This window comes from Streptomyces sp. MspMP-M5 (assembly GCF_000373585.1).
Lineage (GTDB): Bacteria > Actinomycetota > Actinomycetes > Streptomycetales > Streptomycetaceae > Streptomyces.
Map to the genome: position 1 here is coordinate 1 of NZ_KB891888.1, position 57,671 is coordinate 57,671.

The 57,671-nt window shown below is 72.8% G+C and carries 45 protein-coding genes and 1 pseudogene (1 of these 46 running past the window's edge); 23 read left to right on the top strand and 23 right to left on the bottom strand.

Annotation, left to right across the window (positions count from 1 at the left end):
* Window positions 1-218: 218 nt before the first annotated feature.
* The 3 genes from B073_RS0115890 to B073_RS0115900 all read right to left on the bottom strand — a co-directional run bounded on the left by B073_RS0115890 (window position 219) and on the right by B073_RS0115900 (window position 3,758).
* A complete protein-coding gene (locus tag B073_RS0115890; protein WP_420706440.1) occupies window positions 219-1,139 on the bottom strand; it encodes an endonuclease/exonuclease/phosphatase family protein in 921 nt (306 codons plus the stop codon).
* A 307-nt stretch (window positions 1,140-1,446) separates the two neighbouring features.
* Window positions 1,447-2,112, bottom strand: a complete 666-nt coding sequence (locus B073_RS0115895; protein ID WP_018539076.1) for a TetR/AcrR family transcriptional regulator — start codon at window positions 2,110-2,112, stop codon at window positions 1,447-1,449.
* Window positions 2,109-3,758, bottom strand: coding sequence for an MFS transporter (locus B073_RS0115900; protein WP_018539077.1), 1,650 nt, complete (start codon window positions 3,756-3,758; stop codon window positions 2,109-2,111). Before B073_RS0115900 ends, B073_RS0115895 begins: the two co-directional genes overlap by 4 nt.
* A 260-nt stretch (window positions 3,759-4,018) precedes the next feature.
* Here B073_RS0115900 and panB point away from each other — a divergent pair, with 260 nt between their 5' ends.
* The 3 genes from panB to B073_RS0115915 all read left to right on the top strand — a co-directional run bounded on the left by panB (window position 4,019) and on the right by B073_RS0115915 (window position 6,880).
* Window positions 4,019-4,924, top strand: coding sequence for a 3-methyl-2-oxobutanoate hydroxymethyltransferase (gene panB, locus B073_RS0115905; protein WP_018539078.1), 906 nt, complete (start codon window positions 4,019-4,021; stop codon window positions 4,922-4,924).
* A 91-nt stretch (window positions 4,925-5,015) separates the two neighbouring features.
* Window positions 5,016-6,053: an ATP-binding cassette domain-containing protein gene (locus B073_RS0115910; RefSeq protein WP_037811838.1), complete on the top strand. Its 1,038-nt coding sequence runs from the start codon at window positions 5,016-5,018 to the stop codon at window positions 6,051-6,053.
* Entirely contained in the window at window positions 6,050-6,880 is an 831-nt protein-coding gene (locus B073_RS0115915; protein ID WP_026247424.1) for an ABC transporter permease, read from the top strand. The genes B073_RS0115910 and B073_RS0115915 overlap by 4 nt, the downstream gene beginning before the upstream one ends.
* A 53-nt stretch (window positions 6,881-6,933) precedes the next feature.
* Here B073_RS0115915 and B073_RS0115920 read toward each other — a convergent pair whose 3' ends face one another.
* Window positions 6,934-10,374 (bottom strand): BTAD domain-containing putative transcriptional regulator, encoded by a 3,441-nt coding sequence (locus B073_RS0115920; protein ID WP_018539081.1) that lies wholly within the window; start codon window positions 10,372-10,374, stop codon window positions 6,934-6,936.
* 208 nt (window positions 10,375-10,582) lie between these two features.
* Between B073_RS0115920 and B073_RS0115925 the strand changes: the two genes are divergently transcribed.
* Window positions 10,583-11,389, top strand: a complete 807-nt coding sequence (locus B073_RS0115925) for a site-2 protease family protein (protein WP_018539082.1) — start codon at window positions 10,583-10,585, stop codon at window positions 11,387-11,389.
* A 31-nt stretch (window positions 11,390-11,420) separates the two neighbouring features.
* Here B073_RS0115925 and B073_RS0115930 read toward each other — a convergent pair whose 3' ends face one another.
* The 6 genes from B073_RS0115930 to B073_RS0115955 form a co-directional block, all read right to left on the bottom strand.
* Complete coding sequence (locus B073_RS0115930) at window positions 11,421-11,639, bottom strand: hypothetical protein (protein ID WP_018539083.1); 219 nt, start codon at window positions 11,637-11,639, stop codon at window positions 11,421-11,423.
* Window positions 11,640-11,748: 109 nt separating this feature from the next.
* Window positions 11,749-12,495, bottom strand: coding sequence for an NADPH-dependent F420 reductase (gene npdG, locus B073_RS0115935; RefSeq protein ID WP_018539084.1), 747 nt, complete (start codon window positions 12,493-12,495; stop codon window positions 11,749-11,751).
* Window positions 12,496-12,538: 43 nt separating this feature from the next.
* The gene (locus B073_RS0115940) at window positions 12,539-13,390 is read right to left on the bottom strand and encodes a carbohydrate ABC transporter permease (protein WP_018539085.1); all 852 of its coding nucleotides are present in this window, start codon (window positions 13,388-13,390) and stop codon (window positions 12,539-12,541) included.
* Window positions 13,387-14,370, bottom strand: coding sequence for a carbohydrate ABC transporter permease (locus B073_RS0115945; protein WP_018539086.1), 984 nt, complete (start codon window positions 14,368-14,370; stop codon window positions 13,387-13,389). The genes B073_RS0115940 and B073_RS0115945 overlap by 4 nt, the downstream gene beginning before the upstream one ends.
* Window positions 14,367-15,707, bottom strand: coding sequence for an ABC transporter substrate-binding protein (locus B073_RS0115950; RefSeq protein ID WP_018539087.1), 1,341 nt, complete (start codon window positions 15,705-15,707; stop codon window positions 14,367-14,369). Before B073_RS0115950 ends, B073_RS0115945 begins: the two co-directional genes overlap by 4 nt.
* Before the next feature lie 315 nt (window positions 15,708-16,022).
* Window positions 16,023-16,718: a FadR/GntR family transcriptional regulator gene (locus B073_RS0115955; protein ID WP_037811842.1), complete on the bottom strand. Its 696-nt coding sequence runs from the start codon at window positions 16,716-16,718 to the stop codon at window positions 16,023-16,025.
* A gap of 173 nt (window positions 16,719-16,891) precedes the next feature.
* Here B073_RS0115955 and B073_RS0115960 point away from each other — a divergent pair, with 173 nt between their 5' ends.
* Window positions 16,892-17,866, top strand: coding sequence for a dihydrodipicolinate synthase family protein (locus tag B073_RS0115960; RefSeq protein WP_018539089.1), 975 nt, complete (start codon window positions 16,892-16,894; stop codon window positions 17,864-17,866).
* Between the two features lie 53 nt (window positions 17,867-17,919).
* Window positions 17,920-18,597: a hypothetical protein gene (locus tag B073_RS0115965; RefSeq protein WP_018539090.1), complete on the top strand. Its 678-nt coding sequence runs from the start codon at window positions 17,920-17,922 to the stop codon at window positions 18,595-18,597.
* Window positions 18,598-18,603: 6 nt separating this feature from the next.
* Here B073_RS0115965 and B073_RS0115970 read toward each other — a convergent pair whose 3' ends face one another.
* Window positions 18,604-18,858: a hypothetical protein gene (locus B073_RS0115970; RefSeq protein ID WP_018539091.1), complete on the bottom strand. Its 255-nt coding sequence runs from the start codon at window positions 18,856-18,858 to the stop codon at window positions 18,604-18,606.
* Window positions 18,859-18,925: 67 nt separating this feature from the next.
* Here B073_RS0115970 and map point away from each other — a divergent pair, with 67 nt between their 5' ends.
* Together map and B073_RS0115980 are read left to right on the top strand one after the other, a co-directional pair.
* The gene (gene map, locus B073_RS0115975) at window positions 18,926-19,783 is read left to right on the top strand and encodes a type I methionyl aminopeptidase (protein ID WP_026247426.1); all 858 of its coding nucleotides are present in this window, start codon (window positions 18,926-18,928) and stop codon (window positions 19,781-19,783) included.
* Between the two features lie 240 nt (window positions 19,784-20,023).
* On the top strand, window positions 20,024-20,686 hold the full coding sequence (locus B073_RS0115980) for a heme oxygenase (biliverdin-producing) (protein WP_026247427.1): 663 nt from the start codon (window positions 20,024-20,026) through the stop codon (window positions 20,684-20,686).
* Window positions 20,687-20,732: 46 nt separating this feature from the next.
* Here the strand turns inward: B073_RS0115980 and B073_RS0115985 are convergent, their stop codons facing one another.
* Entirely contained in the window at window positions 20,733-21,467 is a 735-nt protein-coding gene (locus tag B073_RS0115985; RefSeq protein WP_018539094.1) for a PhzF family phenazine biosynthesis protein, read from the bottom strand.
* 159 nt (window positions 21,468-21,626) lie between these two features.
* On the opposite strand from B073_RS0115985, the gene B073_RS0115990 reads away from it, so the two are divergent.
* Window positions 21,627-22,613, top strand: a complete 987-nt coding sequence (locus tag B073_RS0115990) for a hypothetical protein (RefSeq protein WP_234025098.1) — start codon at window positions 21,627-21,629, stop codon at window positions 22,611-22,613.
* Window positions 22,614-22,696: 83 nt separating this feature from the next.
* Here B073_RS0115990 and B073_RS0115995 read toward each other — a convergent pair whose 3' ends face one another.
* Both B073_RS0115995 and B073_RS0116000 read right to left on the bottom strand, forming a co-directional pair.
* Window positions 22,697-23,437, bottom strand: a complete 741-nt coding sequence (locus B073_RS0115995; protein ID WP_018539096.1) for a bifunctional DNA primase/polymerase — start codon at window positions 23,435-23,437, stop codon at window positions 22,697-22,699.
* A 141-nt stretch (window positions 23,438-23,578) separates the two neighbouring features.
* Window positions 23,579-24,208, bottom strand: coding sequence for a TetR/AcrR family transcriptional regulator (locus B073_RS0116000; RefSeq protein ID WP_018539097.1), 630 nt, complete (start codon window positions 24,206-24,208; stop codon window positions 23,579-23,581).
* A gap of 170 nt (window positions 24,209-24,378) precedes the next feature.
* On the opposite strand from B073_RS0116000, the gene B073_RS47150 reads away from it, so the two are divergent.
* Complete coding sequence (locus tag B073_RS47150; protein WP_199788156.1) at window positions 24,379-24,555, top strand: DUF6243 family protein; 177 nt, start codon at window positions 24,379-24,381, stop codon at window positions 24,553-24,555.
* A 49-nt stretch (window positions 24,556-24,604) separates the two neighbouring features.
* Here the strand turns inward: B073_RS47150 and B073_RS0116010 are convergent, their stop codons facing one another.
* The 3 genes from B073_RS0116010 to B073_RS0116020 form a co-directional block, all read right to left on the bottom strand.
* Window positions 24,605-25,558, bottom strand: a complete 954-nt coding sequence (locus tag B073_RS0116010; protein ID WP_018539099.1) for a small ribosomal subunit Rsm22 family protein — start codon at window positions 25,556-25,558, stop codon at window positions 24,605-24,607.
* 49 nt (window positions 25,559-25,607) lie between these two features.
* Window positions 25,608-26,669 (bottom strand): serine hydrolase, encoded by a 1,062-nt coding sequence (locus B073_RS0116015; RefSeq protein ID WP_018539100.1) that lies wholly within the window; start codon window positions 26,667-26,669, stop codon window positions 25,608-25,610.
* A gap of 86 nt (window positions 26,670-26,755) precedes the next feature.
* Entirely contained in the window at window positions 26,756-28,081 is a 1,326-nt protein-coding gene (locus B073_RS0116020) for a multidrug effflux MFS transporter (RefSeq protein ID WP_018539101.1), read from the bottom strand.
* A 273-nt stretch (window positions 28,082-28,354) separates the two neighbouring features.
* On the opposite strand from B073_RS0116020, the gene B073_RS0116025 reads away from it, so the two are divergent.
* From B073_RS0116025 to B073_RS46400, 4 genes and pseudogenes are all read left to right on the top strand, one after another.
* A complete protein-coding gene (locus tag B073_RS0116025) occupies window positions 28,355-29,287 on the top strand; it encodes an SDR family oxidoreductase (RefSeq protein WP_234025099.1) in 933 nt (310 codons plus the stop codon).
* 110 nt (window positions 29,288-29,397) lie between these two features.
* Window positions 29,398-30,300, top strand: coding sequence for a PhzF family phenazine biosynthesis protein (locus tag B073_RS0116030; protein ID WP_018539103.1), 903 nt, complete (start codon window positions 29,398-29,400; stop codon window positions 30,298-30,300).
* An 84-nt stretch (window positions 30,301-30,384) separates the two neighbouring features.
* Window positions 30,385-31,056: pseudogene (locus B073_RS40090) on the top strand (trypsin-like serine peptidase); the annotation flags it as partial.
* A 146-nt stretch (window positions 31,057-31,202) separates the two neighbouring features.
* The gene (locus tag B073_RS46400; RefSeq protein WP_158690137.1) at window positions 31,203-31,559 is read left to right on the top strand and encodes a hypothetical protein; all 357 of its coding nucleotides are present in this window, start codon (window positions 31,203-31,205) and stop codon (window positions 31,557-31,559) included.
* Between the two features lie 160 nt (window positions 31,560-31,719).
* On the opposite strand, the gene B073_RS0116045 is transcribed toward B073_RS46400, so the two are convergent.
* The 3 genes from B073_RS0116045 to B073_RS0116055 all read right to left on the bottom strand — a co-directional run bounded on the left by B073_RS0116045 (window position 31,720) and on the right by B073_RS0116055 (window position 36,189).
* A complete protein-coding gene (locus tag B073_RS0116045) occupies window positions 31,720-32,262 on the bottom strand; it encodes a hypothetical protein (RefSeq protein WP_234025100.1) in 543 nt (180 codons plus the stop codon).
* 187 nt (window positions 32,263-32,449) lie between these two features.
* Complete coding sequence (locus tag B073_RS0116050) at window positions 32,450-34,498, bottom strand: PIG-L family deacetylase (RefSeq protein ID WP_018539107.1); 2,049 nt, start codon at window positions 34,496-34,498, stop codon at window positions 32,450-32,452.
* A gap of 17 nt (window positions 34,499-34,515) precedes the next feature.
* Window positions 34,516-36,189 (bottom strand): stealth family protein, encoded by a 1,674-nt coding sequence (locus B073_RS0116055; RefSeq protein WP_051094023.1) that lies wholly within the window; start codon window positions 36,187-36,189, stop codon window positions 34,516-34,518.
* 449 nt (window positions 36,190-36,638) lie between these two features.
* Between B073_RS0116055 and B073_RS0116060 the strand changes: the two genes are divergently transcribed.
* Together B073_RS0116060 and B073_RS0116065 are read left to right on the top strand one after the other, a co-directional pair.
* Window positions 36,639-37,634: a hypothetical protein gene (locus B073_RS0116060; RefSeq protein WP_018539109.1), complete on the top strand. Its 996-nt coding sequence runs from the start codon at window positions 36,639-36,641 to the stop codon at window positions 37,632-37,634.
* Window positions 37,634-40,465 (top strand): stealth conserved region 3 domain-containing protein, encoded by a 2,832-nt coding sequence (locus B073_RS0116065; RefSeq protein ID WP_018539110.1) that lies wholly within the window; start codon window positions 37,634-37,636, stop codon window positions 40,463-40,465. The genes B073_RS0116060 and B073_RS0116065 overlap by 1 nt, the downstream gene beginning before the upstream one ends.
* Before the next feature lie 147 nt (window positions 40,466-40,612).
* Here B073_RS0116065 and B073_RS0116070 read toward each other — a convergent pair whose 3' ends face one another.
* Window positions 40,613-41,785, bottom strand: coding sequence for an acyltransferase family protein (locus B073_RS0116070; protein WP_018539111.1), 1,173 nt, complete (start codon window positions 41,783-41,785; stop codon window positions 40,613-40,615).
* Between the two features lie 574 nt (window positions 41,786-42,359).
* Complete coding sequence (locus B073_RS0116075) at window positions 42,360-43,643, bottom strand: hypothetical protein (RefSeq protein WP_018539112.1); 1,284 nt, start codon at window positions 43,641-43,643, stop codon at window positions 42,360-42,362.
* A gap of 482 nt (window positions 43,644-44,125) precedes the next feature.
* On the opposite strand from B073_RS0116075, the gene B073_RS40095 reads away from it, so the two are divergent.
* From B073_RS40095 to B073_RS44045, 5 genes are all read left to right on the top strand, one after another.
* On the top strand, window positions 44,126-46,141 hold the full coding sequence (locus B073_RS40095; RefSeq protein WP_018539113.1) for a PIG-L family deacetylase: 2,016 nt from the start codon (window positions 44,126-44,128) through the stop codon (window positions 46,139-46,141).
* Window positions 46,142-46,605: 464 nt separating this feature from the next.
* On the top strand, window positions 46,606-47,610 hold the full coding sequence (locus tag B073_RS0116085) for a hypothetical protein (RefSeq protein ID WP_018539114.1): 1,005 nt from the start codon (window positions 46,606-46,608) through the stop codon (window positions 47,608-47,610).
* Window positions 47,607-50,468: a stealth conserved region 3 domain-containing protein gene (locus tag B073_RS0116090; RefSeq protein WP_018539115.1), complete on the top strand. Its 2,862-nt coding sequence runs from the start codon at window positions 47,607-47,609 to the stop codon at window positions 50,466-50,468. The genes B073_RS0116085 and B073_RS0116090 overlap by 4 nt, the downstream gene beginning before the upstream one ends.
* A 66-nt stretch (window positions 50,469-50,534) precedes the next feature.
* On the top strand, window positions 50,535-51,584 hold the full coding sequence (locus B073_RS0116095; protein ID WP_018539116.1) for an LCP family protein: 1,050 nt from the start codon (window positions 50,535-50,537) through the stop codon (window positions 51,582-51,584).
* Between the two features lie 63 nt (window positions 51,585-51,647).
* A protein-coding gene (locus B073_RS44045) for an IS5 family transposase (protein ID WP_234025101.1) occupies window positions 51,648-52,591 on the top strand; the annotation gives its coding sequence in 2 pieces (ribosomal slippage) (window positions 51,648-52,031 and window positions 52,034-52,591; 942 coding nt in all).
* Window positions 52,592-52,697: 106 nt separating this feature from the next.
* Here B073_RS44045 and B073_RS0116110 read toward each other — a convergent pair.
* On the bottom strand, window positions 52,698-53,855 hold the full coding sequence (locus B073_RS0116110; RefSeq protein ID WP_018539119.1) for a hypothetical protein: 1,158 nt from the start codon (window positions 53,853-53,855) through the stop codon (window positions 52,698-52,700).
* A 566-nt stretch (window positions 53,856-54,421) separates the two neighbouring features.
* Between B073_RS0116110 and B073_RS0116115 the strand changes: the two genes are divergently transcribed.
* Together B073_RS0116115 and B073_RS0116120 are read left to right on the top strand one after the other, a co-directional pair.
* Entirely contained in the window at window positions 54,422-55,411 is a 990-nt protein-coding gene (locus B073_RS0116115; protein ID WP_018539120.1) for an FG-GAP repeat domain-containing protein, read from the top strand.
* 675 nt (window positions 55,412-56,086) lie between these two features.
* A protein-coding gene (locus B073_RS0116120; protein WP_018539121.1) for an AbfB domain-containing protein crosses the window boundary here: on the top strand, window positions 56,087-57,671 show its 5' portion. 5 nt of this gene lie beyond the right edge of the window; 1,585 of the gene's 1,590 nt are visible here — the first part of the coding sequence; it begins with the start codon at window positions 56,087-56,089; its stop codon lies off the right edge, out of view.

Sequence of the window (57,671 nt, forward strand, 5' to 3'; positions counted from 1 at the left end):
AAGGCCGAGATCGCGAGCGCGAGCAGAGCCAAGGGCATGGAGAACCTTTCGGGGGTGGGGTGGGGGTGCGCGGCGCGGGCGCGCGGAGGTCTAAGTTCTGGTTGGGAACAAAGTGTCCCAGGCCGAGTATTCCGCCGTGAAAACGGGAGATGAAAAACCCGCGCCGGCAGGGGGCCCGGGGGCCGTCCTGCCGGCGCGGGCGGTGCCGCGCGACCGGCTCAGATCTTCAGGGTGGCCGCCACCGGCCGGTGGTCACTGCCGGTGGCCGGCAGCACCCATGCCTTGACCGGGTCGATGCCCTTCACCAGGATCTGGTCGATCCGGGCCATCGGGAAGCCGGCCGGCCAGCTGAAGCCGAAGCCGTCGCCCGCGGCGCCCTGGGCGGAGCGCAGCTGGGAGGTGAGCGGGGCCAGCGAGCGGTCGTTCATGGTGCCGTTGAGGTCGCCCAGCAGCACGACCTGGCGGACCGGGTCGGCGGCGATCGCCTCGCCCAGTGCCTGGGCGCTGCCGTCGCGCTGGTTGGCGGTGAAGCCCTTGTCGACGTGGACCCGCACCGAGGGCATGTGGGCGACGTAGACCGCGACCTGCCGGCCGTCGGCGGCGCTGACGGTGGCGCGCAGCGCCCGCACCCAGCCGATCTTGATGTCCACCGGCCGGGTGTCGGCGAGCGGCCGCTTGCTCCACAGGCCGACGGTGCCCTGCACGGTGTGGTACGGGTACGCGGCGGCAAGTCCCTTGCGGTACACGGGAAGTGCGGTGCCGGTCAGCTCCTCCAGGGCGACCACGTCGGCGCCGGAGGCCACGACGTCCCGGGCGGTGGCGGCCGGATCGGTGTTGTCCGCGTCGACGTTGTGGCTGAGCACCGTCAGATTGCCGCCGGTGCCGGACTTGTCGGTGATCTGTCCGCCGAAGAGGCTGACCCAGGCGAACACCGGCAGCACCAGCGCCACCAGCGCGGTCGCCGAGCGGCGCAGCAGGGCGCAGAGCAGCAGCAGCGGGATGCCCAGCCCCAGCCACGGCAGGAAGGTCTCCAGCAGACTCCCCAGATTTCCCACGGTGTTGGGGATCCGGGCGTGCAGCAGCAGCGCCAGCCCGAGGAGCACCGCGAGCACCGCGAGCACGATGCCGCGCCGCCACATCCCTTCGCGGCGCCACCAGTTCCGCAGGCGCCCGGACCGGGAACCGGCCCGCCCGGGCCCCCCGCCCTGTTCCGGCTCCGTCATGTACGCCTGCGCCATACCGCTGTCCTCACTGCCTTGCCGCCCTGCTCCGGTGCGCCTCACCTGTGATCTTCGACCCTAGGTGATGGCCGTGAAACGCGTTCTTAGATCTGTGTTCCGTCGGTATCCGTCTCCGCGTTCCCGCACGAGAGGACGGTGGGCCCGGGGCCCGGGTTCCGGTCCCGGCGTTCATGACGCCGGCTGTGACAGAACGGGCATGGTCCGGTCATACGCGGCCGGGCTCCGTCGGCGTCCGCGGCCGGACGCCGTCCAGCACCGCGTCGACGATGTCCTCGGCGAGCCCCTCGGGCAGTTCCTTCCACTCGTGCAGGAGGGCGCGGGCCAGCAACGGGCCGACGAGGAGGTCGGCGAGGGTCTCCAGGTCCTGGTCGGCGCGGATCTCGCCGTCGGCCACCCCGCGCCGCAGCACCGCGAGCAGCGCCTCGTGCCGGGCCCGGACGACCGTCGTGTGGTACTCCGCCCACAGCTCGGGCTGGGACCGGACGTGGCTGACGACGGTGCGCAGCACGGCCGAACTGCGCTGGGACAGGCCGCGGCGGCGCAGGAACTCCAGCAGCCGCACCAGGTCCTCGCGGACCGAGCCGCCGTCCGGCGGCGGGCAGGGCACGTCCAGCGACCGCATCACATCGAGCATCAGCGCGCTCTTGCCGGACCAGCGGCGGTAGAGGGTGGCCTTGCCCACCCCGGCCTCCCGGGCGATCCGCTCCATGGACAGCTCGCCTATCGCCACGCCGTCCTCGATCAGCCGGAGCACCGCCTCGACGATGGCGGAGTCGGCCGCGGCGCTGCGCGGGCGGCCCGGGCGCCGGGGAGCCGCCGCACCCGCGCGCGCCCCCGCCGCCCGTCCGCGGTCTTCCGCCACCCGGCTCATCGTGCTGCGCCCGCCTTCCGTCCGTCCCGCGGCTCCGCGGCATGCGGGGCCGGGCCCATTTTGCCCGGCAGGAACGCGGCGACGATCACGGCCCCGACCACCGAGACGGCCGCCGAGCCCAGCGCGGTGACGTGCATGGCGTGCAGGAAGGCGTCGTCGGCCTTGATCGTCAGCATGCGGGCGGGCAGCGGGCGCAGCCGGGCGGCGAGGCCGAGGGTGGCCTCGATGGACTCGCCGGCCGCGGACCGCACCGGGCCGGGCACCCCGCGCAGCGCGTCCAGGCTGCCCTGGATGCCGGTGCGGTAGCTGGTGGACAGCAGCGAGCCCAGGACGGCGACGCCGAGGGTGCCGCCGACCTGCCGGAAGATGTTGTTGAGCGCCGAGCCGGAGCCGGCCTTCTCGCGCGGCAGCGACTGCATGATCGTGACGGTGACCGGCGGCATGATGTGCGCCATGCCGGTGCCCTGGAGGAAGAACAGCACCTCCAGCACCCAGATCGGGGTGTCGGTGCCCAGCAGCAGCATCCCGGCCATGGTGACGGCCACCACCAGCATGCCGACGGTGCACACCGCGCGGGCCCCGAAGCGGTCCACCGCGAGCCGGGCCCGGGGCGCGAAGACCAACTGGGCGGCGGCCAGCGGCAGGATCAGCAGCCCGGACTCCAGCGGACTGTAGCCGCGCACGCTCTGGACGTAGAAGACGATGAAGAACGTGACGCCCATCAGCGCGAAGAAGACCAGCGCGATGGCGGCGACGGCGGCCGAGAAGGCCGGCTTGCGGAAGTGGCCGATGTCGATGGACGGGTGGTCGCTGCGCTTCTGGTGGACGACGAACCCGGCCAGCACCAGCAGCCCGCTCACCGCCGTGGCCAGCACCTGGGGGGCGGTGAAGTCGGCGAGCTGACCGCCCTTGATGATCCCGTAGACCAGCAGGACCAGGCCGACCACGGAGAGCAGCACGCCGACCGGGTCCAGCCTCCCGGGGGCGGGGTCCCTGGAGTCGGGCACCAGGACCACCATCACGACCAGTGCGACCAGCACGATCGGGACGTTGACGAGGAAGACCGAGCCCCACCAGAAGTGGTCGAGCAGCAGCCCGCCGGCGATCGGGCCGATGGCGATGGCCAGCCCCACGCCGCCGGCCCAGATGCCGATCGCCCGGGGCTGCTCCTCGCGGTCGAAGACGTTCATCAGGATGGCGAGGGTGGCCGGCATGACGAAGGCGCCGCCCAGGCCCATCAGGGCGCGGAAGGCGATGAGCTGGGCGGGCGAGGCGGAGACCGCGGCGAGCACCGAGCCGGTGCCGAAGACCGCCAGGCCGAAGAGGAGGACCTTCTTCCGGCCGAGGCGGTCGCCGAGCAGGCCGGAGGTGAACAGCAGCCCGGCGAAGACCAGCGTGTAGGAGTTGATCGCCCACTCCAGCTCGCTCTGGGTGGCGCCGAGGCCGGCCGGGGCCGGGGTCGCGATGGTCTTCATCGCGACGTTGAGGATGGAGTTGTCCAGCACCACGATCAGCAGGCTGAGCATCAGCACGGAGAGGATCAGCCAGCGCCTGCGGTGGATGTGCGCGGGGATGCGGGAGGCGGCGGAGGCGCCGCAGGGACCGGGAGCGCCGGGTGCGCCCGGCGGGGGCGGTGAGGTGGCCATGGCGTCACCATACGCTCGTTGCGATACGGGCCCGTTCCGTATTGGTGAGTCGCCGTCGGAGGCCACCGGTTCGCCGGAGCGGCCCGGTCGCCGGCGGCCCGGCCGCCCGTCTCCACCCGCGCCCGCTCCCCCGCCACCGGGGCGGCTCCGCGCGACCGGGTACCGCCCCCTTTTGCTCCCCGGGCACCCCGTGCCAGCATGGACGGGAGTCCGGAGACACCGTCAGGGTGCTTCGAGATGAGGAAACAGGAGCCGTCACCATGACGCAGCTTTCGCCTGCCCGGAAGCCGGCCGCGGGGGCCACCGCCGAGCCCACCGCCAAGCCCGCCAAGGACAACCCCAAGGCGCTCTACGGAGGCACCGCCTCGCGCCGCCTCACCGTCCGTGACATCGCCGCCGCCAAGGAGCGCGGCGAGAAGTGGCCGATGCTCACCGCCTACGACGCCATGACCGCCTCGGTCTTCGACGAGTCCGGTATCCCGGTGCTGCTCGTCGGCGACTCGATGGGCAACTGCCACCTCGGCTACGAGTCCACCGTGCCGGTCACGCTGGACGAGATCACCATGCTGTCCGCGGCGGTGGTCCGCGGCACCAAGCGCGCCCTGGTCGTCGCCGACCTGCCGTTCGGCTCGTACCAGGAAGGCCCGGTCCAGGCGCTGCGCAGCGCCACCCGGCTGGTCAAGGAGGCCGGGGTGGGCGCCGTCAAGCTGGAGGGCGGGGAGCGCTCCGCGCACCAGGTGGAGCTGCTGGTCTCGTCCGGCATCCCGGTGATGGCGCACGTCGGGCTGACCCCGCAGTCGGTGCACGCCTTCGGCGGCTACCCGGTCCAGGGCCGCGGCGAGGAGGCCGCCCAGCAGCTGCTGCGGGACGCCAAGGCGGTGCAGGACGCCGGGGCGTTCGCGGTGGTCCTGGAGGCGGTGCCGGCCGAGCTGGCGGCCGAGGTCACCCGCTCGCTGCACATCCCGACCGTCGGCATCGGCGCCGGGGCCGAGTGCGACGCCCAGGTGCTGGTGTGGACCGACATGGCGGGCTTCACCGCCGGCCGGGTGCCGCGGTTCGTCAAGCAGTACCTCCGGCTGCGGGAGCTGCTCGGCGACGCGGCCCGGGAGTTCGCCGAGGACGTGGTCGGCGGCGCCTTCCCGGCCGAGGAGCACACCTTCCACTGAGGCCCGGCCGACGGGCCGCCGACGGCCGGAACTCCCCGGCTGTCGGCGGCCTGTCGGTGCGTTGTCGGTGGCGTCCGGCACCTTTGAGGGCATGACGCGACAGACGATAACCACCGGGGGCGGCAACGCCGTGGAGGTGCGCGGTCTGGTCAAGCACTTCGGCGCGGTCAAGGCCGTCGACGGGGTGGACCTGGACGTGCGCGAGGGCACCGTGCTCGGCGTCCTCGGCCCCAACGGCGCGGGCAAGACCACCCTCGTCCGCTGCCTGTCCACCCTCCTGGTGCCGGACGCCGGACGCGCCGTGGTGGCCGGCTGCGACGTGGTGCGCCAGCCCCGCGCGCTGCGCCGCCGGATCGGCCTGACCGGGCAGTACGCCTCGGTCGACGAGAAGCTCTCCGGCTGGGAGAACCTCTACATGATCGGGCGGCTGCTGGACCTCTCCCGCAAGGAGGCCCGGTCCCGAGCCGACGCGATGCTGGAGCGGTTCTCGCTGACCGAGGCCGCCGGGCGCCCGGCCGGGAAGTACTCCGGCGGCATGCGGCGCCGGCTCGACCTGGCCGCCTCGATGATCGGCCGGCCGGCGGTCCTCTATCTGGACGAGCCGACCACCGGCCTGGACCCCCGTACGCGGAACGAGGTGTGGGACGAGGTCCGGCGGATGGTCCGCGACGGCGCCACGGTCCTGCTGACCACCCAGTACATGGAGGAGGCCGAGCAGCTCGCCGACGAGCTGGCGGTCATCGACCGCGGCCGGGTCATCGCCGAGGGCCGGGTCGAGGAGCTGAAGGCCAAGGTCGGCGGGCGGACGCTGCAGGTCCGGCCGGCCGACGCGGGCGAGCTGGACCGGATGGTGGGCGCCCTCGCCCAGGCCGGTCTGGACGGCATCGCCGGGGCGACGGCCGACCACGACGGGGGTGTGGTCAACGTGCCCATCGTCAGCGACGAGCAACTGACCGCGGTGGTCGGGCTGCTGGGTGCCCGGGGCTTTGCGCTCGCCGGGATATCCACCCATCTGCCCAGCCTGGACGAGGTGTTCCTGGCCATCACGGGCCAGAAGACGTCCGAGGCCGCGGACGCGGATCGGGCCGTCGAGACCGAGAACGAAGAGTACGCGGGGGTGTCGGCATGACTGCGGTGACGATGACGGCGGTAGCGGCGGAGCCCGGCGCCGACGAGGGGCGGATCGGCCTGCGCGCCAATCTGCGGCACATCGGCGCGCTGGCGCGGCGCAATCTCGTGCAGATCCGGAACGATCCGCAGACGCTGTTCGACGCGCTGCTGATGCCCGTCGTCTTCATCCTGTTGTTCGTCTACGTCTTCGGCGGCGCCATCGCCGGCAAGGGCAACCAGCAGGAGTACGTGCAGTATCTGGTGCCCGGCCTCATGGCGATGACGGGCATGAACATCGCCATGGCGGTGGGCACCGGCGTCAACGAGGACTTCCGCAAGGGCGTGATGGACCGTTTCCGGACGATGCCGATCGCCCGGTCCTCGGTCCTGATAGCCAAGGTGGTGGTCGAGGTCGGCCGGATGCTGCTGGCCACCGCGATCCTGCTGGGCATGGGATTCCTGCTGGGCCTCGAAATACGCGGCTCGATACCGGAGTTCGCCGCCTCGGTGCTGCTGTCCACGGTCTTCGGCGCCGCCCTGATGTGGATCTTCGTCCTGCTGGGGCTCAGTGTGCAGACGCCGCAGGCGGTGCAGGGCATGGCGACGCTGGTGCTGATGCCGCTCCAGTTCGGCTCGTCGATCTTCGCGCCGACGGCGTCGATGCCCGGCTGGCTGGCGGGCTTCGCCAAGGTCAACCCGCTGTCCAACCTCGCGGACGCGGCCCGCGCGCTGATCAACGGCCAGGGCGCGGTGGCCCATCCGGTGCTGGTCACGCTCGGCTGGACGGTCGCCATCACGGCCGTCACCATGCCGCTCGCGGTGCGGAAGTTCCGCTCCAAGACCTGACGCGACGACACCTGACGCGACGGCCGCGGGGGGCCGACTCCCGCCCGGCCGCGTCAGAGCAGGGCGGTGGCCTCGTCGAACGAGAGGCCGCCGCCCTCGGCGCGGGCGGCCTCGTAGTCCGGATCGGCCAGCAGCGCGCGCACGGCCTCCTCGGCGCGCGCCCGGCCCTCCCGGACGGAGAGCGGCGGCACCTGCGCACCGGCCCACAGGGCGTCGAACGCGCCGATCAGCCGGGCCGCGTCCCGGGCCCCGGCCGCGCCCCGGACCGCCACCAGCACCCGGGCGCCGACCAGCAGCTGCAGCACCGGCAGATCCGGGTCGACCATCTCCGTCAGCGGGTCCCGGGTCAGCTCCAGCGCCCGCCGGAGCCGCGGGAGGAGTTCCGGGCCGTGCTGCCCCTCCTCCACGTCCAGCGAGAGCAGCAGGCCGTCCAGCAGCCCCAGGAAGAGATCCGGGCCGTGCCCGGCGAACGCCTCCCGTACGGCGAGGAGTTCGCGGCGGGCCTCCTGGGTACGCCCGGTGATCGACATCTGCACGGCCAGCGCCATGCGGGTGAACGGCACCGCGTCCCGGCCGCCGGCGCGGTCCTCCGCCTCGGCCAGCACCTCCCGCAGCATCCGCTCGCCCTCGTCCGGGCGGCCGGTCTCGATCATCACGCCGCCCAGCCGGGCGCGCAGCATCAGGGTCTGGCCGTGCGCGCCCAGCTCCTCGGCATGCACCATCGCGGCCGTGAAGTCGCGCGTCGCGGCGTCGTACTCGCCGCGCTTCTCGGCGGTCTCGCCGCGGCCGGCCAGCGCCTCGGACGCGCCCCAGGCGTCGCCCAGCCGGTGGAAGATCCGCAGTGCCTCGTCGGCGTCCCGGGTCGCCTGACCCAGCCCGCCGCGGCGGTCGTTGAGCACCCGGGAGCGCAGCTGGAGGACGAAGGCCAGCTCCCAGTCGTAGCCGTGGCCGCGGCACGCCTCGACCGCGGCGTCGAGGAGTCCGGCCAGGCCCTCCCAGCGGCCGGTGAGCACCACCGCGAAGTACCACATCACGCCGGGCACCTTGCAGGTCTGCGGCATCCCGGCCCGGTAGGCGGCGAGGATCCCGGCCAGCTCCTCCTGCATCTCCGCGCTGTGCAGCGCCCGCAGGCCGGCGTCATGGGTGGACAGTGCCACCAGCCGCACCTGGCGGCGGGCCTCCGCCAGCTGCGCGGGGTCCATCGGCGGGGGTGCGTCGATGGGCCGCTCGTACAGGTCGGGGGCGGGGGTGACGGGCGGGGCGAACGGGTTGGGGCCCAGGGCGCCGGCGGCGCAGGCCCAGGCGTGGGCTTCGCCGCGGTGGTCGCACAGCGACCAGAACCACTGGAGGGAGAGCACCAGGCACAGCGCCTCGTGCTCGTCGCCGGCGGCGATCGCCCGGCGCAGCGCGGTACGGAGGTTGTCGTGCTCCAGCTGCAGCCGGCCGATCGCGGCGCGCTGCCCGCGGCCGCGCAGCAACGGGTCGGTGGTGCGGGCCAGTTCGCGGTAGCGGACCAGGTGGCGGCGCTCGGCGTCGGCCCGCTCCCCGGCCTCGTCCAGCCGCTCCCCGGCGTACTCGGCGACGGTCTCCAGCAGCCGGTAGCGCATCTGCGCCCCGGTGTCGTCGGCCGCGCCGTCCGGGTCGGCCACCACCAGCGACTTGTCGATCAGCGAACCGAGCAGTCCGGCGACCTCGTACGGCGCCACGCCGCCGGCCGCGCAGACCTCCTCCGCGGCGGCCAGGTCGCAGCCCCCGGCGAAGACCGACAGCCGGCGCAATACCGCCCGCTCGGGTTCGCCGGTCAGGTCCCAGGACCAGTCCACCACCGCGCGCAGCGTCTGCTGGCGCGGCAGCAGGGTGCGGCTGCCGCTGGTCAGGAGCCGGAAGCGGTCGTCGAGCCGGTCGGCGAGCTGACGGGGCGTCATCAAGCGGAGCCGGGCGGCGGCGAGTTCGATCGCCAGCGGCAGGCCGTCCAGCCGGCGGCAGATCTCGGCGCAGGCGGTCGCGGTCGCCTCGTCGGCGTCGACCCGGAAACCGGGGCGGGCGGCGGCCCCGCGGTCGGCCAGCAGCCGCAGTGCGACCGGGTCGGGCAGCGGTTCCACCGGCCGCAGCACCTCGCCCGGCACGGCCAGCGGCTCCCGGCTGGTGGCCAGCACCGTCACGCCCGGGCAGGCGGTGAGCAGCCGTTCGGCCAACTCGGCGGCGGCGCCGATCACATGCTCGCAGTTGTCCAGGACCAGCAGCATCCGGCGGCCGGCGCAGTGTTCGGCGAGCCGGGCGTGCGGGTCGCGGACGGCGTGGTCGGCGGCGGCCCGCAGCCCTTCGGCGGTGGTGGCCCGGACGACGGTCTCGCGGGCCCCGAGCGCGGTCAGCACCGCCTCCGGCACCGTCCGCGGATCGTCCACCGGGGCCAGCTCGGCCAGCCAGACGCCGTGCGGCCAGGCGTCCGGCAGGGCGGCCGCGGCGGTCTCGGCGCCCTCCTGGGAGAGCCGGGTCTTGCCGGCGCCGCCCGGGCCCAGCAGCGTCACCAGCCGGTGCACGGCCAGGTCGGCGCGGAGCGCGGCGAGGTCCTGCTCGCGGCCGACGAAGGAGGTGAGGCGGGCCCGGAGGTTGCCGGGGCGGGCGGGGGCGGCGGGCGCGTCCGGGCCGGGGGCCGGGAGGTCCGGGGCGGCAGGGGCGGCGGGCACGGGGGCGAACTCCACCGGGGCCGACGCGACCGCCGGGACCGCCGTGCCCGCCGGGACTCTCGCGAGGTCCGGCTGGAGCAGTTCGGCGTGCAGGGCGCGCAGCTCCGGGCCGGGGTCGGCGCCCAGCCGCTCGGCGAGGCCGGTGCGTATCTCCTCGTACGCGGCGAGCGCCTCGGCGGTGCGGCCGGCGGCGCGCAGGGCCCGCAGCCGCAGCGCCTGCAAGGGCTCGTCCAGCGGGTGGTCCTGGCAGAGCGCGGTCAGGGACGGCAGCGCCTGGGCGGCCCGGCCCAGGGCGAGGTCGGCGGCGAGGCGGGTGCGCCGGGCGTCCAGCCGGCGGCTCTCGGCGCGGACCGCCTCGACGGCCGCCTCGGGCAGGTCGGCGAGGGCCGGTCCGCGCCAGAGCGCCAGTGCCTCGTCGAGCAGGGCCGCGGCGCGGTCCGGGTCGGCGGCGTCCAGCGCCCGGCCGCCCTCCGCCGTCAGCCGCTCGAAGCGGTGCAGATCGACCGCGTCCGGCTCGGCGCAGAGCAGATAGCCGCCGTCCACGGAGGCGATCGCGGAGCGGCCCAGGGCCCGGCGCAGCCGGCCGACCAGTGCCTGGAGGGCGCCGGGCGCGTCGACCGGCGGGTCCATGCCCCAGACGTCGGCGATCAGGGCGTCCGCGGGCAGCGCCCGGCCGGGCCGCAGCGCGAGCGCGGCCAGCAGGGCGCGCAGCCGGGCGCCGCCGAGGGCGACGGCGGTGCCGTCGGCCCGGCCGGCCCGGGTGGTGCCGAGAATTCCGTAGCGCACCGAGCCATTGTCGCCCGCCACCGGAACTCCCCGGGTACCGAGCGACGTTTCCGGGTACGGGGTGTGCCCGACCCCGCCCGACCCCGCCCGACCCAGACAGGCCGGACCCGGCCCGTGCGCCGGTGGCGGCACGGCGGTTACCGTCGGGACGGCCCGTCCGCGGCCCGTGGCCCGGAAACCCCGCCCGCGACCGACCGCCCATGACCGACCCCCTGGGAGCCCCGTACCGATGACCACCGCAATCCCGCGCGCCGACCGCCGCGTCAGCCCGGTCTTCCTCGCGCTCGTCGCCGTCCTGGCGGTCTCCGGCTGGGCCGTCTGGAGCGGGACCCTCGCGGCCAGTACCGGCTTCGCGGTCTTCCTGTTCGTGACGGCGGCCTGGGTGGTGTCGCTGTGCCTGCACGAGTACGCGCACGCCCGCACCGCGCTGCACGGCGGCGACATCACGGTGGGCGCGAAGGGCTATCTCACCCTCAACCCGTTCGTCTACTCCCATGCGCTGCTGAGCATCGTGCTGCCGGTGCTCTTCGTGGTCATGGGCGGGATCGGGCTGCCGGGCGGCGCGGTGTTCATCGAGCGCGGCCGGATCCGCGGCCGCTGGCGGCACAGCCTGATCTCCGCGGCCGGGCCGCTGACCAACGCCCTGTTCGCCGCGGTGGTCAGCGCGCCGTTCTGGCTGCACGCCGTGGACGGCATCCCGGACCCGTTCCGCTACGCGCTGGCGTTCCTGGCGCTGCTCCAGGTGACCGCCGCGATCCTGAACTTCCTCCCGGTGCCCGGCCTGGACGGCTTCGGCGTGCTCGAGCCCTGGCTGTCGGACCGGGTGCGGCGGCAGGTCGCGCCGTACGCGCCGTTCGGGATGCTGGCGGTCTTCGGGCTGCTGTGGGTGCCGGAGGTCAACCAGGTCTTCTTCGAGCTGGTGCACACGGTCCTGCGGGGCCTGGGCGTGCCGGCCTGGGACACCTACTGGGGCCAGGAGTTCTTCCGCTTCTGGCAGGGCGAGCCGCAGGTGCCGCAGCTCGGCGGGGCGGCATAGCGACCGGCCCCGCGCCCGCCGCCAGGTGCGGTCAGGCGGCGGCGCCGGTCCGGCGGGCGCGGTCCAGCTTCGCCTTGCGGAGGTAGTACCACGCCATGTTGCTGGAGACGCCCGCCAGCAGGACCCACACGATGCCGACGAAGCTGCCCTCGACGAAGGAGACCACCGCCGCGGCGACGGCGAGCACGCAGACGGCGAGGGCGAGGACGGCGAGGCGCCGGTCCGGTCCGGGCGGGGGCAGGGAGGGCATGGGGTCGGCTCCTGTCGGGTCGTGCGGTCCGTTCCAGTGTCCCTTATGCCGGGCGGCGCCCCGCCCGCCCCCTCCCCCGCCCGGACCCGGGCGTCGATGAGGGTCCGGCTCAGACGTCGGTGACCCGGAGCCCGGCGTGCGCCTTGTAGCGGCGGTTGACCGAGATCAGGTTGGCGACCAGCGACTCGACCTGGTGGGCGTTGCGCAGCCGGCCGGCGAAGACGCCGCGCATGCCGGGGATGCGGGCGGTCAGCGCCTGCACCAGGTCGGTGTCGGCGCGGCGCTCGCCGAGCACCATCACATCGGTGTCGATCTCGGCGATGGCCGGGTCCTGGAGCAGGACGGCGGAGAGGTGGTGGAAGGCGGCGGTGACCCGGGACTCCGGCAGCAGCGCGGCGGCCTGTTCGGCGGCGCTGCCCTCCTCGGGCTTGAGCGCGTAGGCGCCCTTCTTGTCGAAGCCGAGCGGGTTGACGCAGTCGATCACCAGCTTGCCGGCCAGCTCCGCGCGGAGCGCCTGGAGGGTCTTGGCGTGGCCCTCCCAGGGCACCGCGACGATCACCACGTCGCTGCGCCGGGCGCAGTCGGCGTTGGCGGCGCCCTCGACGCCCAGACCCAGCTCGTCCGCGGCGGCCTGCGCCCGCTCGGCGGCCCGGGAACCGATGATGACCTTGTGGCCGGCCCGGGCGAACCGGTAGGCCAGGCCGCGGCCCTGGTCGCCGGTGCCGCCGAGGACGCCGATCACCAGGCCGGAGACGTCCGGCAGGTCCCAGGGGTCGCGGGCGGCCGGCTTGGCGGCGGTGGACGAGGGCTCGGCCGGGGACCCGGCCGGGGTGGCAGCAGCGTCGGAAGTAGTCATGACAGCGATACTGTCACGCCCGGGTGCGGTGCCGGGCGCGCGGTCACGCCTTGACGCCGCCCTCGGTCAGCCCGGTGCGCCAGTACCGCTGGAGCACCGTCATCAGGACCATCAGCGGCAGTACGGACAGCAGCGCGCCGCCGACCGTGTACTGGTAGAGCACCGGCTGCCGGTCCGCGTAGCCCAGCCACGTCGTCAGCCCCAACTGGACCGGGTAGAGGCCGGAGTCGGAGAGCATCACCAGCGGCAGGAAGTAGTTGTTCCAGATGTGGACGAACTGGAACAGGAAGACGGTGACCAGCGCCGGGCCCATCAGCCGCAGCCCCAGCCCGGCGAAGATCCGCGCCTCGCCCGCGCCGTCGATCCGGGCCGCCTCCAGGAGCGCGTCCGGCACCGCGGCGGCCGCGTAGATCCGGCACAGATAGACCCCGAACGGGCTGACCACACTGGGAATCAGCACCGCCACGTAGGTGTCGGCCAGGCCCAGCGCGCTGAACAGGAAGTACAGCGGCAGGGCCAGCGCGGTGGACGGGATCAGCACCCCGGCCAGCACCAGGCCGAAGACCGCCTCCCGCCCCCGGAACGGGAACTTGGCCAGCGCGTAGCCCGCCGCGGCGGACAGCAGGGTGGCGCAGACCGCGCCGGCGCCGGCGTAGAGCAGGGAGTTGGCGAACCAGCGGACGTAGACGCCGTGGTCGTAGGTGAGGACGGCGGCGAGGTGGGCCAGCGGCCGCGGGTGGTCGGAGAACCAGAAGCCGAAGGTGCCGAAGAGGTCGGCGCTGTCCTTGGTGGCGGAGACGGCCAGCCAGTAGACGGGCGCGAGGAAGTAGAGCGCGGCGACGGCCAGCAGGGAGCTGGTGATGATCCGGTGGCGCACCGGGACCCGGCTGCTCATCGGCGGTCCTTCCCGCGCCCGCCGGCCGCCCGCAGGAAGCCGAACGAGGCCGCGCACGCCACCAGCGCCAGCAGCACCGCCTCGGCCGCCGCCCGGTGCTGGTTGCCGCCGACGAACGCCTCGCTGTAGGCGTGCAGGTTGGGGGTGTAGCCGGAGTCGATGGAGGAGGTGAGCGGCCGCAGCACCATCGGCTCGGCGAAGAGCTGGAGGGTGCCGATGATGCTGAAGACGGTGGTGAGCACCAGCGCCGGGCGGAGCAGCGGGAGCTTGAGGTGGCGGGCCACCTGCCAGCCGCTCGCGCCGTCGATCCGCGCGGCCTCGTACAGCTCGCCGGGGACGGACTTCAGCTGGGCGATCAGCACCAGCATGGTGTAGCCGGTGAACTGCCAGGTGACGATGTTGGCCAGGGACCACAGCACGCTGCCGCGGGAGAGGAAGTCGACGTCCCAGCCGACTCCTTGGGCGATCCGCACCAGCGGGCTGAGGCCGGGGACGTAGAGGAAGCCCCACAGGATGGAGGCGATCACCCCGGGCACCCCGTAGGGCAGGAAGAAGGCGCCGCGGAAGAAGGAGACCCAGCGGGCGGCGGCGCTCTCCAGGAGCAGCGCCAGCGCGGTGGCGAGCACGGTCATCAGCGGGATCTGGACGGCGCCGAAGAGCAGCACCCGGCCGAAGCCGGCCAGGAACCGGTCGTCGGCCAGCGCCTGGGCGTAGTTGGCGAGGCCGGCGAACACCTCGCGCTCCGTGCCGAGGCCGAGCGGCCCGGTGCGCGTGGTGCGCCGCAGGCTGGTCCACACCGCGTAGCAGACGGGGGCGAGGTAGCAGAGGGCGAAGACGGCGAGGAAGGGCAGCACGAAGCCGGCCGCGGCCCGGGCGTTGCGGCGGCCGGGGCGCCCGGTCCGGTACGCGGTTCGGTGCGCGGCCCGGCGCGGGCGCCGCGCGGTGGCCGCCCCGGCCGCGGGCCCGCTGTGTCCGCTCATGTGCCGCTCTCCGCCTTCAGGCCCTTGTCCCGCAGGTCGGCGACGGTCTGGCGCTGCACCTGGGTGAGCACCGAGCGGAACGAGCCGCCGTCAGCCAGCGCGTCGGTGAAGGCGTCGCCGAGCCGCTGGAAGAGGGTGTCCACGCCCGGCCCCCACTGCCAGCTGGTGTCCACGTGGGCCCCGGCGTCGGCGAAGACCCGGCTGTAGGGCTGACCGCCGAAGAAGTCCTTGTCGGCGTCGAGGGCACCGGCGGCGTAGCCGGCCTTGGCGCTGGGGAAGCCGTAGCCGCCCTTGATGAGCAGGGCGAGCGACTGCGGGTCGGTGTTGAGCCAGACGGCGAAGTCCAGGGCGTCCCGGGGGTAGCCGGCCCTGGCGAAGACGGCGGTGGTGGAGCCGCCCCAGTTGGCGAAGGCCCGGCCGCCGGGGCGCCACTGGGGCAGCGGGGCGGCCCGCCACTTCCCCTTGGTGCCGGGTGCGTTGCCGGCCAGCAGGGCGTCGCCCCAACTGGCGCCCACCCAGGCGGGGACGGCGCCGGTCTGGAGGTCCTTGTACCAGGCGTCCCGGCGGTCCGGGATGGTCAGTACGAGCTTCCCGCGGACCAGCGCCTCCCAGTAGTCGGCGACCCGGCGGGTGGGGGCGTCGTCGAGGTGCACGATCCACGTGTCGCCGTGGGTGGCGTACCACCGGGCGCCGGCCTGCCAGGCCAGGCCGGCGAAGCGGTTGCCGTTGGTGGGGGCGAAGGTCTCGATCCAGGCGCCGTGCCGGCGGATCTTCTTGGCCGCGTCCTCGTAGTCGTCCCATGTCCGGGGCACCTGGATGCCCCACCGGTCGAAGAGGTCCTGGCGGACGAAGAGTCCCATCGGCCCGCTGGCCTGCGGGACGGCGTAGATGCCGGAGCCGAAGGCGGCCTGCCGCCACTGCCAGGCGAAGAACTTGTCGCGGTGCCGGGCGGCGCCGAGCGGGGCGAGGTCGCGCAGCCCGCCGTCCAGGAGGAAGCCGGGGAGCACCGGGAACTCGATCTGGCCCAGGTCGGGCGGGTTGCCGGCCTTGATCGCGGCGTGCATCTTGGCGTACTGCTCGCCGTTGACCGCCGACACCTTCTCCACCCTGACCTGGACGTCGGGGTTGCGGCGGTTCCACAGGTCCACGGGGCGGTCGATGCCCGGCACCCAGGACCAGAAGGTGAGGGTGATCTTCTGGCCCTTCTTCCGTTCCCGGGGCGCGCCGCCGCCGTCGCCGCCGCTGCCGCAGCCGGCGAGCGCCGCGCCGGCGGCGGCCGCCCCGCCCAGGACCGTTCTCCGGCGGACGCCGCCGCGGGGGCTGTCTGTGCTGGTCATGCCGGCTCCTTGCGGGGATGCGGCGGAAGGTGAGGGTCGCGCGGGCGCTGCCGTCACCCGTCGGCTCACCCCTCAGCTGGGCGGGACGTAGGACGTCCCTTGTCCTGCGGACGATAAGAAGGCCCCAACTGCCCGTCAAGGCACGCCACATGACGCTTTTCCGTGTCGGCGACGACACCGGCGACACGGGATGAAATCCCGGTGAACGGGGCGGACGGGGCCGCGGCGGGCACGCGGCGCACCGGCCGGCCCGGACCGCCGGACGCGCCCGGTGCGGCCCGCCGGGCAGGCCCTGTCCGCCCGGCCGGGCGGAACCTAGGACACGCCCTGCGCCCGCAGCCGGCGCCGGATACCGTCGAAGTGCCGGTGCATCGCCGCGACCGCCCGCTCCCCGTCGCCCGCCTCCAGCGCGTCGACGATCTCCGCGTGCTGGCGGTAGGTCACCTCCGGGTCCGGCCGGACGTCGGCGAGGTCCTCGCGGACCCGGCGCAGCGCCGCCCAGAACGCGTCCAGCACCTCGCTCAGCAGATGGTTGCCGAGCGACCGGTACAGGGCGAGGTGGAAGGCCCGGTCGGTGGCGCTGAGCACCTCGCCGCCGCGCGCCTCCTCGGCCATCCGCTGCACCAGCCCCTTGAGGACCGTGAGGTCCGCCTCCGGCAGGCCGCGCGCCACCGCGCCGATCAGCCCCGCCTCCAGGGCCTCCCGGACCTCCATCAGCTCGTACAGGCTGGGCTCGCCCTGGTGGTGGCGGACGGCGGCCCGGAAGGCGACGCCCTCGACGAACGGTTCCAGGCTGAGCGCGCCGACGTAGGTGCCGAAGCCGTGCCGGATCTCGACGATCCGCATGGCCTGGAGCGCCTTGAGCGCCTCGCGGACCGAGTTGCGGCTGACGTCGAGCAGGGCGACCAGCTCGGTCTCGGTGGGCAGCGGGTCGCCCGGCGTCAGCCCGCGATCCAGGATCAGCTGCTTGATCCGTGCCTGGACGTCCTCGGACATCGTGCCTCGCGCCATCCCCATCGCCCTCTTCCGTCTCCCGCACCTCATGTGCCGCGCGCCGCCGCCCCGTTCGGCCGCCGCCGGGGCGGCACTCCTTGACCGGGTACCTGCGCGCACGCCTATTGTGAACCGCGATATCGGACATCCCATGTCCGATGTCCCAGCTCAGCGCAGCCCTTGGAGCCCTCATGGCACTCACCGCCCCGCTGCACGGCGTCATCCCACCGGTCTGCACCCCGCTCGACCCGCACGGCGAGGTCGACACCGCCTCCCTCACCCGCCTGGTCCGCCGCCTCCTCGACGCCGGGGTGCACGGCCTGTTCGCCCTCGGCTCCACCGGCGAGACCGCCTACCTGACGGATCGTCAGCGAGCCGCCGCCCTGGAAACGGTGGTCACCGCGGCCGCGGGCCGGGTCCCGGTCCTGGCCGGGGTCATCGACACCACCACCGCCCGCGTCCTGGAGCACGCCCGGACCGCCGCCGCGCTCGGCGCCGACGCCCTGGTCGCCACCGCCCCCTTCTACGTCCGCACCCACCCCCGCGAGATCGCCGCCCACTTCCGGCGGCTGCGCGACGCCACCGGGATGCCGCTGATCGCCTACGACATCCCGGTCTCCGTGCCCGGCAGGCTCTCCCCCGCCCTGATCCGCGCCCTGGCCGAGGACGGCACCCTGGCCGGACTCAAGGACTCCAGCGGCGACGACGCCTCGCTGCGCCGGCTGCTGGTCGGGCTCGGCGGCCGCACCGCCCGGCGCACCGGCCCGGCGCCCGCCTTCGCCGTCCTCAGCGGCGGCGAACTCACCGCGGACGCGGCCCTGTTGGCGGGCGCCGACGGTATCGTCCCGGGCCTGGGCAACGTCGATCCGGCCGGCTACGTACGGCTCCACGACGCCGCCCGGGCCGGCGACTGGCCCCGGGCGGCCGCCGAACAGGAGCGGCTGGTCGCCCTCTTCGACCTCACCGACACCGGCCCGCAGGACGAGATGGGCCGCGGCTCCTCCGCCCTCGGCGGCTTCAAGGCGGCGCTCCACCTGCTCGGTGTGATCGCCCACCGCGACACCGCCCTGCCACAGATCCCGCTGAGCGAGGAGTCGGTGGCGGAGGTGGGACGTCGGCTGACCGAAGCGGGGCTGCTCCCGGCCCCGCACCCCCCGTACGAGTGACACCGCCCGCTCCGGCCCCCGTCGGGCCCGACCATGCGGCACCATGCCGCGCCATGGATGCCGTACGCGTCGCCCTGCTGCGCGAGGTCCTCGCCGGGACCGAGTGGATCGAGGCCACCCGCCGCTTCGCCGGTTCGCTGCGGGCCGCCGTCGCCCCGCACGGCGGCGGACTGCTGCTGGTCGGCACCGCCGGCTACGAGCCCTGGCACCTGGCCGCCCACCTGGACGACGAGGCGGCCTGGTCGGGCCTGCCGGAGCTGTCGCCCACCCTCGTCCGCCACCGGATCCCCGCCGGGGCGCCCGCGCACCTCGCGGTCGGCCCGGGGCGGCTGGCGGCGGCCGGGCGCGGCGCGACGCTGCTGGTGGTGACGCCGGAGCCGCCGGACGGCGGGCTGCTGGAGCGGGTGCACGACGCGCGCCGCAACGGCGCCACGGTGCTCGCGCTGGGCTCCGGCGACCGCGATCTGCACACCCTGGCCCACGACGCGCTGACCGCCGCCCCGCCGCCGGAGGACGCCACGGCCACACCGGCCGCACCGGCCGGCCCCGGCGCCCGGGACGCCCCGGACCTCCCGCGGCCCGCCGACCTCGACCTGGATACCGTCCAGCACCTCGTCAGCGCCGCCGCCGGGGAGAACAGCCGGCCCGCGCCGCGGCACCGCAGCCGCTTCCGCGACCGCCTGTCCCGCCTCGCCGAAACCCTGGCAGCCCCACCGCCCCCGCGCTGGTGAGTGTGTCTAGGTGGCGCCCCCGCCGCCGTCGTTCTTGCCCCCGCTGCCGCCCTTGCCCATGTCATGCCACCTGGGGTCGGTCTCCCACTCCAGGTTGCGCTCGCGGGCGGTCTCCATGGCGTGCGACGCCTCCTCGCGGGTGGCATAGGGACCGAAGCGGTCGGCGGCGCGGCACTGGGGCCCCTCCTCGACCGTCCCGTGCCGGAGGCAGTAGAACCACTCGCCCGGTTTGCCGACCGTCCGCCGTTTGAACAGCGCCATCGCCGCCTCCTGTGCTGGGCTCCCGTGCCACCATCCTGCCCGACGGCCCGCGGATACACTCGCTGGCATGTCTGGCCAGTCGCTTCTTGTCCCGGGGGACATCTCCCCCACCCGCCCCGTCCCCGCCTCGATCCGCCGCCCCGAGTACGTGGGAAAGCCCGCGCCCACGCCCTATACGGGGCCCGAGGTGCAGGACGCCGACACGATCGAGCGGATGCGGATCGCCGGCCGGATCGCCGCCCAGGCGATGGCGGAGGCCGCCAAGCACATCGCGCCCGGCGTGACCACCGACGAACTGGACCGGGTCGCCCACGAGTTCATGTGCGACCACGGCGCCTACCCCTCCACGCTCGGCTACCGCGGCTTCCCCAAGTCCCTGTGCTCCTCGGTCAACGAGGTCATCTGCCACGGCATCCCCGACTCGACCGTCCTGCGGGACGGCGACATCGTGAACCTCGACGTGACCGCGTACATCAACGGCGTGCACGGCGACAACAACGCCACCTATCTGTGCGGTGACGTGGACGAGGAGTCGCGGCTGCTGGTGGAGCGGACCCGGGAGTCGCTCAACCGCGCGATCAAGGCCGTCAAGCCGGGCCGCCAGATCAACATCATCGGCCGGGTCATCGAGTCCTACGCCAAGCGCTTCGGCTACGGCGTGGTCCGCGACTTCACCGGCCACGGGATCAACTCGTCCTTCCACTCCGGCCTGATCGTCCCGCACTACGACAGCCCGCACCACACCACCGACATCAAGCCCGGCATGACGTTCACCATCGAGCCGATGCTGACGCTGGGCACGTACGAGTACGACATGTGGGAGGACGGCTGGACGGTGGTGACCAAGGACCGCAAGCGGACCGCACAGTTCGAGCACACGCTGGTGGTCACGGAGACCGGCGCGGAGATCCTTACGCTGCCCTGATCCGGACGGGAGTAGCGTTTTTACCGACAGGTTGTCGGGAACAGGTTGACCAGGGCCCGCCCTGCGTAGTGAGGTGATCCCGACCTGATAGCTGCGCGTATCCGTCACGCATCCGTCACGGCCTGTTCCCGCCGCCCCACCGCGCGTCGCACGACTCCTGTCCGCGCTCTCCCGGTCCCCCGGAGGCCCGCCTTGGAAGCGTCCCGCCCGACCCCGTCCTCCCCCGAACCGCCGGCCCCGCTGGGGCAGGAGGAGGCCCCGTCCTTCTCGACGGCCATCCGCACGGCGTCCCACGCACAGCACACCGAGGCCGAGAACTCCCCGTTCATGGGCCACCTGCTGGGCGGCCGGCTCGGCGTCGCCGCGTACCGCCGCTACACCGAGCAGCTGTGGTTCGTCTACCGCGCGCTGGAGGACGTCCCGCAGCGGCTCGCCACGGACCCGGTCGCGGGCCCCTTCCTCCGCCCGGAGCTGGCCCGCACCGCCGAGCTGGCACGCGACCTCGCCCACCTCGGCGGCCCCGGCTGGCGCACCGGCCTGGCGCCGCTGCCGGCCACCGCCGCGTACGCCGAGCGCATAGCCGAGTGCGCCCGCAGCTGGCCGGCCGGCTATGTCGCCCACCACTACACCCGGTATCTGGGCGACCTCTCCGGCGGCCAGATCATCCGCGGCACCGCCGAGAAGACCTGGGGCTTCACGCGCAAGGGCGACGGCGTCCGGTTCTACGTCTTCACGGACATCGGCAACCCCGCCGCCTTCAAGCGGGAGTACCGCGAGCTGCTGGACGGGCTGCCGCTGGACGACCTGGAGAAGCAGCGGGTGATCGACGAGTGCCGGCGCGCGTTCGCGCTGAACGGCGCGGTCTTCCGGGAGTTGGCCGAGGAGTTCCCGCACACCGCGTGAGGCGGCGGGCCGGGGCGCGACACCCGCGCCCCGGCCCGGCCACCGGTCACGGCGCGTCCGGCACCCCGGCGCGCACCCGGCCGCCGATCTCGATCGTGCCGTCGGCGCACGGCCGGGTCAGCAACTGCGAGCCGGCCCCCTGGCGGATGTCCAGGGCACGGCCCAACTGGTGCGTCAGCAGCAGAGCCGCGGCGCCGGTGGCCTCGTCCTCGACGACTGTGTCGCCGCGCCGCGGGAACCCCCGGGCGCGCACGGTGCCCGCGGCCTCGTCCTGCCAGGCCCAGGCGTAGAGCCAGCCCTCGCCGGGCGGCGGCGCGGGCAGCGCGTCCACCTCGGCGGCCGAGTCGTACCGCTCGGTGCGGCGCGCGGTGACCCAGTCGGCACGGGCGCGCACCCACGCCAGGTCGCCGTCGTGGCGGACGCCGACGACGCCGGCCGGCGGCCGCAGCGACCGCACCGGCCGGCCCAGGCTCCGCAGCAGCCAGGCGAGGCCGACGAGGGGGTGCCCGGCGAACGGCAGGCGGACGCTGGGGGTGTGGATGTCCACGGCGGCGGGGTCCGGATCGTCGCCGGGCGCGGCCGGGTCGAGGAACACCGTCTCGCTGTAGCCGAGTTCGGCGGCGAGGGCGGCCCGGTCGGCCGGGTCGGGGAGGGCGGCACCGTCCAGGACGACGGCCAGCGGATTGCCCCCGTCACCGTCCGGTCCGCAGAAGACCCGGAGCAACTCCACGCCGGGGCGGTCGTCGTCGTGCACCTCGTGCACCTCGTTCGGCTCGGTCATCCCCGTATTGTCCGCCGTACGCCCCGCCGGTCACGGGCCGGGGGCGAACGCCACCCCGACCCCCACGCGCGCCGCGGGTCACCGGGTATCGTTGCGCCGAATCCGTGCCACCCCGGCGGCCCGCGTCCGCCCCGGACGCCCCGAAGGAGCCCGAGCCCCATGACACGCAGGTCGCCGTTCCGGGTGCCCGCAGCAGTGACGTCGGCAGCAGCCGCGCTGGTGCTGCTGAGCGGATGCATGACGGTGCACGGCGAGCGCGAGGTGCTGCCCGCGGTGTCGCACGCCGACGCCGCCAAGGCGCTCAAACGCTTCACCGACGGCTTCAACAAGGCCAACCGCACGCTGGATCCCACGGTGAACGCCTCGTTCGAGGCCGGTGCGCTGCTCGCCATCGACCAGGCGCAGATAAAGGCCGCACACGGCGTCCGGCCCCACGGCAACCCCGGCTTCACCCCGCTGTCGTTCACCGACGCCCACTTCACCGTGCCCAAGCAGAAGGGCTGGCCGAAGTACTTCATCGGGGACGCGCTCAGCAACCGCCGGGACCGCAGCGGCGAGAACACCCGCTGGTACCTGGTCTTCAGCCGGGACAGCATCAAGGCGCGGTGGCGGGCGGTGTACTTCGCGACCTTCCCCGGCAACTCCGCTCCCGAGCTGAAGATCACCGGCGGCTACGCGGAGCCGGTGCCGCTGGACGGCTCCTCGGGACTGACCGTCGATCCGGGCAAGCTCAGCCGGGCGTACGCGGACTACCTCGGCAGCGGTAACGGCGGCCAGTTCGCCTCCGGCAGCGAGACCGACCAGCTGCGCGCCTGGCGCGCCGGTCAGGCCAACCAGCCCGGGGCCCGCATCCAGTGGGAGGACCAGGCGTCGGACCTGCCGCCGGTGGCGCTGCGGACGACGGACGGCGGTGCGCTGGTGTTCTTCTCGACCGTCTACCACCAGCTGAAGACGGTCTCCAAGGGCCTGATGATCACGGTGCCGGCGCAGCTGCGCGGGATCATGGACGGGCCGGTGAAGAAGACGTCGCGGATGGCGTTCACGACGGTGTCGGGCCAGGCGGTGACGGTGCCGGCGAAGGGCACCGGCGGCAAGATCAAGGTGCTGAACCGGATCGAGGCGAAGACCTCGGCGCAGGCGTTGTAGAGACCTCGGCGCCGGAGAGACCTCCGGGGACGGGGCCGTCGGGCGACCGGCGGCCCCTTGGTCCGTCGTGGTCCGTCCGGTGGTCAGCGGCCGATCGGCCAGGCCGACGTCTCGTGGTCGGCCTCGTGGTCGACGACCTCGGCGCAGGCGTCGGTGAGGGCCGCCAGCAGCGTCAGCGGGTCCGGCAGCGGCAGCTCGGGGCCGCGCAGCCAGGTCACCGCGGGCTGGTCGCCGGGGAGGGCGGAGGGCGGCAGGAGGACGTAGCTGCCGCGGCAGTGCCAGCGGAAGCCGGGATGCTCGTCGAGGGTCTCGGGATGGCAGTCCAGCTCGCACGGCCACCACTCGTCCTCGTCGTCGGGGGTGCCGCGGGTGGCGGTGAAGAAGAGCATCCGGCCGTCGCCGAAGCCGGCGCCGCTGAGGCTGACCGGGCCGACGTCGACACCGGCCGCGTCCAGCCGGCCGAGGGCGCTGCGGCCGGCCTCCACGGGGACGTCGAGGACGTCGTGGGCCATGCCGGTGGCGGTGATGAAGTTGGCCTGCGGGAGGGTGCGGACCCAGGCGGCGACCTTGTCGCGGTCGGTGGTGGCGACGGTCTGCCAGCCGAAGGAGATGGGGTGGCGGCCGGGGGTGGGACAGCCGATGCGCTCGCAGGAACAGCCGTAGCCGGAGGGGTGCGCGGCGGGGGCGACCGGGAAGCCCGCGTCGACCGCCGCCATCAGCAGGTCCTCGCGGCCGCGCGCGGCCGCCGATCCCGTGTCCGTATCGCCGCCCGATCCGCTCCTCGGCCGGCGCAGCCACTGGGAGAACCTGCTCTTGCGTTCCATCAATCCCCTCACTTCGAGCGGTGGTCTGGGGTCAATGCTGCCACCATCCCGGGCCCCAGGTGACCGGTGTGCGGATCCGGGGTGAACGCGGTACGGGCGAACAGGGCATTTCACGCCAACGCCGCCCGTCCGCCCCGGACGTCAGGTTCGCGGGCGCAGACCGCGGAGCACCTGGTCGACGAGGGTGTCGACGAACTCGTGGGTCAGCTCCCCGGTGCGCATCAGCCAGCGCTGTGAGAAGGGACTCAGCAGCATCTCGGCGGCGATCCGGAGGTCGGTGTCGGGGTCCAGCTGGCCGGCGTCCCGGGCGGCCCGGAGCCGGTCAATGTAGACCCGGGTGCCCGGTTCCATCAGGCGGCCGACGAAGGTGCGGGAGAGCTCCTCGTCGTTGGCGCCGGCCGCGGCCAGGGCGCGATAGGGGGCCTGCCAGGCCGCGTCGTTGAACTCGTCGGCGGTGGCGCGCAGGACGAACTTGAGGTCGGCGGCGAGGTCGCCGGTGTCAGGCAGGCCCTCCTGGTCGTACGCGTCGACGACGGAGCCGAAGGCGTCGAGGAGGACGGCGGCCTTGGAGGGCCACCAGCGGTAGATGGTCTGCTTGCCGACGCCGGCACGGGCGGCGATGCCTTCGATGGTGAGTTTCTCGTAGCCGACCTCGCCGACCAGGGCGAGGGCGGCCTCGAAGATCGCCTGGCGGGAGCGTTCGCTGTAGCGGCGGGTGGGGGTGCCCCCGGCGGAGCCAGGGGGAGCGTCGGGGGCTGCTTTGTTGGCCATGGTGGGAGTGTAGCCAGCAGGAGGCGAGACGTATCGTCTTGACAAGACGGAGCGTCTCGCCCCAGGATGAGGGCACGCCGAACGAGACGAAGCGTCTCGATCGGGGTGCGGGGACACGGCACGTCCGGGCCCCGCGCCGCCCACCGGTCCCACAGGAAGGAACTCACCTCATGAGCAAGGGAAATGCCGGCGGAATGCTGGGAATCGGCGGTGCCCGCAACAAGCTCTCGCGGGGTGCGCTGCGCGGTGCGGGCGACCGCGGCCGAGGCGCGGCCGGGCAGCAGGACGCGCAGCGACAGCGCCGCGAACTGCTGGAGAAGATGCGGGAACGGACCCGGAGCACCTGACGCGATCCGGTCCCCGGGGCGGCGGGCGGCCGCGGCCCCGGGACCGGCCTCAGTGCGGCCAGGCGTCGCCCCAGGCCGCGTCGCGGGCCTCGCGGTAGGCGGCGCCGTGCCGCTTGGTGACGGTGTCGCGGCGCAGGGCCTCGTCCGCGGTGCACAGCTCCAGCAGCACCTGGCCCTTGCGGATCTGCGGCTTGCGGACGATCCGGGCCGCGGCCGGTTCGGCCGGCAGGCGGGTGGCGGCGACATAGCCGAACTTCTCGTCCTCGTAGGCCAGCGAGCCGCCCTTGACCTGGCGGTGCAGCGAGGAGCGGCTGACCCGGGCGGAGAAGTGGCACCAGTCCTGCCCCGGGACGATCGGGCAGGCAGCGCTGTGCGGGCACGGCGCGACGATCCGCAGTCCGGCGGCGACCAGTTGCTCCCGGGCCTCGCGCAGCCGCAGATAGCCCTCCGGGGTGCCCGGTTCGATCAGTACGACGGCCCGGGCGGCGGCCGCGGCGGCGACCACCGCGCGGCGGTCCTCGGGCCGCAGCTCGCCCAGCACGTAGGAGACGGTGACCAGGTCGGTGCCCTCGGGGAGGGTGAGGCCGTCGCCCAGGGCCTGCCGGCGCCAGGTGACGTCGGGCAGGATCCCGGCGGCCAGTTCGCGGCCCAGGTCGAGCGCGGGCTGCGCCCAGTCCAGGACCGTGCTGCGCGGGCCGTCCCAGGTGGCGGCGGTGGCCCAGGTGGCCGCGCCGGTGCCGCCGCCGACGTCGACGTGGGTGGCCGGGGACCAGTCGGGGACGCGGGCGGCGAAGGCGGCCAGCGCGGCCCGGACCGCCTCGAAGGTGGCCGGCATGCGGTACGCGGCGTACGCGGCGACGTCGCCGCGGTCCCGGAGCACCGGGGCGTCGGTGGGAGTGCGGCCGCGGTAGTTGGCGATCAGCCGCTCGACGGCCTGCGCGGCCTGCTTGGGCGGCAGGCCGTCGAGCAGGCCCGCCAGGGCGGCGCGCAGTTCGTCGTGCATTCCGGAAAGTCTAGATGAGTGAGTCCGAAGTCCCGCCTGCCCCGCGGCGTCAGGGCCGGCCCGGGGCGGCGCTCACCGCGCGGGCCAGCCGGGTCGCGGCCGCCGCCCGCGGGGCGCTGCCGCCGGTCCGGCGCCGGGGGTGGACGGTGTTGGCGAGCAGCACCAGGAAACTGTCGGTGGCACGGTCCAGGACGAGGCTGGTGCCGGTGAAGCCGGTGTGCCCGGCCGCGCCCCGGCCGGCCAGTTCGCCCATGAAGTACGGCTGGTCGACGGCGAATCCGAGGCCGGGCGGGTCGAGCAGGGCGGCGACCGCGGCCGGCCCGAGGATCCGGGCGGTGCCGTACGCGCCGCCGTTGAGCAGCGTCCGGCACAGCACGGCCAGGTCCTGGGCGGTGGAGAACACGCCCGCGTGCCCGGCGACGCCGCCGAGCGCCCAGGCGTTCTCGTCGTGCACCTCGCCGCGCAGCAGCCCCCGGTCCGCCTTGGCCCACGGCCGCCGCTGGTCCTCGGTGGCGGCCACGCCCTGCGGCGCCAGCGGGCCGTAGCAGGTGCTGGTCATGCCCAGCGGGCCGGTGATGCCGTCGCGGACCAGGGCGTCCAGGCGGCGGCCGGTGAGCCGCTCCAGCAGGAGGTGGAGGGCGATGAGATTGAGGTCGGAGTAGCGGTGAACGCCGTACGGGCCACAGGGCGCGGCCGCCTCGGCCCACAGTGGCGCCAGCAGGTCGGGCCCGTCCCGGTGCGCGTAGAAGGGCAGCTCGGGCGCGAGGCCGGAGGTGTGCCGGAGCAGATCGCGGACGGTGATGCCGGGGGCGAAGGCCGGCAGGTGGGCGGCGACCGGTGCGTCGAGGGCCAGCCGGCCGCGCTCGACCTGCTGGACGGCGGCGATCGCGGTGAACAGCTTGGTCAGCGAGGCGAGATCGAAGACCGTGCCGATCCGCATCGGCTCCCACCGGTCGCGGGGCAGGTCCACACCCCGGTCGCGGTCGGGGTCGTACGCGCGGTAGCGCACCGCCCAGCCGGTCGCCGCCTCGGCCGCCACCACCGGGCCCCGGCCGGCCAGCACCACCGCGCCGGGGCACCACGGAGGAAGGCCCTCGGGCAGTGCCCGCACGCCACTGACCAGCCGCTCCGTCCAGGCGGGGTGCAGTCCCGCCTCGGCGGGCGTGCCGGGCCGCAGTCTCGGTGCGTTCGGTGCGTTCAGAGCCCAGTCCTCTCGCCGGCGACGCCTTCCCTCTTACGCTGCCACGGACGGCACATTCCCAGGAAGCTCACGAGCGCGAGAACGGCACACGACAGCTGTACGACCGCCATCGGAACGGCCGTCCGCTCGCCGGCGATCCCCACCAGCGGCGAGGCCACCGCGCCGAGCAGGAAGGTCGAGGTGCCCAGCAGCGCGGAGGCGGAGCCGGCCGCGTGCGGGGTGCGCAGCAGCGCCAGAGTGTTGGTGCTCGGCATCACCAGACCCATCGACGACATCAGCACGAACAGCCCCGCGGCCACCGGCACCAGCCCGGCCTTTCCGAAGACCCCGGCCGACATCAGCAGCAGGGCCGCGCCGGCCAGCGCGACCAGCGCCAGCCCGGTGCCCAGCACCTTGTCCAGGCCGACCCGGCCGACCAGCAGCTTGCCGTTGATCTGGCCGACCGCGACCAGCCCGACGGAGTTGAGGCCGAAGAGCAGGCTGAAGGTCTGCGGGGAGGCGCCGTAGATGGCCTGGACGACGAACGGCGAGGCCGCGATGTAGGCGAAGAGCGCGGCGAAGGCGAACGCGCCGACCAGCAGATAGCCGGAGAAGACCCGGTCGGCGAGGAGGTCGCGCATGGTGCGCAGGGCCGGACCGAGGCCGCCCGGCTGCCGGCGCTCCGGCGGCAGCGTCTCGCCCAGCCGGCGCCATACGAGGAGGGTGAGCAGCAGCCCGACCACGGTCAGCACCACGAAGACCCCGCGCCAGTCGGTGACCCGGAGGATCTGGCCGCCGATCAGCGGGGCGACCACCGGCGCCACCCCGGAGATCAGCATCAGCGTGGCGAAGAAACGGGCCATCGCCACCCCGTCGTACAGGTCGCGCACCACAGCCCGGGCGATGACGATGCCGGCCGCGCCGGCCAGTCCCTGGAGCAGCCGGAAACCGATCAGGACCTCGGCGTCGGTGGCGACCGCGCACAGGGCGGTGGCGAGCACGTAGACGACCATGCCGACGAGCAGCGGCCGGCGGCGGCCCCACTTGTCGCTCATCGGGCCGACGATCATCTGCCCCAGGGCCATGCCGGCGAGGCAGGTGGTGAGGGTGAGCTGGACGGTGGCGGCCGGACTGTGCAGGGCGGCGGTGACCTGCGGCAGCGCCGGCAGGTACATGTCCATGGAGAGCGGCGGGACCGCGGTGAGCCCGCCGAGGACGAGGGTGACGAGCAGGCTGGTGCGGCGGGCGGCGACCGGTGCCGCGGGCGCGTCCCGCCCGGATATGGCGGGTCGTTCGGGTCTGTCGTCCCGGGCCTCGGCGGCGGGGGCACCGGACTCTGTCATGAGCGTCTCCATGATTCGGTGATGGCGGCCACCATCGTGGCACGCGGGCCGCACGGCAGGGGGCGTGCGGAGGGGGGTCTTTGGTCGTAGGGCCTTGGGGCGGGTTGGAGGTGGGAGGTCCTACGTCCGCCGGAGGGGCTGGGGTCGGGATCGGAAGGACCCGTGCCCGTCCCCGCCGTCAACTGCCGCCCGGTCCGCGGCTGCTGGCGGTACCGCCCGGCTCGCGCCCGATTCGCGCCCGGTTCGCACCCCGTCCGCCATTACGCTGCCGCCATGGCATATGACGCAGAGCGGGCAGGGTCGGCACAGGCGACACCGGTGGCACGGGCCGGGCAGGTGGGCGGCACCGCCACCGCGGCCCGGCCGACCCTCCCGGCACCTGCCTCCCGGGGCCGCACCCCGCGGACGGCTCCGGTGCCCCAGGAGGCCCGGGAGGACGGCGCGGCGGGCCGGCGGGTGGCGCTGGTCACCGGCGCGGGCTCGGGCATCGGCCGGGCGGTCGCGCTGGCACTGGCCGCCGACAACTGGACGGTGGTGCTGGCCGGCCGGCGCGCCGAGGCGCTGGAGGAGACCTCCCGCCAGGTGGGCTACGCGGGCATCGAGGGCCCCGCCGTGCTGCCCGTCCCGACCGACGTCACCCGCCCCGACGAGGTCACCGCCCTGTTCACCGCGCTCCGCGACCGCTTCGGCCGGCTGGACCTGCTCTTCAACAACGCCGGCGCGTTCGGCCCGCCGGTCCCGCTGGAGGAACTCTCCTACGAGGACTGGCGGGCGGTGGTCGACGTCAACCTCAACGGCGCCTTCCTGTGCGCCCAGGCCGCGTTCCGCACGATGAAGGAGCAGGACCCGCAGGGCGGCCGGATCATCAACAACGGCTCCCTCTCCGCCCATGTGCCGCGGCCGCACTCGATCGCGTACACCGCCACCAAGCACGCGATGACCGGCCTCACCAAGTCACTGTCCCTGGACGGCCGTCCGTACCGGATCGCCTGCGGCCAGATCGACATCGGCAACGCGGCCACCGAGATGACCGGCCGGATGCAGACCGGGATCCTCCAGGCCAGCGGCCGCACCGAGGTCGAACCGGTGATGGACACGGCCGACGTGGCCCGTACGGTCGTGCACATGGCGACGCTCCCGTTGGAGGCCAATGTGCAGTTCGCGACAGTGATGGCGACCACCATGCCCTACGTCGGTCGGGGCTGACGCACCCTGGGACGCGTACCGCAGGCAGTGGGCCGCGTGCCGTGGGCCGCGTGCACGTGGGCCGTGGGCCGCCCGGGAATAGCCGGGCGGCGGCGGACGGTTACCCGATCATGACTGCCGAAACCGCCGCCGGGGACACCGTCCGCACCCCCGAGGTCCTCCGCTACACCGCCTTCTCCGCCGACCCCGCGGGGGGCAATCCGGCCGGCGTCGTCCTGGACGCCACCGGGCTGGACGACGCAGCCCAGCTGGCCATCGCCGCCGAACTGGGCTACTCCGAGACCGCGTTCCTCACCGCGCCGCCCGAGGGCCTGGGCGAGCCCGGCCGGGCGTTCACCATCCGGTACTTCAGCCCGCTCGCCGAGGTCGCCTTCTGCGGCCATGCCACGGTCGCCACCGCGGTCGCGCTGGCCGAGCGGCTGGGCCCCGGCGACCTGGTCTTCGCCACCCAGGCGGGCCCGGTCCCGGTCACCGTCACCCGGCAGGACGGTGCCCTGCGCGCCACCCTCACCAGCGTCGAGCCGCGCATCGAGCCGATCGCCCCGGCCGACCTCACCGAGGCACTGGCCGCGCTGGACTGGCCGGCCGCCGACCTCGACCCGGCGCTGCCGCCCCGCATCGCCTACGCCGGCGCCCGCCACCTGGTCCTCGGCGCCGCCACCCGCGAGCGACTGGCCAAGCTCGTCTACGACTTCGACCGCCTGGCCGCCCTGATGCGCCGCCTCGACCTGACGACCCTTCAGTTGGTGTGGCGGGAGAGCGACACGGTCTTCCACGTCCGCGACCCGTTCCCGGTCGGCGGCGTGGTGGAGGACCCGGCGACGGGCGCCGCGGCCGCCGCCTTCGGCGCGTACACCCGCGCCCTGGGCCTGACCACCGCCCCCGCCACCCTCACCCTCCACCAGGGCCACGACCTCGGCCGCCCCGGCCTCCTCACCGTCGACCTGCGCCCCGGCGACCCCCGCTCCCACGTCAGCGGCACGGCCACCCGCATGGGGGCGACGGACGCCTGACCGCGGCGGGGACGCAGTCCTGCGGGGCCGAGGCCGGGGCCGCCGTCGCTCCCGCCCCTGCCGCCCCTGCTCCCCGGAATCGAGACCGGCGGCCCCTGGACCGCCGGCGGCGCGGTCACCCACACCACCGGCCGGGTCTTCTTCACCTACCAGGGGCGCCCCGCCTCCTGCTCGGGCGACGCGGTGACCAGCGCCAACAGGAGCACGGTGCTGACCGCCGGCCACTGCGTGAAGCTGAAGGGCAGCTGGCACACCCACTGGGTGTTCGTCCCCGGCTACCACGACGGCCGGGCCCCGTACGGGAAATGGAGCGCGACGAAGACCCTCGCCACCCCCCAGTGGGCGGCCCGCGAGGACCTCGACTACGACGTGGGCGCCGCGGTCGTCGCCCCCGTCGGCGGCCGCCGGCTCACCGACACCGTCGGCGGCCAGGGCCTGTCCTTCAACTCCGGCTACGGCAGGCGGACATATGCCTTCGGCTACCCCGCCGCCGCCCCCTACGACGGCAGCAAGCTCACCTACTGCTCCGGCACGCCCCTCAAGGACCCGCTGCTCTCCACCGACCACGGCCTCCCGTGCAACATGACCGGCGGTTCCAGCGGCGGCCCCTGGTTCACCTCGTTCAACCCCCGAACCGGCACCGGCCTGCAGTCCTCGGTGAACAGCTTCGGCTACCAGTTCCTGCCGAGCACCATGTTCGGCCCGTACTTCGGTACCGACGCCAAAAACCTCTACGACAAGGCACAGCCCTCCTGAACCACAGGCACCACGTCCGGCGCCCCTGCGAAGCCGTGCCCCCACACGGCCCACCACGAGGGCCCACTCAGCCGACGCCCGCCACGCTTCCGCCCTCTCCCCCTCGCCGCACCGCACACGCCCCGTCCCGCGGCCCACAGGACACCGTGAACACCCCGCCCCCTGCCTCGGCCCCGGCACCCCCGGACGGCTGGACGGTCACCCCACCCTCCCGGTGCCCCGCACCGAAGGTGTCGTCCCGCCACCCCAGCAGCGCCGACGCCAACACCACGATCAACACCAGCACCACAAAGACCAGCAACGGCCGCACCCGCTGCACCAGCCGACGCACCCGCCCGTCCCGCCACCCGAGCCCACGGGACACCCCCCGCATCCCGCCCGTGGACGGCGTCCCCCTGCGCGGTCCCGACGCCGACCCCGACCCTGCCCCCGCCCCCGTCCCGGGCCGGCGGTGCCACCCCAACGCCCGCCCGATCCGCCGCTTCCAATACACCAGCCGGTAGTAGTGCTTCAGCACCTCGGCGCCCCCTCATGTCACTGCCCGGGAAGCCACGAGACTACTGCCACCCACCAACCCCGGCCCCCTCCCCGTACACCAAAGGCCCCGCCCCGGCCCCCTGAGCAGGCGGGGGCGGGGCGGGGCCCAGGCGGCATCCCGCCGCGTCAGGCCAGACCGGCCAGCCCCTTGACCGGAAGCTGCTTCGTCGAAGGCAGCCCCTTCGTGGGCAGGGCGCCGCCCAGCGTGTCCCCGGACGCCGCGTCCGTCAGCGCCTTCCCCGGCAGCGCGTCGGTCAGGCCCTGACCCTTCCCCTTCCCGTGCCCGGACAGCCCCTCCGTCGGCAGCCCACCGAGCAGTCCGCCCTCGGCGGTGCCCGCCTGCGACGCCGCACCGAGCAGCTCCCCGGTGGTTCCGGCGGCCGTCCCCGCCGTCTCCGCCGCCTTCGGCGTCACCGTCGCCGCGGCCCCGCCGACCGCGTTGCTCGCCGCCGGCACCACCTCGTCGACGACCGCGCCCTGGGCCCCGCCCGCGACGTGCGTCACCTGCTGCACGGCCCCGTCCGCCGCGCTCCCCAGGCTGCCGGAGTCCACGTTGGACAGCCCGCCCAGGTCCGGGGTCTTCGGTACGTCGGCGGCGTGGGCTCCGGCAGCCGACCCCAGCGTCATCGCGGCCGCGGCCATACCCACTGCCGTCAGAACTCGTCGCATCAAGGCTCCTCAAGGAATGGAGATCTGCTTGTGTGATGAGAACGATGAGCTGCGCACCCGGACACGCCCACCACCCCCCGGCCCGGCGCACAGAGCGCACAGGGGGCGGACGAAACGGCCGGGCACGCCGGGGCAATGAGCGCGCCCGAATCTCCGGCGTCCGGCCTTCCTCCCACAGGCTTCCCGGTCAGCGGCGGTTTCGGGGCACCCGTGCGGTCATCAGCGTCGCGTTCGGCGCCAGACGGGCGAGGACGGGACGGCCGGCGGAATCGGTGGCCAGGGTGGCGGCACCGACCACCGCACCGCCGATGGTCCGCCATCGTGGGGCGGCCCCGGCGCCAAGAGTGGCCAGGCTGGTGGTCCCGTCGTTGTTGCGGGCGGCCAGGAGCACGCCGTCGTCGGTGGGGTGCAAGGCGAGGACCCCGTATCCGCGGGCGACCAGACCGACGCGTTCGCCGTGCCAGGCCCCGCCGCCGGCCGGAAGGCGGTGGACGAGCGGGCGGGCGGACCTGGCCTCACGGAACGCGAGGAGGAGCGAGCCGTCGGGCAGGGCCAGCGCGGTGGGCGGATCAGCCGGGCTCGGCAGGCCGGTGCGGCGGAGGAAGAACTGCCCCCCGGGGTACTCCTGTTGCCAGTGGTGGACGGTGTTGTGCCCCGACCCGAAGACATGGACGCATCCCTTGCCGTCGGTGACGACCGCAAGCCCCTCCTGCACCTCCGCGGCGGGCAGGTCCGTCCAGTCGCCCCAGGTACCGTCGCCGTGCAGTCGACGGGCGGAGACGGACTTGGCCCAATTGCGGGCGAAGAGCCACGTCGTCCCGTCGGCGCCCCGGGTCACGACGGGACCGCCGACCCGACGGCCGTGGTCGGGCGTCCCGTCGGGGGTACCGAGCGAGGTCCAGGCGCGGAACGGACCGCCCGGAACGGGCTGTTCGGTCATGACGATCTCGCGGCGGTTGTCCGGCGCCTTGGGCCCCAGGGCCGCGATGCGCTGGGCGAACAGCTGCCAGCGGCCGTCTTCGGTGAGGGTGGCGGACAGTCCCGGCAACAGCCCGTCGCCGCCCAGCGGTTCCGGCGACGTCCAGGTGCCGCTGCCCCGCCCGGTCTCCTGCCATCTGACGGCCTGCCCGGCGAGAACGGCGAACGCGGTCAGCCGCCCGTCGGCTGCCTGCCGTACCTGGGGGGCGGCGGTGGGATGGCGCAGGCTGGTGCGCTGCAGCCAGCCGGTGCGGTAGGAGCGGTTCCGGCCGACGTCGTAGTCTCCGCAGCCGGCGGGGAAGTCGCAGGAATCCGGGGCGCCGCCATAGGCGTTGAGCGCCGCTGCCTTGTCGCGGACGAGCTGTGCGGGAAGGTTGTCGGGCCAGCGCTCGTTGTAGTAGCCGCGGTATGCCATGACGGCGTGGAGGCGACCGTCGCCGGGGCCCTTGTAGCGCGCGAGGGCCGCGTAGGTGAAGAGCGCGGCAGCCGTGTGGTCCGGGTGGTCGGAGTAGCCGGCCTGGTCGTGGTGGCGCCGGTGCCGTGCGTCGTGCACCTGCATGTCCGGGTCGGGATCCAGGGTCCGCACCAGCGTGGGCCGGTACCGGTCGAGGAGCTGGACCAGCACGTCGATCAGTCCGGACCGGGTGACTTTCTGGGAGAGGCGCACGGGAGAACCCGTGCTGACCAGAGTGCTGGTGACCATGGTGGGGTCCGCCCACAGGTCGGGCAGGCCGCGTTTGCGGCCGGGCCCGGTGCCGGAGTGCTGGTGCACGCCCAGGAAGATCAGCTGGATGCCGGGGTGGCCGGCCAGGGTGTTCACTTCGACGAGCGTGCCGTCGGGCAGGGCCAGTGCCTGCATCCCCCAGCCCGCGTGCGGATCGCCGGTCGCCATGAGCGCGTATGCCTGGCGCAGCCCCTGACGGCGGGCGCCCGCGTACGCGGCGAGGTTGGGCGCGGGCCGCGGCCGGCCCGGCACCTTGTTGACGCCGCCGGTCTCGCCGCAGTTCAGATAGACGCTGACGAGCTGGTCGTTGGCCCCGATGGTCTGCCGGACCTCGGGGTTCATGAAGTACAGGTCGTCGTCCGGGTGGGCGAGTATCTGCATGACCCGGCTGCCGTTCCGGCCGTCCTCCGCGGCGGCCACCGCGCCGCGTCTGGCGGACGGCGGGGAGACCGTCCGCGTGGCGCCGGTGCACCCCGCCGCGGTGAGGGCGACGAGGCCGGCGACGAGGGCGCGGCGGGTGGGCTGTGGTCGCACAGGAGCTCTCTCGCGGGTCAGCGGGGTAGTTCGTAGCGGCTGGGCACCGGGAAGTACGACTCCAGGAACGGGCGCAGCAATGCGGCGCTCCGCTCGAAGTCGTCCTCCGTGGAGAGGGTGTCGTTGAGGCAGAACACCCCCTTGTCGCGCTTGAGGAGGAGCCGGTCGAGCCGGTTGGCCGTGTTGGGGTGGGAGACGTCGAGGTAGACGTACTCCACGTCGCCGGGGAGTGCCCGCCGGGTGTGGAAGGCGTAGTAGTGGTGGAGGGACGAGGGAATGGAGAGGTCCGTACCACTGCGGAACCGCTGGGCGGCCGTCAGGCGGTGCTGCTCGCCGAACTCCTGCTCGATCTCCGCCAGGACGCTCCGGCTCAGCGCGTGCGGGACGTGACGCATCTTGCGTACGGGGGTCGTGCCGAAGCGTTCCCGTATCAGCGCGCGGTTGTTCTTTCCCGCGATGGAGACCGGTACGTCCTCCGGCGAGGGCGGCCCGAGCGGGACGAGGGCGGGCGAGGGGAAGAACTTGGTCAGCCCGTTGGCGAGGAAGAAGTCCCTGGGGGTCAGCTCGGCACCGAGGAAGACGTCGTCGTTGAAGTAGAGGAAGTGTTCCGACAGGCCGTCGATGCGGTGGAGTTGGCTTTCGATGGCGTGCGAGTTGAAGGTGGGCAGGTGCGTGGGGTCGCCGAAGATCTCGCGGTGGCTGACGACCTTGATGCCGGGCTGGGAGGTGTCCAGCCAGGACGGGGTCTGGTCGTCGGTGACGAGGTAGATGTTGCGCACCCACGGTGCGTACATCGCCAACGACCGCAGCGAATACCGCAGTTCTTCGTGGTCGGCGTAGCGTGCGGCGTTGGCCGCCTCCTCGTGGTACGCCGTGCCGGCGAACTCGGCCCGGCGGCGCTGCCACATGGGGTCGGCGCCGTCGACCCAGGTGTAGACGACGTCGATGGGGAAGGTGACGTCCTGGGGCACGGCCACGGTGAACTCCTCACGGGTGCGCACCCGCACCGGTGAGGCGTCACGCGTCCCGTGGGGGGCGGTGAAGTCGGCCATGGGGACCCGGAGGTAGGGGGCCTGGGCGGGTACGGACTCCGTGATGGAATTGCGTCGCGGAGCGATCAGCCGGTCGCCTTCGCGCTTCCAGAACTCGACGTCGCAGCCGTGCTCCGGGCCCAGGACGAGGCGCCGGGTCGGATCGGTGCGGTACGAGAACAGGCGCAGCGACGTGGCCTTGACGTAGCGCCGCCAACCGGCGATCCGATAGGCGGGGACGACCCGCCCGCCGTCCTCACCCTGCGGGCCGAAGTACGCAGGACGCGTCCGGCAGAGCTCCGCGAGGGCACGCAGCGCGCGTCCCCGATCCTCGACGGAGACGGCCACCGTGGTCCCGCCGGTCTCGGCGCGGACGCAGAAGTGGTCGACGTCGGCGGCTTCCAGGGCCGCGGTGACCGCGCCGAGGTTGGCGCGTCGGGCCGTCTCGGGCGAGAGTCGCTCCTCGACGCAGGCGATCCGCGGTCGGCCGTCCACGGTCAGCACGACACCTTGTGCGGCCTCGACCAGGACACGCTGCTGCGCGGCGAGGCCGGCGCGGCCCACCCGCTGGACGCTGCGGCCGACCGCCGCGGCACTGACCAACCGCTTGACGTTGCGCCGCATTTCGGGGGAGTACCGGCCGGCCACCGCCCGCCGCATCCGCTTGGGCACGACCTTGCGGTAGACGGCGACGACGGGCGATGCCTCGGTGTTGACCCCGCCGTCGCCTCCGGGGACCACCCCGGCCGCGCGCGACGTGTGCCGGCGTCCGACTCCTGCTGCGCTCTGCTCCGCGGGCCGCGCGCTCTCGATCTGCTTCATTCCCTCTTGAGTCCCCCGGTCTTGAGCCCCCCGGCCACAAAGACCGTTTTGCGCCAGAAAAAGTAACTTTACCAGTACACTACCTTTAGCACGAAACGTAAATAAACATTAAGGTGATCTTGCACCACCGGCACCGAAGAGGGCGAATCGGGCGAGAGGGATGCATGGGTTGTGAGTGATGGAAATCACTTGATGGCGGTGAATCGGGGCATTTTTTTGCCGCCGCCATGCACATGCTTGACACTGAGCGCCGGCCACCGGGCCAAGAGGAGAGATGACGAAGCGCCATGAGTGAAGCCCTGCTGTCCCATGCAGTGGCGGCGGCCAAGCGTGCCCGCCGTACCGCGGGCCGCATCCGCCGCCGCGTGGAGCAGATCAACACCGTTCCGGCGCTCGGCGCCCGCACCCGCCCCCGGCCCGCCGTCCGCCCGGTCCACCTCTCGGTCCTCGCCGGCCGCACCCTCAACCTCGCGGTGCCCTGGCCCGGGAGTGCCGCGGACCTGACGGAGGCCCGCCTCGTACTGGAGCGCCGGGGCCGCCGGCACAGCGTCGTCCTGGAACGGGAGCCGCAGCCGGACGGCCGGCTCCTGCTCACCGCCACGGCGCCGGTGCGGCACGCACGGCACGACGACCCCGCGGTCCCCGGCCTCCGACTCGACGACGGCATCTGGCGGTTGACCATCGCGGCGCTCGACGCCGGCGGGCAGAGGATCCGCTACGCGATCGCCGCGCCGGACGTACCGGCCGCGGACGGCCCCACCCTCCCCAGCCCGCCCAGCGCGACCAGCGGTGCCACCTTCCGGCCCGTACGGTCCGTCGACGGCCACGCCATGCTCAAGGTGACCGGACCGCGTGAGCACGCCGAGCTGGTCCGCTTCGACCTGCGCTGGGACCGGATCACCGTGCACGGCCGCCTGCTCGCCGCCGGCCCGCCGCCCGGCGAGTACGCGGTGGAGGCGGTGCGCCGCGGCTCGGGAACGGTCGTTGCCGTCGACCCCACCTGGGACGGCGACCGCTTCGCCTTCGACGTCCCGCTCGTCGCCATGACGTGCGACGTCCGGACGCAGCGCATGTGGGACTTCCAGTTGCGCCGCGGGCGGACCCGCATCAAGATCGCGCGTCGGCTGACCGATGTACGCCGCCCGAAGAAGGTCTTCCGCACCCCGTTCCGGACGATCGCCACGGAGGACGGCGCGTTGCTGCGCGTGCACGCCCACCTCTCCGCGGCCGGCACCTTCGCGGTCAGCTGTGCTCCCTTCACCACCACCGAGGAAACCGCCTGATGAAGATCACGTTCCTGCTCACCTGGGGCGACGAGATGGGTGGCACCGAGATGGCCGCCTACACCCAGGCGGCACATCTGGCCCCGCGTCACGAAGTGGAGGTCTTGAGCGTCCTCAAGACCCGGGAGGAGCCGTTCTTCACCGCCGGGCGCGCGATTCCCCGCCGGTACCTCGTCGACCGCACCGGCCCGTACGGCCGTCCGGTGCGCGACAGCGGCCTGGACGAGCAGGCGTGCCGCACGCTCACCTCCCTTCCCAGCGAGTTGATCAAGCCCGCCTGGGAGGCCACCTTCGACCGGCTCACCGACATCGAGATGACCGCCGCGCTGGGCGCGTTGGACACCGATGTGCTGGTCACCACCACGCCCGCGTTGATGGCCGCCGCGGCCGAACTGGTGCCCTCCCGCGTCGTCACCGTCCACCAGGAGCACCGCGCCTCCCAGTTGCGCGGCGTCAGCGGTGAGCCGCTGCTGGTGTACGCACCTCGGATCGATGCGCTGGTGTCCCTGACCGAGCGCACCAACGACTGGTTCGCCGACTCGCTCGGCGCCACCGCCCCCGAGTTGGCGGTCGTCCCCAACGCCGTCCCCAGCGGCTTCCGGCCGCGTTCCGACCTGGACGGCAGGACCATCGTGCTGGCCGCCCGCATGACGCCGGAGAAGCAACTCGACCATGCCATCGAGGCGTTCGCCACCCTGGCCGACCAGTACCCCGACTGGTCGATGCGGATCTTCGGCGACGGACCGCAGGAAGTACGTCTGCGGCGCATCATCGACGGCCTGGCCCTGCACGACCGCGTCCAGCTCCTGGGCCGTTCGCCCGATATGGAACAGGAGTGGGCCAAGGCCGGTCTGGCGCTGCTGCCCTCCCGCAACGAAGCGTTTCCGCTCGTGCTGCTGGAGGTCTTCGCCGCCGGTGTGCCGGTCATCGCCTACGACATCGTCACCGGCCCGGCCGAGATCGTCCGGCACGGAGTCGACGGCCTGCTCGTCCCGGCCGGCGACAAGGATTCCCTCGCCGTCGCCATGGACAAGCTGATGGGCGACGACGAGACCCGGCGGGCGTACGGCAAGGCCGCCCGCGAGGGCGTCCACGAGCGCTTCGGGGCCGAGAAGATCACCGCGCGCTGGGAGGAGCTCTTCACGCGCCTGGTGACCCGTCGCGACGATCCCCGGCGGCTGGCCGACCGCGCCGACCGCACGGCCCGCCGCATCGCGGCCGGCGGCAGCCGCAGCTTCAACGTGGCCGCGCCCATCAGCGTGCTCTCCGGGTCCGCCGACGAGCAGAAGGCGCGCGAGGTGCTGCTCCAGGCCCAGGACCGCACCGGCACCCTCGTGCGCTCCGCCGGCCGGCTGGCGGAGGTGCGCGACGACGTCCTCGCACCGCGCATGGCCGAGTGGAACCTGGAGATCGCCACCGCCGCACTGGCCGCGCACGGCATCCCCTACGTCCTGCTGCGCGACGGCGGGACCTCCTACCGCGTCGCCGTCGAGGTCGAGCGCCGCGCGCAGGTCCTCGAGGCCCTCGCCGCCGAGCTCCACGGCAAGCCCGTCTATGCGGAACTGATCACCCCGCGCGGGGCCGCGCCCGGCGCCGTACTCGCCGAACGGCTGCGCGAGGCCGGAGATGTGGCGGGCCTGCGGGTCTTCAAGCCGCTGACCACCGAGAGCCGCACCCTGCGCTACGGGCCCGCCTTCGGCTGCACCGTGGAGTTCTGGACCGAGAACGCCGAGGACGAGGAGCTGCCCGGCTGGCGCAGCACGCCCCGCGGCTCCACCCTGCTCGGCCCGCGGCTCCCGTCGCTGGAAGCGGATGCGACCCTCCGCGTCGGTGAGCGCGACCACCCGACCGTCGCCGCCTTCACCGACGATCTCATGTGGGACATCGCCTTCCCCATCGACGTCGTCTACACCTGGGTCGACGACACCGATCCGGCGTGGCGCGAGCGCCGCGACGCCGCCAAGCGCGCCGCGGGACTCGCCGACGGCGGTGCGGACAGCGGCGATGTGCGCTTCCGCAACCGCGACGAACTGCGCTACTCGCTACGGTCGTTGGCGATGTACGCACCGTGGGTGCGCAACATCTACCTCGTCACCGACGACCAGACCCCGTCCTGGCTGGACACCTCCCGGCCCGGCATCAAGGTCGTCAGCCACCGCGAGATCTTCGACGACCCCACACTGCTGCCCACCTTCAACTCGCACGCCATCGAAAGCCAACTCCACCGCATCGACGGCCTGTCGGAACACTTCCTCTACTTCAACGACGACGTCTTCCTCGGGCGTCCGCTCACCCCGCGCTCGTTCTTCGCGAGCAACGGCACGGCACACTTCTTCCGCTCGCCGACCGCGGTCCCGCCCAGTCGGCTCTCCGAGGACGACGAGGGGTACTTCGCCGCGGCGAAGAACAATCGCAGCCTGCTCCAGCGGGAGTACGGCCGTACCGCCACGCATGGGTTCCTGCACGCCCCGCACCCGCTGCGGCGCAGCGTCATGGCGGAGATCGCCGAGAAGTTCCCGGAGGAGATCGCGACCACCGCGGCCAGTCGGTTCCGTGCGACCACAGATCTGTCGGTGGCGTCCTCCCTGCACCACCACTACGGCTACCTGACGGGTCGCTCCACCCCGGCGTCCCTCTCGTGCTCGTTCGTCAACGCCGGCGACTACACCCACCACACCAGGCTCAGCCGCATGCTGGCCACCCGTAGCCACAGCGTGTTCTGCATAGGCGAGTCGGCGGACGCCGAGGTGCCCGCCGACGAGCAGGACCGCGTGCTGCGCGCCTTCCTCGGCGCGTACTTCCCGGTGCGCTCGCCGTTCGAGCGCGGCTGATCGCAGGCCGTCCGTCCCGGGGCCCTCAACGGAGTGCCCGGCCTGTTCGGGGTCCCGGGACGGATCAGTCGGCAGGTACGCCGAGGGGCAACCGGCGCTCCGCGGCGGCAGGCGTTGCCGCCGGACGATGCGCCAGGCCGGCGGCCGTCAGGCCGGATCCCGTGCCCGCGCGGGCGACAGCGCCCGGTCGTCCTGGGGCGCGGTGGGCGCGGGCGGTGCGGTGACAGGTCGGGCATGGCGGCGGCGCGGTGTGACGTTTCGGCGGACGTCGTCGATGCCGCGCCGCATCGTGGTGCGGAGCCACTTCCCCAGGGGCCGTTCGACGAGGCGGTGGATGAGCCAGGCGGCCACCAACATCAGTGCGGTCACCGCAGCCACCAGAACCGGCGCCGGAATCCGGTTCCGGTAGTGATGGATGAGCGTCATGCCGATGTTCATGTGGATGACGTAGAGCGGGTACGTGAGCGCCCCCGCCGTGGTGAGCCACTTCCACTGGATGCGGTCGAAGACGCCCAGCGCAATGGCGCCGACGACGGCGAAGGCAGCGATGATCAGCAAACGGGCCGGCCAGGTGGGCAGAACCTCCGCTGCGGCCTTGCCGAGGTTGGTTGCCAGACGGTAGTCGATATACCGCTGGGCGAGCAGGAGCTGCAGGATCACGATCGCCCACAGGATCGCGTTGGGCCGATAGCGGCGCATCAGGTAAAAGGCGATGCCCGTTATGAAGAAAGGCGCGTACTGCGGCATCGCGAAAGCCGTGAGCAGCGGCGTCCCCATGACCGGGGCGAGAGCGGCCGCGGCGGTCCATACCCCGCACAGGACCAGGCAGTTGCGGTAGGTGACGCCGAACAGCATCACCACGACCATGATCAGGTAGAACTTCAGCTCAACGAAGAGCGTCCAGTACACCGGATCCACATGAGGTGTGTTGTTACCGCTCTGGAGCATGGTCAGATTGGTGATCACCGTGTCCCAGCCGTGCAGGGAGGTGACCTCCGGCCACATCTTCACCACCACGGCGGTGAGCAGGATGCCGACCCAGTAGGCCGGAAACAACCGGGTCAGGCGGGAGACGGCGAATTCGCCCACCGTGCGGCCCCACACGCTCATGCAAATGACGAAGCCGCTGATCAGGAAGAAGACCTCCACACCCAACCACCCGTACTGGGCCACCTTATGGGCGGTCGGAAAGATCGTGTCCGTCTTGTGACCCCATGGTCGTGCCAGGGCGACGTAATGGTAGAAAACCACCATCAACGCGGCGAGCAACCGCAGCCCGTCCAGTACGGCAAGCCGGTTCCCCGTGCGGCGTTCGGCCATTGTGTAACCCCCGTAGCGCCCTGGTCAGTGGCGCCCCATGGTCGAAGAAACTCACCGCTTGCAGCGAACCGGCGAGCAAGCTGTCCACTTTTCATGCTTCCACAGACCAGCGGACGGCCGACCCCTGCGCCATGTGGGGATAACCACAACGTCGAGCTGGAACGGATACCGGCGTGCCGGCTTCCGGCCCGCACTTTCCCTGGACTCGGCCGAATCCGCAGCCACCTGCACAGCCAGGCGGACCGCCCAACTCCAGGCGGAAGGCCGTCCGTTCGCGCCACCGGAGCGCACTGGACATCCTCGACCGCGGCCATGCCACTGAATTCGTCGACGGCAAGCATTTCGTCGCCCCACGATGAGCGTGCCGGATATCTCCTGATCCACCCCAAATAATCATTCTCTTCGACCGGGGTCATTCTCTGTTGCCGGAATTGAGGCCCACGTCCCGCATCGGCATTTTTGAGAACTGAAGGGGAATCGCGATCACCGTCGAATCCTCTTCGTTCGGCCCCCCTTCGGGCTTTTCTGGGCTGACCGAACCCCGGCCGAACCCCGGCCGTTCCCTACGTGTCCCTCAGTCGGTGCCCCTGGCCCCGCGAGTGCGGCGGACGGCGAAGACCGCTCCGGTGCCCAGCAGCAGGGCGGCGCCGCCCGCGAGGGCGAGCTGCGGTACGACGGACGGCGTCCCGGTCGCGGCGAGGCTGCCCTCGGCGGTGCCGGTGCCGGCGACCGGCTCGGCCGAGGCGTTGCCCTGCGCCGAAGGGTTCGGCTCGGCCTTCGGCTTCGGGCGGTCCTTGTCCTCGACCTTGCCGGGCTCGGCGTCGTCGGTCTTGCCGGGCTTGCTGCCGGCGGGCAGCACCTCGAAGTCGTAGCGCTTCATCGGGCCGAGCAGGCACGGGTTGTACCGGTCGGAGGCGTCGCCCGCGAGGAGGGCGAATGCCGTGTCGGCCGGCGCCTTGGCCCCGATCGTCATCCGCATCTTCACGGCGGTGCGGGCGCCGGGCTCGAGGGCCTTGACGGCGGCGATGTGGGCGGGGCCGTTGACGCTGTCCAGTTCCTGCCAGCCTGAGCCGTTGGACCACTGCACCTTCATGAAGTGCTGGTCCTCCTGCTTGGTGCGCAGGGTGAAGAAGACCAGCGGGTCCACGTCCAGCGTGCGTGCGGTGCCGTTGGCCACGATGAACGAGAAGTCGACCGTGGTACCGGCGACCACCTTCGAGGGCAGGCCGTTCGCCAGAACGGTCAGGCCCGGCACCCGCACGCACTCCTTGGCGGCGGCGAGCCTCTCGTCGGCGACCTCCTTCGCCGCACCGGCCTTGTCCAGGGCGACGGAGAAGGTGTTGTACTCCCGTGACGCCGCAACGCGGGCGTCGCCCCAGGCGTCCCGGGCGTCTTCCAACCTGGTGTCCGCGTCCGCCTTGGCGGCCTCGGCATTCTTGGCCCGGGCCTCGGCCACCGCGAGCGCCTTGCCGGCTTCGGCCTTCCCGGCCTCGTCCGTGGCAGCGTCCAGCTCGGCTCTGGCGTCCGTGACGGCCCGGTCGGCGGCAGCCTTGGCGGCATCGGCCGCCTCGGCCGCCTTCTCCGCAGCGAGCCGCGCCGCCTTGAGCGGGTGGGTGTCCTGGTCCAGGGCGGCCATGGTGGCCTTCAACTTCTCCAGTCCGGCCGTCTTGGCCGCGGCCGCTTCGTCGTACGCCTTCTTCGTGTCCTCGGCGTTCTTCTGCAGCTCCGCATAGGTCGGCTTGTGCTGCGTCTGCGCCGAGGACTTGCCGTCGGCGAAGGCTGAGCCCGTCGCGAGCAGGACGGTGGGCACGGTCACTGCGGCGACGACGGCGGACGCGAGGGTGCGGCGAAGAGTCACGGGAGCCTTTTCCTGGTCAGAGAGAAGGAAGCCCGCAGCGCGACGCGATGCCGATGCGTGCGGGAAGCCTTGATCGTATGACCGAAATCAGCGGGAAAGGTGAGGAATCTTTGCCTTGCGCAAGCGGCCTTTCCGCCTCCCCGGACCGGCAAAACGGTGCAATCACTGATAGTTGCTCTCGTTGCCACAGATTTCTCTGTGATCTATCCAACTCGCCCCTCGAACAGCATCCGTCGCGCCGTCAAGAGCCTCTCGCCACCCTCGCGCAACTACCGCCGGAGCGCCGGGATCGGGCCGTCACGGAGAGTCGGACGGCCAGCAGGGAGCCCCGCCCGGAAACCCATATATCCGAATTCACCTTTGGGTGGCGTTCTGTATGATTTGCGATTCGACAGCAACCGCTCGACTGCCGGGCGCGGCCGGCGCCCGTGCGCCCTTCGCGCCGCAGGCGGTCAGGCTCGTACGTCCAGGACTCCTCCGCCATGTCTTCGCACCCGCCCGCACACCCCGACCACCGGCCCACGCTGCGGGCGGCGCATCTGAGCATCCTCGCGCACCCCGACGACGACCTGTACTTCATGAATCCGGAGGTCTTGCAGGCGATCCGTTCCGGGGCGCCCACGACCAGCGTCTACCTCACCAACGGCGAGTCCGACGGCCGCAATCCGCGTCCATGGGAGCCGCGCGACCAGGTGCCGGCCGACCGCGAGGCGTACGCCAAGGCGCGGCAGAACGGCCTGATGGGGGCGTACGCCGCGATGGCGCTCGCCGACCGCGGCGCGCGGTGGACGCGCACCGCGGTGCGCGGGCCGCACGACACGGTGCTGGAGGTGTGCCGGCTGGAGCGCGCCCCGCACCTCACGCTGGTCTTCCTCAACCTCCGCCAGTACGCGCCCGAGGACCCCCAGGTGCGGCTGCGCACGCTGTGGACGGGACAAGCCGCCTCCCTGCGCACCATCGTGCCGGCGGGCAGCGCGGCCGAGGCGGCGTGCGCCTACGGCCGGGATGCGCTCATCGACGTGCTGGCCGGGCTGCTGGAGCACTTCCGGCCCACGGCCGTGCGCATCATGGACCCCGACCCCGACCACCAGGAGCACAACGCGCAGTTCCCGCAACGGCACGACTACGGGGACCACTCCGACCACCAGGACCACACCTACACCGCACTGTTCTCGCTGGCGGCAATCGAGCGCCACCGCTCCTCGGGGGCGGCCCGGCCCTTCACCGTCACCTCCTACCGCGGCTACTACAACGAGCGCTGGCCGCACAACCTCGGTGTGTACGCGAGTTCGTGCAAGGAGCACTACCTCAACATCTACGGGGCCGCCGACGGCTACGACTGCGGAGACCCGGCAGGCAGTGGTGACTACTCGGTCGGGTTCGGCGCGAGGGGCACCGGGTGGGTGCAGAGCACCACGCACCGCTACGCCGGGGGCACCGACTGGCTCCGGCGCGACGGCAGCGGGCGGCTGTCGGCCTTCGGGGTGCTGGGCGGCGAGGCCGTGGTGTGGCAGGAGACGGAGCCGGGCACCGGACGGTGGGGCGGCCCGTGGCGGCTGGGCGGCGGGCAGCTGGCGCCCCACCTGTCCGTGTGCACCACCCCGGACGGGCGACTGCACGTCTTCGGCCTGCGGTACGCGGCCCTGGGTACGCGGGCCGACGCGCACCGTCGCCGGCTCGTGCATCTGGCCCAGACCGAGCCCGGCGGCCCGTTCGGGCAGTGGCACGACCTGGGCAACCCGGCCGACTCCGCGGACCGCGTACGGCAGTTGGGGGCGCCGGTGGCCGCGGTGGACGGGCAGGGCCGACTGCACGTGTTCGTGCGCAACTGGGGCAAGGGCGTCAGCTCGCGGGTGCTGGAACCGGCGGGCGGCTGGGGCGAGTGGATCGACCTGCGCGGCTCGCAGCTCCAGGAGGGACTGAGCGCGGCGGTGAACCACGACGGGCGGATCGAACTCTTCGCGCCCGCCCGCGACCGGGTGGCCCATTGGGTCCAGGACGAGGACGGGCCGCTGCTGCGCCTGACGCCCCGCTTCCGGCTGTCCACGCCCGCGGGACCGACGACGAGCGCGGTACTGGCCAACGGGCGGGTGATCGCGATCTACCGCAAGCCGGAGCACGCGGGGACGCTCGTCGGGCGACAGGGCGACCCGGGCGGCGGCTGGCCGCACGGTCCGCAGAGCCGGGGCGGCCGCGGCGGCTACGGCCCGGTCGCGGCCACCGCCCTGGCGGCCGGCGGGTTGGAGGACTGCGCGCTGCTGGCCACCCGCAACGACTTCGGCGGGGTCAGCTGCGCGGTGCTCACCCCCGACGGGGCGAACTGGGCCGACCTCGACCTGGACGGCATCGCGGGCGGCCTGATCGGGGCGCCCTCGGTGAGCGTGGACTCCCTCGGGCGAGGCGTGGTCGGCGCGGTCGGTGCCGACGCCCATCTGCACGTCGCCCGACAGACCGCCCTGGCGGCACCGGTGTTCTCGCCCTGGCTGAGGGTCGACTGAGGCGGCGTTCGGAGCCGCCGGCGTCGGGGCTTGAGGCACGGGAGCGGCCGGTCATGGACCGCCCCTCCCTCGCGCTCTGGATTACCGCCTTCGGCCTGCCCCGCCCTTCCGGCTGCCCTACGGCGCACCCCTTTTCGCCCTTTTGATCATTTTCGCTCCTCTCGTAACCAATGCTGCGGTCACTCCGACTTGATGCACCTGATCCTCATTCGTTACCTCCGATGAGTCCGTTTTGGGCGCATTGAGAGCTAGAGGGCGATAAGGACCTTGTTAGGGTTCACGAGTTTGCACAGAACAGACGATTTCTTGACCTATGGATGACCCACTGACCGACAGCTGATCGCTCCTCCGCGGCCCGCTCCGTTCCCCCACGCCCCCGCCCTGCGCCGTCCCACCGCAGTGCGCCACGACGTTGCGGATTCCACCCCCACTGTCCCCCGCCCCCACACGACGAATACGGCCCATTGAGTTCCAAGTCCCGTGCCACGGCTGCCGTCAAGCACCTCAGGAAGCCGTCGGCGCTGCCACGCGCGGCCCGGCGAAGGCTGATCGCCGCGCTCGCCCCGGCGCGCGCCCGGCTGATCGCGAAGGTGTGCTATCCGGTGCGCTCCCGCTGGTCCGCCGCGGTGCGGTACGCAGCCGTACTCGACGGCCACACGCTCAGCCTGCACGCCGTGCTGCCAGCCGGTGTGCGCGAGGGCTTCGAGGGCCGCGCAGCCCAACTGACGGTGTCCCGGCGGGGGATGCGCCATCGCGTACCGGTGCGGGTCTACCGCGACGGCGACAGCCGCCTGGTGATGGACGCGACGGTGCTCCTGGGCGCTGACCTCGGTGGCCTGCCGGTGCGGGCGGGACGCTGGCGGCTCACGCTCGTACTGCGCGGGCCCAGCGGGCGCAAGCGCGTCCCCCTCGCGCTCGCCGTGCCGCCGACTCCGTACGGCGGACCCACCCGTCCCATGACGACCTGTCCGAGGACGGGCATGCGGCACCGCGCGGGCCGCACCTTCACAGGGCGCCTGCGGCTGGTGTGCGCGTCCCCCGCCGCGCAGGCCGAGGTCGCCCGCACCGAACTGCGCTACACCGGCGCGGACGTGGAGTTCCGGGTGCTGGGCAGCCGGCGGTCCCGCTGGGAAGTGGAGTTCGCCTCGGCCGGCCGGAGCCTGACGCGGCGCGCCGCCCACCTCGGGGACGGACTGTTGCACGTCAGCCTGCCCGTCGAGGAGATGTTCCCGCGGCGGCGCAAGGAGAACTGGACGCTCTACGCCCGACCAGTCAAGGGCGGACCGCGCATCGCGCTCGGCCGCCGCCTGCACGACGTTCGCAACCCGCTCCGGGTCTTCGCCATCCGTCACATCGTGATGGCGGTCGGCGAGGGCCGGATCATGCGCGTGCAGCCGCGCTACACGACCGCCGGCACGCTGCGCTTCACCTGCGAGCAGATGCCCGAGATGCACGAGGTACGACGGTGAAGATCACCTTTCTTCTGACATCGGCAGACACCATCGGCGGCACCGAACGAGCCATCCTCAACCAGGCGGGCGCGCTGGCCGGCCGGCACGACGTGCGGGTGCTGAGCGTCTTCAAGACCTCCGCCGAGCGGTTCTTCGACGCCGACCCGCGGGTGCGCATCGAGCACCTCATCGACACCAGTGGTGCCGTGCCGCGGCTGCTGCGGCCCTCACAGCTGTCCGCGGAGACCTGCGCCGCGCTGGCCGCCCAACCGAGCCAACTCGTCGACCACAGCTGGGACGCGTCCTTCAACCGGCTCACCGACGTCGAACTCCGGCACGCGCTGCGCCACACCGACACCGAGATCCTGGTCTCCACGACCCCGGCGCTGATGGCACTGGCCGTCGAGCTCGCACCACCCCACGTGGTCACCGTCCACCAGGAGCACCGCGTCTCCGAACTGCGCGGCAGCTCCGGCGAGCCGCTGCTGCGGTTCTCCTCCCAGCTGGACGCGCTGGTGCTGCTCACCCACCGCACCAAGGACTGGTTCGCCGAGGCGCTGGGCCAGTGGGCACCGCGGCTGGACGTCATCCCCAACGCGCTGCCCTCCGGCTACCGCCCCCAGTCCAGCCGCGAGTCCCGCACCGTCGTGCTGGCCGGCCGGCTCGTCGCCGAGAAGCAGATCGACCACGCGCTCCATGCCTGGGCCGTCGTCGCGCGGCAGCAGCCGCTCTGGACGTTGCGGATCTTCGGTGACGGCCCCTGCAGCGGGCTGCTGCGCCGCCAGATCGACCAGCTGGGGCTGCACGACTGCGTGCAGCTCAACGGCAACTCCCCCCATCTGGCCGAGGAGTGGGCCAAGGCCGGTATCGCCCTGCTGACCTCCCGCAACGAGGCGTATCCGCTGGTGCTCGGCGAGGCGCAGGCCGCCGCCGTGCCCGTGGTGTCCTACGACTGCCCCAACGGTCCGCGGGAGATCGTCGCCGACGGCGAGACCGGCCTGCTGGTGCCGCCGGGCGACATCGAGGGCCTGGCCGCCGCGCTGCTGCGGCTGATCGAGGACGCCCCGCTGCGGCACACGATGGGCCGGGCCGCCGCCGTCGCCGTGCGCCGGATCTCCGAACCGGCCGTCACCGAGCGCTGGGAGTCGCTCTTCCGCGAGCTGATGGCCGCGCGCCGTGGGCCGGGTGCCGCGGCCAAGACCGACCGGCAGGCGCTCCAGGCGGCCACGGCCGGGGCGAGCGGAATGCCGCAGAGCGCGCCGGTCACCCCCACCGGCGTCGCACCGCGCGAACAGCGCGCGTACCAGGACCGGGTGGCACGTCGCCACCCCGAACTCGTGGTCAGCGGCGGCCAGTTGGCCCAACTGACCGAGACCGCCACGCCCTTCGACGTCATGCAGGGCAACCTCGACCTGGTCGTGGGCGCCCTGGAGGCCGCGGAAATCCCGCATCTGCTCGTACGGGACAACGCGCTGCGCCACACAGTGGCCGTGCACTCCTCCCAGCGCGAGGCGGTCCTCACCGCGCTTGCCGCGTACCACCGCGAAGCCGCGGTCTATGTGGCCGCGCTCAACGCCCGGCAGGCCGTGCAGAGCACCGCGCTGGCGGGCCTGGCCGAGCGGGCCGTCGGCGCCCGGCACCCACTGGTACGCGTCTACCGGCCCGTCACCACACCCTCGCAGACACTGCGCTACGGAGCGGTCTACGGCTGCGACATCGCCTTCTGGGAGGACGACCCGGAGGACCCCGAGGTCTTCCGTTCCCCGACCCGTACCCGGATCGGGGACACCGTGCCGCGCGACGCACTGGTGCGGGCCCGGACCACGGTGACGGGCCGCAGCTACCACACCATCGAGCCCTACACCCGCACCCTGACCGATGACATCGGCTTCCCCGTCGACGCGGTCTACACGTGGGTGGACGGCAACGACCCCGCCTGGCTGGCGCGCAAGAACTCGGTTCTGACCGCGCGCGGGATGGCCCCGGCGGTGGCCGCCACGGACTCCGCACGTTTCCGCAACCGCGACGAGCTGCGCTACTCGCTGCGCTCCATCGACATGTTCGCGCCGTGGATCCGCACCATCTACATCGTGACGGACCGTCAGGTCCCACCGTGGCTCGACCTCACCCATCCGCGGGTGCGCATCGTGGACCACAGCGAGATCTTCGGCGAGGACGGCGCACTGCCGACGTTCAACTCGCATGCGATCGAGAGCCAGCTGCACCGCATCCCGGGCCTGTCGGAGCACTTCCTGTACTTCAACGACGACGTGTTCCTGGGCCGCGCGCTCCAGCCTCACCTCTTCTTCCACGGCAACGGGGTCGCCAAGCACTTCCTGTCGCCCACGCCCGTACCGATGACCCCGGTGTCCGCCGAGGACGATTTCAACATCAGCGCGGCCAAGAACAACCGCGTCCTGCTGGAGCAGGTCTTCGGGCGCACCCTCACCCACGCCTTCCTGCACACGCCGCACCCCCTGCGGCGCAGCGTCCTGGCGGACGTGGCGGCGTACTACCCCGAGGCGTGGGCACGGACCGCGGCGAACCAGCTGCGCAGCCACACCGACATCTCCGTCGCCTCCTCGCTGCACCACTACCTCGGCTACCACACCGGGCGCAGCGTGCCCGGCAGCATCAACTGCGGCTTCGTCAACGTCGGTCTGCGCGAGCACCACACCCGGCTCAACCGGCTGCTCATCAGCCGCCCGCATGACGTGTTCTGCCTGAACGACTTCCACGACGGGGACGTCCCGGCCGAGGAGCAGAGCGCCATCCTGGCGGCGTTCCTGCCCAGCTACTTCCCCATCGCCAGCCAATTCGAGCGGGGCAGCGCGCGCAACGCCCGCCTCGGCAGCACGTACGGTCGCGCCGCGTGACGGGCCGCCGCCCCCTCATGAGCGCGGGGCACCAGACACCGAGCACCCTCTAAGGACACCGACCGCATGACCAAGCACACCCGCCGCAAGCCCCGCACGCGCGGCGCGCGCATACGCCGGGCGCTCGCCTGGACCGCCCTGGCCCTCGTGGTCACCGCCGGCGGTCTGGGCTACTGGGCGTACACGCACCTGGACAACAACCTCAGCACCGTCGACATCAACCAAGCCCTGGGCAAGGACCGTCCCAAGGACGTGGACGACGGTGCGCGCAACATCCTGATCCTCGGATCGGACTCCCGCTCGGGCGCCAACAAGGGCCTGGCAGGCGGCGATACGGGCGGCACGGCCCGCTCGGACACCGCGATGGTGGTCCATGTCCCGCAGGGCCGGAAGAAGGCGACCGCGGTGAGCATCCCGCGCGACACCCTCGTCAGCCGTCCCGGGTGCACCACGGCGAGCGGCTCCGCCCTGCCGGCCGCGGACCGCGTGATGTTCAACTCGGTCTACACCAGCGGCGGTCCGGCCTGTGTGGTCAAGACGGTCGAGTCGATGTCCGGCGTGCGCATGGACCACTACGTCGAGCTGGACTTCGCGGGCTTCAAGGGACTGGTGGACGCCCTGGGCGGGGTACCCGTCACCATCGAGCGGCCGATCCACGACAAGGAGAGCGGTCTGGACCTGTCGGCCGGGACGCACCGGCTGGACGGCACCCGCGCGCTGGCGTTCGTCCGCACCCGGCACGGCATCGGGGACGGCAGCGATCTGGGCCGCATCGGCCTGCAGCAGAAGTTCATCCTGGCGCTGCTGTCCGAGATCAAGCGGCAGGACGTGCTCGGCAACCCCGCCAAGCTCTACACCATCGCCAACGCCGCGACCAAGGCACTCACCACCGACTCCGAGCTGGGCTCGCTCACCAAGCTCGCCGCCTTCGCCGGGTCCCTCAAGGGGCTGGACACCTCGAAGACGGAGACCGTGATGCTGCCGGTCGACTACGACACCGCCGACCCCAACCGCGTCGTCGCCGCCCAGCCCCAGGCACGCGACCTGTGGAACGCCCTGCGCGAGGACCGCCCCGTCCCCGCCGCCTCGAAGAGGTCTCCGGCGCACGGGGGTTAGGGCGCTTCTGACGGATCTTGGTGGATGGGGTGGATCTCGGCTGTTGTCGGGCAGCGGTCTCGTATGGTGCGGCGACACGAGCTCACGGATGCGCAGTGGCAGAGGATCGAGTCCTTGCTGCCGGCCAATGGCAGACCCGGCGGGCAGTGGGCGGATCACCGTAGGGTGATCAACGGGGTGCTGTTCAGGGCCCGGACCGGTGTGCCGTGGCCGGACCTGCCCGAGCGGTACGGTCCTTGGCAGACCGTCTACGAGCGCCATCGCCGCTGGTCGGCCGACGGCACCTGGAAGGCCATCCTCGAAGAGTTGCAGATCCAGGCGGATGCCGGTGATCCGGACGGCGCGCTGGCCCGGGAGGCTGAACGCAGCGAATGGGCGGTAAACATCGACTCCACCTCCTGCCGGGCACATCAGCATGCGGCCGGGGCCCGCCACCGGCCGCCGCGTGACTTCCCGCAAAAGGGGGCGGTGCGCGTGAGGAGGCTGATGGGCGCGAGGCGTTGGGACGCTCGCGGGGCGGGCTGACCAGCAAGATCCATCTGCTGTCCGACGACCGGGCCCGGCCGCTGACGTGGCAGACGTCTCCTGGACAGCGCGGTGACAGTCCCATGTTTGTCCCCGTGCTGTCCGGCTTACGCATCCGTCGACGCGGTCGGGGGCGGCCTCGGACTCGTCCTGACCGCGTGCGCGGTGACAAGGCGTACTCCTCCGAGGCGAACCGTGCCCATCTGCGGCGGCGCGGGGTCAAGGCCACTATCGCGCAGCCCGATGACCAGCGGGCCAGCCGTAAGCGTCGCGGGAGAGCCGGGGGCCGGCCACCGGCCTTCGACAGGAGGCAGTACCGCCGCCGCAGTGCTGTGGAGCGGTGCGTGAACAAGTGGAAGCAGTTCCGAGCAGTGGCCACCCGGTTCGACAAACGCGACTACATCTTCAATGGCACTCTGACCGTCGCAGCGATCGTCATCTGGCTCCGCGACACCGTCCAAGAGCCATCAGAAGCGCCCTAGGGCGCTTCTGACGGATCTCCGCGGTCCCCTGCGGGGAGGGAGAGCGTCGGGGACGAGCCGGCACAGGCACGTGCGGCCGGCCCGCCGGTACGCACCGGCCGACGGCCTACACCCGCTGCCACGCGCCCAACGCCAGGCCCCGTTCCGCACGCTGCCGGGCCACCCGGAGCGCGCCGTCCGCATCGAGGGCCACGAGCACCAGGCGGCCGCAGGCGTCCACGGCCAGGCCGGGGTGGCCCACGCACTCCTCACCGGTCGGCGTCCACCACACGCCCTCCGCTTCCGCGCCGGTCACGCACGCACCCAGCACCGGACGGCCGTCCGCGCCGCGGTGGGCCAGGACCGTGCAGTCGTGGCCGTCGACCTCGGCGCGGGCCACGGCGGTCGGCCCGCCGTCGGACGCGCCGCCGAGCGCGAGTGTCCCCTCCCCCGGGCGATGGGCGACGATCCCCCCGCCCTCGGCGTCGCTCCAGTAGTACGTGAGCCGCTCCGGGCCGGTCTCCAGCGCGACCGCGGAACCCTCGTGCGGCACGGCCGGAATGTCCTCGGCCTGCTCGAAAGCGCCGCGCGGCGCGGGCTGGTACCAGCGCAGCACCGAGGTCTCGGCCGGCGCCAACAGCTCGACCCGGCCGCCGCCGGTGGCGACCGCGGCCATCACGCCCAGCACCCGCCAACCGCGGATGTCCTCCCACTGCGCCCACTCACCCACCGCGGTCTGCCGCCGCGCGGACACACCTCCCCCGGCATTGCGGACGAACACGTGCAGCACCCCGTCGGCGCCCACGGCCGCCGTGGGGACGCCGAGTTGCGCGGCCGCCGCCGGCTCTTCGTGCGGGTTGTCCACACGTCGCCAGGTGGTGAGGGGGCGTCCCGACTGGAACTGGGTGGCGTGCGCGAGGTCCGCCTCCGTGCCGCCCTCGGGGTGCGGCCGGACGCACCGCGCCATCAAGTGCACGTATCCGTCGGGTCCCTGGGCGACAGTGAGGTGGTCCGCGTCGGGAAGAGGGAAGACGTCCGGGCCGCTCCATTCGGGGCCGCCGGGGCGGGTCTCGGTCCAGCGGAGCACAGCTCCGGGGGCCAACGCATAGGCGGTGAGCCGGCCGTCGTTGCCCCGCAGCAGCCAGCGTCCGGTGGCGGGCCGAGCCGCGGCGAGGGCCGGGACGGCGGGGAGTCGACCGGGGACGGGCCGAGCGGCGGCGCGCCGTGGAGTGCCGGACGAGGTCGCCCGCTTCCGGCCGGACCTGCGTGCGGACCGCAACCCCATCGCTCGCCGCCAACCTTCCGTACTTCCATGCCCTGCAACGCCCAGGGCCGGTGCGGCAGAGGCTTTTCACTCCACGGGGGCGACCCCTCGTCGCGGCGGGCAGAGCCCACCGACAGCGTCAGCCAGGGGAAGCATCCACCCGCCGGAACAAGCGCGTTCGCCCGGTACGCCGGACACGGCCCAGGCACGGCCACGTTCCCTGTATGCCACCGACAATACCATTTTGACTGGTAAGGGGTATTGGGTGCAGGTTTCCTCCGCGAGCGGAAGCGTCTGCCGAGCCTGCATGCCGGTGCCCACCCCAACCGGCAAGGCAAAGGCCCCCGTGCCCGGTGAATCCGTAACACGTATCGCTAGCCAGCGAATTGACGGAGTGTCACAAAAAAACGAAGTCAACTCTCCCGGCAAGGGCGCAAGGCATCACTCCAAGACGGCGCCATCGGACCGAGCCCCGGCCCGATGGCTCGGTTGACATGTCGCTTTCTCCTGTAAAGATTGAGTTAATAATAGGTCATCACGCCTTATAGGGCGTGACGCAACCAATGTCCAAGTAATGGGAGAAGTACGTGGGTTTCCGTCCCGGCCGTAAGCGTGGCCGCGCACTCACCAAGATCGTCACGGCGGCGCTCGCAGCCAGCCTGCTGGGTGCGGCCGAGGGAACCGCAGTCGCCGACAGCCCCGACCCCGTTCCGGCGCCTTTGCAGAACATCCGACCCGAGGCGCTGAAGCTGACCGTTCCCTGGGCCGCCAAGGGCAAGACCCCGAACGCCCCCGAAAGCCGCATGGCCGCATCCGCGCCCGCCGCCCCGGGCCCGGCGGGCGTCCCGTCCTTCCACTTCTCGGGCGTATCGCGTGGCGGCAACCTCTACCAGCAGCTGCCGAACGGCAACGGCTTCGAGCCGCGCACCCTCGTGGGGCCCGGCTGGGACGTCTTCAAGGCCGCACAGAACGTCGACCGCGACAAGGACGGTTTCGCCGACGGGCTCTACACCTGGGGCACCGACGGCAACCTGCGCTTCACGTCCCCGAAGAACGAGTTCGAGACCGAGACCGTTCTGGTCGGCGGGGGCTGGAACATCTACGACAAGGTCCTCTCTCCGGGGGACCTCGGGGGTGGCACGGAGCCCGACATCATGGCCGTCGACAAGGCGGGCGTGATGTACGTCTACCTCGCCTACTCCGACGGCAAGCTGACCGACCGGGTCAAGATCGGCGGCGGCTGGGACCAGTACACCCAGATAGCCGGCCAGGGCGACCTCACCGGTGACGGCAAGGCCGACATCGTCGCTCGCGACAAGTCGGGAGTCCTGTGGCTCTACAAGGGCACCGGAAACTGGCGGACCCCTTTCGAGGCCCGCCAGAAGATCGGCGGCGGCTGGAACGCCTACGACTACCTGCTCTCCACCGGTGATGTGAACGGCGACGGCAACGCGGACCTACTGGCCCGCACCCCCAGCGGCGACCTGATGCTGTGCAAGGGCAACGGCACCACCGCGCCGTACGACAGGCCGGTCAAGATCGGCTGGAACTACGACACCTACCGCCTGATGTTCTGACGTCCCATCGCCCCACTGCCGGCGCAGGGGGCCGCACTCCCTCCGAGGAGTACGGCCCCCTGCGCTCGAGTACGGCGGGCCGCGTCCTGCCTGGATTCATCGAGCCCCGCGCCGGGGAAGCGGCAGATCCCACCCCGCCGGGCATCCCATGCAGGCTCATGTGCGTCATGTCACCCCATTCCGATCAAGATTTGATAAAGAGTCGCTTTTCTTTGTGATTGCCCGTCAGTTGCCGCCAACCCCTGTGGCTGTGGGCCAGAGGGCCACCTCCGGAGGCGTGACCGGCCTCTTCGAGCCGGCACACGGGCATTGAATCTCTTGGTCAAGACCTGATACTTACTTAATCAGACATTTACGGATACTGCCCGCCATCAACGGGCGTCGCTCAGCAGGGGATTCGACCAGTCATGACCGTGGAGGCCGGGCCTGCATCTCCTGCTTCGGGCGCTGTTCAGGAGCGGTCAGGCCGGTCCCGCCCCGTGTCCTGCTTCCGCATTCCCGGCCTCGCCTCGCGCCCGGTTCTGCCGGCGGCCTGAGAAGGCCGGGTCGGAAGCGGCAGCTGCCCCTCAAACAACCGTCGACCGACGGCAATCGACATCTCCGAGTTGCGTTTCCGTCTGCCCACAACACACCGGGCCGCGCCCACGAGACGCTGGAAGGGTTACTGAACACAGAATGGACAAGAGCCGCACCAACAACGCGGGAATGCGGAGGGCCCTCACGCGGGGGATCGTGACCGCCACCGCGCTCGCGGCGGTCACCGGCGTGGCCGCACCGGTCTCCTTTGCCGCACCGACGGACTCGGTGGCCCAGGCAGGGGCGATCGGGACCGACGAAATGCAGCGTGTGAAGGCCGCGGGCGTGGTGGGCCTCGACCCGAGCCCCGACATGATGATCCTCAGCGACAGCGACTTCATCCACGCGCTGTGGCAGAAGGCCAGGGATGCCGGCGATCCCCAGCGAGCGGTGCGTATTGCCGCTGAGGAAGTCATGATGGTCGGCACCTCGGCCGAGGATCAGATTCGCTTCATCACCACCGGCATCCACGAAGCGCACAAGGTCGACAAGCAGCGGGAAGTGGACGAGGCCGCTGCCGGCCGTGCGGCACGGACGGCCAAGCAGCAGGTCCTGATCAAGATCGGCATAACGGTCACCCCGGAATTGCTGGGGCTCAGTGACGACAATTTCATCCGGGCCGTCATGAAGAACCCCGCTTCCGGCCAGGAGGTGAGGGACGCGGCCGCCCGCGCATTGGCCGGTGATGCCGCATCCTGGCAGGCGTTCATCGCCACCGGCGCGGGTGAGGCCCGCGACCGCGACGTGGCCAACGAGCTGAAGGAGAAGGCGGAGAAGGAGGCCGAGGAACTCAGGCACCGCGAGGACCTGAAGGACCGCAAGAGCACCGTGACGCTGTTCACGTCGCGCTTCGACATCACGTTCCCCGACTCCGTCCTCGACCTCACCGACGACAACTTCATCCGCGAACTCCTGCGCCGCACCCCCACCGAACACCAGCACTCCGAGCTCTACGTCGCGGCCCAGCGGGCCGTGCTCAGCTCCAACCCGGCGGACTGGAAGGAATTCCTTCACGTCGGCGCCGTGCAAGCCAACAATCTCGACTACGAGAACGCCCGCAAGAAGCGGGCCGCCGACGACCGTAGGGCGGCGCTGCAGATCCAGGCCCGCGCCGAGAAGACCGGGGTCCACCCCGGCCTGGTCGCCGCGGCGAAGAAGGCGCTGGCCGGGAGCGACGAGGACGTCGTGCGGTTCCTCCAGACAGGCCACACCCGCGCCCTGCGGCAGTCCCTCCAGGCGAGCAACGCCCAACTCGCCGGCTGGTACGTCCGCCAGTCCGACGCCGACAAGGGAGAGGCGTTCCTCGCCCCCGTCAACGGCAAGGGAAAGCAGGCCGACCGCGAGGACGCCACCTGGAGCGTCGTGCCCGCCCTCGGCGGCCAGAGCGGTTGCTACTCGTTCGAGTCGTCCCGCAAGCCCGGCTACTACCTGATGCAGAAGGACCTCCGGGTCCGACTGGCCGCCGACGACAAGAGCGAAGCATTCCGCAAGGACGCCACCTGGTGCGCCCGCAAGGGCCTGACCGGTTCCGGTACGTCCTTCGAGTCGGCCGGCAAGCCGGGGCACTGGCTGCGGCAGTTCCAGGGCGATCTCTACGCGGCCGACAAGAGCGGCAAGCACCGCTACGAAGCCGAGAAGGACTTCGCCCAGGACGCCACCTGGAAGATCTCCGCCCCGCTCGCGC

What these genes read in the sequence shown, in the direction of transcription:
- B073_RS0115915 (WP_026247424.1), top strand. Translation starts at nt 6,050, where the DNA reads ATGACTGCGGTGACGATGACGGCGGTAGCGGCGGAGCCCGGCGCCGAC.
- B073_RS0116020 (WP_018539101.1), bottom strand. Translation starts at nt 28,081, where the DNA reads ATGACAGAGTCCGGTGCCCCCGCCGCCGAGGCCCGGGACGACAGACCC.
- B073_RS0115950 (WP_018539087.1), bottom strand. Translation starts at nt 15,707, where the DNA reads ATGACCAGCACAGACAGCCCCCGCGGCGGCGTCCGCCGGAGAACGGTC.
- B073_RS0115890 (WP_420706440.1), bottom strand. Translation starts at nt 1,139, where the DNA reads ATGTGGCGGCGCGGCATCGTGCTCGCGGTGCTCGCGGTGCTCCTCGGG.
- B073_RS0115925 (WP_018539082.1), top strand. Translation starts at nt 10,583, where the DNA reads ATGACCACCGCAATCCCGCGCGCCGACCGCCGCGTCAGCCCGGTCTTC.
- B073_RS0116065 (WP_018539110.1), top strand. Translation starts at nt 37,634, where the DNA reads ATGAAGATCACGTTCCTGCTCACCTGGGGCGACGAGATGGGTGGCACC.
- npdG (WP_018539084.1), bottom strand. Translation starts at nt 12,495, where the DNA reads ATGACTACTTCCGACGCTGCTGCCACCCCGGCCGGGTCCCCGGCCGAG.
- B073_RS0116060 (WP_018539109.1), top strand. Translation starts at nt 36,639, where the DNA reads ATGAGTGAAGCCCTGCTGTCCCATGCAGTGGCGGCGGCCAAGCGTGCC.
- B073_RS0116000 (WP_018539097.1), bottom strand. Translation starts at nt 24,208, where the DNA reads ATGGCCAACAAAGCAGCCCCCGACGCTCCCCCTGGCTCCGCCGGGGGC.
- B073_RS0115985 (WP_018539094.1), bottom strand. Translation starts at nt 21,467, where the DNA reads ATGACCGAGCCGAACGAGGTGCACGAGGTGCACGACGACGACCGCCCC.
- B073_RS0115970 (WP_018539091.1), bottom strand. Translation starts at nt 18,858, where the DNA reads ATGGCGCTGTTCAAACGGCGGACGGTCGGCAAACCGGGCGAGTGGTTC.
- B073_RS0115955 (WP_037811842.1), bottom strand. Translation starts at nt 16,718, where the DNA reads ATGGCGCGAGGCACGATGTCCGAGGACGTCCAGGCACGGATCAAGCAG.
- B073_RS0116045 (WP_234025100.1), bottom strand. Translation starts at nt 32,262, where the DNA reads ATGCGACGAGTTCTGACGGCAGTGGGTATGGCCGCGGCCGCGATGACG.
- B073_RS0115945 (WP_018539086.1), bottom strand. Translation starts at nt 14,370, where the DNA reads ATGAGCGGACACAGCGGGCCCGCGGCCGGGGCGGCCACCGCGCGGCGC.
- panB (WP_018539078.1), top strand. Translation starts at nt 4,019, where the DNA reads ATGACGCAGCTTTCGCCTGCCCGGAAGCCGGCCGCGGGGGCCACCGCC.
- B073_RS0115895 (WP_018539076.1), bottom strand. Translation starts at nt 2,112, where the DNA reads ATGAGCCGGGTGGCGGAAGACCGCGGACGGGCGGCGGGGGCGCGCGCG.
- B073_RS0116110 (WP_018539119.1), bottom strand. Translation starts at nt 53,855, where the DNA reads ATGGGGTTGCGGTCCGCACGCAGGTCCGGCCGGAAGCGGGCGACCTCG.
- B073_RS0116030 (WP_018539103.1), top strand. Translation starts at nt 29,398, where the DNA reads ATGACTGCCGAAACCGCCGCCGGGGACACCGTCCGCACCCCCGAGGTC.
- B073_RS0116070 (WP_018539111.1), bottom strand. Translation starts at nt 41,785, where the DNA reads ATGGCCGAACGCCGCACGGGGAACCGGCTTGCCGTACTGGACGGGCTG.
- B073_RS0116055 (WP_051094023.1), bottom strand. Translation starts at nt 36,189, where the DNA reads ATGCGGCGGGCGGTGGCCGGCCGGTACTCCCCCGAAATGCGGCGCAAC.
- B073_RS0116095 (WP_018539116.1), top strand. Translation starts at nt 50,535, where the DNA reads ATGACCAAGCACACCCGCCGCAAGCCCCGCACGCGCGGCGCGCGCATA.
- B073_RS0115965 (WP_018539090.1), top strand. Translation starts at nt 17,920, where the DNA reads ATGGATGCCGTACGCGTCGCCCTGCTGCGCGAGGTCCTCGCCGGGACC.
- B073_RS47150 (WP_199788156.1), top strand. Translation starts at nt 24,379, where the DNA reads ATGAGCAAGGGAAATGCCGGCGGAATGCTGGGAATCGGCGGTGCCCGC.
- B073_RS0115900 (WP_018539077.1), bottom strand. Translation starts at nt 3,758, where the DNA reads ATGGCCACCTCACCGCCCCCGCCGGGCGCACCCGGCGCTCCCGGTCCC.
- B073_RS0115990 (WP_234025098.1), top strand. Translation starts at nt 21,627, where the DNA reads ATGACACGCAGGTCGCCGTTCCGGGTGCCCGCAGCAGTGACGTCGGCA.
- B073_RS40095 (WP_018539113.1), top strand. Translation starts at nt 44,126, where the DNA reads ATGTCTTCGCACCCGCCCGCACACCCCGACCACCGGCCCACGCTGCGG.
- B073_RS0115960 (WP_018539089.1), top strand. Translation starts at nt 16,892, where the DNA reads ATGGCACTCACCGCCCCGCTGCACGGCGTCATCCCACCGGTCTGCACC.
- B073_RS0115940 (WP_018539085.1), bottom strand. Translation starts at nt 13,390, where the DNA reads ATGAGCAGCCGGGTCCCGGTGCGCCACCGGATCATCACCAGCTCCCTG.
- B073_RS0116010 (WP_018539099.1), bottom strand. Translation starts at nt 25,558, where the DNA reads ATGCACGACGAACTGCGCGCCGCCCTGGCGGGCCTGCTCGACGGCCTG.
- map (WP_026247426.1), top strand. Translation starts at nt 18,926, where the DNA reads ATGTCTGGCCAGTCGCTTCTTGTCCCGGGGGACATCTCCCCCACCCGC.
- B073_RS0115995 (WP_018539096.1), bottom strand. Translation starts at nt 23,437, where the DNA reads ATGGAACGCAAGAGCAGGTTCTCCCAGTGGCTGCGCCGGCCGAGGAGC.
- B073_RS0115930 (WP_018539083.1), bottom strand. Translation starts at nt 11,639, where the DNA reads ATGCCCTCCCTGCCCCCGCCCGGACCGGACCGGCGCCTCGCCGTCCTC.
- B073_RS0116025 (WP_234025099.1), top strand. Translation starts at nt 28,355, where the DNA reads ATGGCATATGACGCAGAGCGGGCAGGGTCGGCACAGGCGACACCGGTG.
- B073_RS0115910 (WP_037811838.1), top strand. Translation starts at nt 5,016, where the DNA reads ATGACGCGACAGACGATAACCACCGGGGGCGGCAACGCCGTGGAGGTG.